This is a genomic window from Faecalibacterium hattorii, from assembly GCF_003287455.1.
Classification (GTDB): Bacteria; Bacillota; Clostridia; order Oscillospirales; family Ruminococcaceae; genus Faecalibacterium; species Faecalibacterium hattorii.
This window is the reverse complement of record NZ_PRLC01000003.1, coordinates 1-55,763: the sequence shown is the minus strand read 5'-3', so window position 1 is coordinate 55,763 and position 55,763 is coordinate 1. Positions and strand designations below refer to the sequence as shown.

Genomic DNA, 55,763 nt, shown 5'->3' with positions numbered 1-55,763 from the left:
GGCATCTGCCCCGGAAAAAACGCCCCCTGCCCCGCCCCGCGCCGCCGACCTCGACAACCCCTATGGGCGGTATTACGGGAAGGCGCGGAGCCTTGAAGAACTGCGAAAATAAAGCGCGAAAAAGAGTCTCATCTGCCGGAAGGCAGATGAGACTCTTTTGTTTTTCCCAGCCGACAACTGAAAAAAACTCCGCTCTGAAAGGCGGCGGAGCTTGTTGTGTCCGTGTCCGGGTTATGGTATACTGATTCAGTATCATCAAAATCTTGACCCAAAGGATGTGGAACCATGGACGCACTGGACAAAGCCCGCCGCGAGATCGACGCGGTGGACGCCGAGCTGGCCGCGCTGTTTGAGCGGCGGATGGCGGCGGTGCTGGCCGTTGCCCAATACAAACAGGCCCACGGTCTGCCGATCTTCGACGCCGCGCGGGAAAAGGTGGTGCTGGATAAGGCCGAGGCCCGCATTCAGGACCCGGCCCTGCGCCCCTATTACCGCGATTATGTCCAGAACATGATGGATGTAGCGAAGCACTATGAGGCCGAGGTGCTGGGCCAAAACCGTGCCGCCTATCAGGGCGTGGAGGGCGCCTTTGCCCACATTGCCCTGAAGGCCCTTTTCCCCCACGCCGAGGCCGTGAGCTTCCCGACGTGGGACGAAGTGTTCGATGCGGTGGAGCGCGGGGATGCGGCCCACGGCGTCGTGCCCTTCGAGAACAGCCACGCGGGCGATGTTTCGGCGGTGCTGGATCTGTGCTATAACCACCCCGACCTCTGGGTCGTGGATGTCTACGACCTGCCCATCTCCCAGAACCTGCTGGTCCTGCCCGGCACCCAGCTGGGGGAGCTGACCCATGTGTACAGCCACCAGCAGGCCATCGCCCAGAGCGAGACCTTCTTGAAGCAGTTCCGGCTGCCCGCTACGGCGATGCCCAACACGGCCATGGCCGCGAAATTCGTGGCCGAAAGCGGCGATAAGACCAAGGCGGCCATCGCCAGCGTGGAGACGGCGGCCCTCTACGGGCTGGAGGTTCTGGTGCCCAGCATCAACACGGATGGCGACAACACCACCCGCTTCATCGTCCTCAGCCGGGAAAAGCCCACGGCGGGTAACCGGTTCTCGCTGCTGTTCACGGTGGACAACAAGCCCGGCAAGCTGGCGGAGGTCATCCAGATCATCGGTGCCAGCGGCTACGATATGGAATCCATCAAGAGCCGCCCGCTGCCCCACGTCCCCTTTGATTACTACTTTTACGTCGAGCTGGTGGGCGACCCCACCGCCGACGAGACCGCCGCGCTGCTGCGCGAGCTGAACCATACCTGCCGCACGGTACGGCTGTTAGGAGTGTACAACAAATGAGCGACTTTATCGGAACCAAGCTCACCATGAATCTGGGCGAGCGCAGCTATGATATCATCCTGAAGAACGGCGCGCTGGAAAATCTGTATCAGTTCGCCCGGCTGGACCGCAAGGTGGCCGTCGTGACCGACAGCGGCGTTCCGGCCCAGTACGCCCAGCGTGTCGCGGATCAGTGCCGCGATGCCGTCATCATCACCGTGCCGCAGGGCGAAGCCAGCAAGAGCTTCAAAATTTTGGAAACGGTGCTGAAACAGATGCTCGACTTTCACATGGGCCGGGGCGATCTTGTGGTGGCCGTGGGCGGCGGCGTGGCCGGCGACTTGGCCGGATTTGCCGCTTCCATCTACATGCGCGGCATCGACTTCATCAACTGCCCCACCACCACCCTTTCCATGATCGACTCCTCCATCGGCGGCAAAACGGCTGTGGATCTGGGGGATACCAAGAACATCGTGGGCGCATTCTGGCAGCCGAAGCTGGTCATCGTGGACCCGGACACCCTCGCCACCCTGCCCCGCCGCCATTACATCAACGGTCTGGCCGAGGCAGTCAAGGCCAGCCTTCTGGCCGACCCGGAGCTGTTTGCCATTTTTGAGAAGGGCGACATCGACGGCCAGATCAACGAGATCATCTACCGAAGCCTCCGGTTCAAGAAGAACATCGTCGAGCAGGACGAGACGGAGCACGGGATGCGCAAGGCGCTGAACTTCGGCCACACCATCGGCCACGGCATCGAGGCCGTCAAGGGCATCAAGGGCCGCCGCACCGTGGGCCTGTTCCACGGCGAGTGCGTGGCGCTGGGGATGCTGCCGATGATCGAGTCGAAGGCGCTGCAAAAGCGGGTGCGGGCGGTCTACCGCCGCTTGGGGCTGCCCCTGCGCACCACCTACAATAAGGAAAAAGTGCTGGCCGAGATGCTCCACGACAAAAAGGCGCAGGGCGGTCAGATCACCATCATCAAGGTGCCGGGCCTCGGCTGCTGGCGGGCCGAGACCATCCCGGTGGAGGGGCTGCGCCCCCTGCTGGGCATGGAGGAATGACCATGAAGAACACCTTTGGCTCCAACCTCTCCCTGACCATCTTCGGCGAGAGCCATGGCCGCGCCATCGGGGCCGTGCTGGATGGAATGGCGGCGGGCGTGCCGGTGGACGAGGAATTCCTCGCCCTCTGCATGGACAAGCGCCGGGCGCGGGGCGACGGGCTTTCCACCCCCCGCGTGGAAGCGGACAAGATCCAGTTCCTTTCCGGCGTGCTGAACGGCCGGACCATCGGCACCGCCATCGCCCTGATGATCGAAAACCAGAACACCCGCAGCGGCGATTACGCCAAGACCGCCGACCTGCTTCGCCCCGGCCACGCGGATTATACGGCCTATGCCAAATACCACGGCTTTCAGGACGCGCGGGGCGGCGGGCACTTTTCCGGCCGGATCACGGCGGCCCTCGTGGCGGGCGGCGGCATCGTGCTGGGGGCGCTGAAACGAGCGGGCATCGAGATCGTGACCCACATCGGCCGGTGCGCCGGGGTGGCCGACACCCCCTTCGCCCTGAACGACCCGGCGGCGCTGGCTGCACAGGCTGAGGCCCTGCTGAATCAAAGCGGCGGCTTCGCGCTGCTGGATGCGGACGCCGAGGAGCCCATGAAGAACGCCATCCGCGCGGCGGGCAGCGAGGGCGACAGTGTGGGCGGCATCCTTGAGACCGCCATCCTCGGCCTCCCGGCGGGCGTCGGCGAGCCCTATTTCGACAGCGTGGAAAGTGAGATCGCCCACATGGCCTTCTCGGTCCCCGCCGTCAAGGGCATCGAGTTCGGCACCGGCTTCGGCTTCGCCGACCAGAAGGGCAGCGAAGCCAACGACCCCTTTCGGATGAAGGGGAGCAACATCGTGACGGCCACCAACCACAACGCGGGGCTGAACGGCGGCATCTCCAACGGGATGCCCGTGGTCTTCCGTACCGTGGTCAAGCCGACGCCCAGCATCTATAAACAGCAGGACACCGTGGATTATATTGCAAAACAGAATGTGGAACTCTCCATTCAGGGCCGCCACGACCCCTGCATCGTGCCCCGCGCCGCCATCGTGCAGACCTGTGCGGCGGCGCTGGCCGTCGGCGACCTGCTGACTGCCAAGTACGGCATGGCGTGGATGGAGCACCCCACAAGCTATCGCAAGGAGGAGCTGTAAATGGAATACGGACTCATCGGCGCAAAGCTCGGTCACTCGTACTCGAAGATCATCCACGAGATGCTCTGCGGCTACCGGTATGACCTGTGCCCCCTGCCCACTGAGGCCGAGGCGCGGACCTTTTTGCAGAAGCGGCAGTTCAAGGCCATCAATGTGACCATCCCCTATAAGCGGCTGGTCATGGAATACTGCTCCTATATTGACCCCCGCGCCAAGGCCATCGGGGCCGTGAACACCGTGGTGAACAAAAACGGTTTGCTCTGCGGCTACAACACCGATTACCTCGGCTTCGCCTACCTCGCCGATGCGCATGGAGTGGATTTTTCGGGCAAGACCGTGCTGATCCTCGGCACCGGCGGCACCCACAACACCACCAGCGCGGTGGCGAAGGACAAGGGCGCGGCCAAGGTGCTGACCGTCAGCCGGAACCCCGACCCCGCAAAGGGGGAGCTTTCCTATGCGGAAGCGGTGCACAGCGGGGCGCAGATCGTCATCAACACCACCCCGGCGGGCATGTACCCGAACGTCGGCGCCTGCAATCTGGACGTGGCGGCCATGCCGGGGCTGGAAGCCGTCCTCGATGTGGTTTACAACCCGGATAAGACCGAACTCATCCTCCGCGCCGAGGAAGCCGAGGTGCCGGTGGCCGTGGGCGGCCTCGAAATGCTGGTGGCACAGGCCGTGTATGCGGCGGAATGCTTCCTCGACCGCAAGTTCGATGATGCCCCCGGCGAGATCCGCACCATCACGGCGGCGCTCCGCAGAGAGCAGCTGAACGTGGCCCTCATCGGGATGCCCTCCTCCGGCAAGACCACCATCGGCCGCGCACTGGCTGAGAAACTGGGCAAGCGGTTCGTGGACCTCGACGAGGAGATCGTCAAGGCCGAGGGCCGCAGCATCCCGGACATCTTCGCCGCCGAGGGCGAGGACGGGTTCCGCGCCAAGGAAGCGGAGCAGACCGCCCGCTTTGCCAAGGAGGGCCGTCAGGTGCTCTCCTGCGGGGGCGGCGTCATCAAGCGGCCCGAAAATCTGCGGGCTCTGCGCCAGAACGGCGTGGTGCTCTTCATCGACCGCCCGCTGGAAGACCTTGCGGTGGGCGGCGGGCGTCCGCTCTCCAGCAGCACCGACGCGCTGAAAGAAATGGAAGCCCAGCGCCGCCCGCTCTATCTTGCGGCGGCGGATGCGGTCATCCCGAACAAGACCACCGCTGCGGATGCCGTGGCGGCGGCACTGGAGGCACTGGATGCGATTTTTGTTCATTAACGGCCCCAACGTCAACATGGCCCGGTTCACCGAACCCGGCGTGGAGGGCGAGATCGATTACAACGCCCTGCTGGATTATCTGGACGTCTGCTGTCAGCAGATGGGCATCGAGCCGGACTTCTTCCAGTCGAACCACGAGGGCGACATCATCGACGAGATCCAGTCGGCGGCGGGCCGCGCCGACGGCATCATCATCAATCCGGGCGGCTACGCCTATTACAGCGTGGCCATCCTTGAAGCATTGCAGCTGTGCGGCGTGCCCGCCGTGGAAGTGATGCTCCATGACCCCAGCGGCCGCGAATCCTTCCGGAACACGGACGTCGTCTCCTTCGGCTGTCAGGGCCGGTTCGCGGGCGAGGGCATCAGCGGCTATCTTCATGCGTGCAGCTATCTTGTGCAGCTGCTCCGGCTGGACGGCAGCGCACAATCGCATATGGTACAATAGCCCTCTCAGGCGCTCCGCGCCAGCTCCCCCAGAGTGGGAGCTTTTAGAGGAAAAAAGATCAAAAAGGGAAAGGGACGAACGAAGATGATCATCTCCACCAAAAAAGGCACCCCCAAGGAAGAACTGGAAAAGATCGTGGACCGCTTCGAGAAGCAGGGCCTCGATGTCACCCTCATTACCGGCAAGGATTACAACGTCTTCGGCCTTGTGGGCGACACCACCAAGATCGACGAGCGCGATGTCCTCGCGAACCCGTGGATCGACAACGTGACCCGCGTTTCCGCGCCCTATAAGCGCGCGAACCGCCTGTTCCACCCGGCCGATTCCGTCATCGATTGCGGCGGCGTCAAGATCGGCGGCAAGGAGAAGATCGCCGTCATGGCGGGCCCCTGCAGCATCGAGGGGGAGGAACAGGCCCTGCGCATCGCCCAGAGCGTCAAGGCGGGCGGCGCAGCCCTCTTCCGCGGCGGTGCTTACAAGCCCCGCACCTCTCCCTACTCCTTCCAAGGCCTTGAGACCGAGGGCATCCTCGACATGGTCAAGGCCCGCGAGGCCACCGGTCTGCCCATCGTTTCCGAGCTGATGAGCGAGGACCGCATCCCCGAATTTGAAGAGTACGTGGATGTGGTGCAGATCGGTGCCCGCAACATGCAGAACTTCCAGCTGCTGAAGGCCGTCGGCAAGATGCACAAGCCGGTGCTGCTCAAGCGCGGCCTGTGCAACACCATCGAAGAGTGGATCATGAGCGCCGAGTATATCATGGCGGGCGGCAACGAGCAGGTCATCCTCTGCGAGCGCGGCATCCGTACGTTCGAGAAGTACACCCGCAACACCCTCGACCTCTCCGCTGTGCCCATCATCCACGAAAAGACTCATCTGCCCGTCATCGTGGACCCCAGCCACGCCACCGGCAAGTCGAACCTCGTGGAGCCGATGATGATCGCTGCCGTGGCCGCCGGTGCCGACGGTCTGGAAGTGGAAGTCCACTACGACCCCCGCCACGCATGGAGCGACGGTGCCCAGTGCCTGACCCCGGATGCCTTTGCACAGGCCATGGCAAAGTGCCGTCAGGTCGCATGGGCCATCGGGCGGGATATGTAAGATGGTCGTAACAGTAGAACGCGCGCAAGAGATCGGGGGAGCCATTGCCGCGCCCCCCAGCAAGAGTATGGCCCACCGGGCGGTGCTCTGTGCGGCGCTGTCAAAGGGCACGTCCCACATCCGCAACCTCGAATTCAGCAAGGACATTGCGGCGACCCTCGCGGCGGCGGGCCAGCTCTGCGCCCGCGTCACCACCGGCGAAAACGACGCCGTGGTGGAGGGGCTGGGGCAGTTTCGGCCCGTTTCGGCCCCGGTGGACTGCTGCGAGAGCGGCAGCACCCTGCGCTTTTTGATCCCGCTGGCCAGCCTGACCGGCCAAGAAATCACCTTTGTGGGCCGGGGGCGGCTGATGGAACGGCCCCAGTCAGTGTATGAAGAACTTTACCGGGCCAAGGGCCTGCGGTTTGAGCAGACGCCTTCCGGCCTGACCGTGGAAGGACTCCTTTCCAGCGGGGATTACACGCTGGAGGGCAATGTGTCCAGCCAGTTCATCAGCGGGCTGCTGTTCGCGCTGCCGCTTCTGGCGGGGACCAGCACCCTCCGTCTGCTGCCGCCGGTGGAGAGCCGCAGCTACATCGACATGACCCGCGCGGTCCAAGCCGCCTTTGGCGTGGAGAGCCGCTGGCTGGACGAAACGACGCTGGAGATCTCCGGCGGGCAGGAATACCACCCCTGCGATTACACCGTGGAGGGGGATTACAGTCAGGCCGCGTTCCCGGCGGTGCTGGGGGCCGTGGCCGGCGGGGTGACCCTGACCGGCCTTGCCGAGAAGACATTGCAGGGCGACGCCGCCATTCTGGATATCCTGCGCCGCTGCGGGGCAAAGTTCACCCCCACGGCGGCGGGCATCGTCTTTGAACAAGCGCCGCTCCACGGCACCGACATCGACCTTGCCGACTGCCCGGACCTCGGCCCCGTGCTGATGGTGCTGGGGCTGCTGTGCGAGGGGACGACGGTCATCCGGAACGCGGAGCGCCTCCGCATCAAGGAGAGCGACCGCATCGAGGCCATGGAGATGGAACTGCGCAAGTGCGGCGGGGTGCTGTCCAGCGAGGGCGGCACCATCACCATCACAGGCTGCGCCGGGGCGCTCCATGCGCCGGGCGAAGTCCTTTCCGGCCACAACGACCACCGGGTCGTCATGAGCCTTGCGGTGCTGGCGCTGGCGGCGGGGCTGAAGCTGCCCATCGCGGAAGCCGAGGCCGTCACGAAGAGCTGGCCGAATTTCTTTACAGCCATCAAGCCATTGGGCGCGGAGGTACAGGATGTTGGATAAAACAAAGCGTTATCTCGTTGTGGGTCTGGGTCTGCTGGGCGGCAAGTACGCGCTGGAGCTGACCAAGGCCGGGTTCCATGTGGACGGCATCAACCGCAGCGAGGGCCATTTGCAGTATGCGCTGGATCAGGGCTACATCGCCAGCGGCAAGACCCACGATTTTGAGGATCTTGTGCGGGAGGCCGACCATATCATCTTCGGCCTGTACCCCACGGCTCTGATCGAGTGGTTCAAGACCTACGGCGCCCTCCTCAAGCCCGGCTGCATCTTCACGGATGTGTCCGGCGTCAAGACCGGCCTTGTGGAGCCGGTGCAGGCCCTCTGCCCGGACGGTGTGGAGTTCATCGCCAGTCACCCCATGGCGGGGCGGGAGACTTCCAGCGTGGAGCACGCGGCGGAGGTGAACTTCGCCCCGGCGAACTTCATCATCACCCCCACGGAGAAGAACACCCCGGCGGGCATCGCGTGGGCGAAGGAGTTGGCCGAGGTACTGGGATTCAAGCACATCTGCACCCTGACCGTGGAAGAGCACGATAAGATGATCGGCTACGTCAGCCAGCTGTGCCACGCCATCGCCGTCAGCCTGATGTGCGCCAACGACAATACCTCCCTGTGCGAATATACGGGCGACTCCTTCCGTGACCTGACCCGCATCGCACGCATCAACGATAAAATGTGGGCGGAGCTGTTCCTCTGGAACAAGGAAAACCTCATCTCCGAGATCGACCAGTTCGACGCGGCGCTCGGCGCACTGCGCAACGCGCTGGTGGCGGGCGACCGCGAAAAGCTCGAAGAGATGTTCCGCCTGTCCACCCGGCGCCGCGCGGCGTTCGACAAAAAGCTCCCCGAATGAGGTGTTTGTATGCCCAAGCAGGAAGGCCAGAAATCCAAGCTGCTCGCGCTTTTGCGCATCTTTGAGACCCAGACCGACGAAAACCATCTGCTGAACGTGCCCCAGCTGGTCAGGCTGCTGGAACAGCAGGGCATCCTCTGCGAGCGCAAGAGTGTGTACAGCGACATCGATGCCCTCAACGCGCTGGGGTATGAGATCCGGCTGCGGCGGGGGCGCGGCGGCGGCTACTACATGGCCAGCCGGATGTTCGACCTCGCGGAGCTCAAGCTGCTGGTAGACGCCGTACAGGCCAGCCGGGTGGTGTCCAGCGCCACGAGCCGCCGCTTGATCCGAAAGCTGGAAAAGCTCTGCTCCAACTACGAGGGCAGCCAGCTCCAGCGGCAGGTCTATGTGGACGGCCGCCCCAAGACCGACAGCAAGAGCCTGCTCTACAGCGTGGACGCGCTGCACGAGGCCATCAACGCCGGGAAAATGGTGGAGTTCCACTACAAAAAGGTGGGCCGCCCCGAAAAGCGGGCCATCAGCCCGTGGCAGATGGCGTGGGAGAACGGCTGCTACTACCTCATCGCCTATCAGGACGAAAAGGAGCCGGTGGGCATCCGCCACTACCGGGTGGACAAGATGTCCGGCGTCCGGGTTCTGGACGAACCCCGCCGGGGCAAGGCGGAGTTTGCGGACTTCGACCTGCCCGCCTACCTGAAAAAGCATTTCAGCATGTACGGCGGCCCCGAAGCCCGCGTCACCCTGCGGTGCGCGGCGGGCTTGGAAGACGCCATGCGGGAGCGCTTCGGCGCGTCGCCCCTCTTCCTGCCCGAAGAGGACGGCCATTTCCACTTCGACGTCCCCATCTGCGTCAGCGAACCCTTCTACGGCTGGGTGGCGGGCTTTGGCGGCAAAGTGGAGATCACCGCCCCGGAACAAGTCCGGGCCGGGATGAAGCGGCTGGCCGAACAATTGGCAAAAGAACATACCTGAAACAAAAAATGGACCGCGTTTGCGGTCCATTTTTTGTTTCTCACTCTTCCAATTCCAGATCGCTCGGCAGGAGCACATCCAGCGCGGCGGCGGGTTCGGCGACGAGGCGGCGGCTCTGGTGGAAGATGGCTTTTTCCAGCGTGTTGCGGGCCAAGCGGCCATTGCCGGCGGTGCGGGCATCGGCGGTCTGCCGGCGGGCATAATAACTGCGCAGGGGTTCGTTGCAGCTCTCGGCGAGGGTGTAGCCCTTGCTCTTGGCGAGGACGTGGGTGATCTGCAGCAATTCGTCGGCAGTATAGTCCGGGAACTCGATTTTATTCGGGAAACGGCTGGCAAGGCCGCTGTTGGCGGTGAGGAAGGTCTCCATCTCCTTGGTGTATCCGGCAAGGATGACCACCAGCTCGTCCCGGTGATCCTCCATCCCCTTCACGAGGGTGTCGATGGCTTCGAGGCCGAAGCTGTCCTGCTCGCCGCGGTAGAGGCTGTAGGCTTCGTCAATGAAGAGGACGCCGCCGAGGGCGCTCTCGATGACGCTGTTGGTCAGCGGGGCGGTGTGGCCGGTGTAGCGGCCCACGAGGTCGCCGCGGCTCACCTCCACGAGCTGCCCGCCCTTGAGCGCCCCGATGGCCTTGAGGTACTTGGCCACCAAGCGGGCGATGGTGGTCTTGCCGGTACCGGGGTTGCCGGTGAAGATCATGTGCATCGAAAGGCTGGTCGTCTTCATCCCGGCGGCGGCGCGGCGCTGCTGGACTTGGAGATTATCGGCCAGACCGAAGACGTATTCCTTGACCGGGGCAAGGCCCACCAGCTCCGAGATCTCGGCCTTGATCTCGTCCAGCGCGCCGGTGTAGGCGGCGGGCAGCAGGTCGAACAGGGGGGCGGGGGCGGCATCGTTCAGGCGGAAGAAAAGCCCCTCCGGCGCGGCAGTCAGGGTGACGGTGCCGGTCAGCTTTTTGTCGGTCTGGAGGCAGTATTCACTCAGAGCCCGGAAGATGCGGTCACAGCAGCCGGAAAGCCCGGCGGCCCCCTTCTGGGGTGTGCACTGGGCGGCGACGTGATCCCGCACATCGACTCCGGCGGCGAGGGTCAGGCCCAGCCGGGCGGTGACCTTCTGGGCCAGCGCGTTCAACTGCTGGGCCGCGAGGGCGGCAAGATCCTCCCGCGCGTAGGCGGTCGTCTCGCAGACATCGCCCAGCGCCGCGACCATGCCCGCGCCGAACTTGTCCGCCAGCGCGGCGCGGCCCTTGTTGGAGAAGAAGATGAGATACTTGCCGCAGGGGTCAAGGCGGCTCACCGCGCCGGGAGCCAGCGCGGTCCCGGCGTCCACAAGAATGCCCTCCCGGTTGACGAGATAGCGGCTGGACAGGGGGGCGCTGCCCTTGACCGCAAGGTCGGAAAGGGTCTTCAGAAAGCCGGGATAGCAGCTTTCGTAGTGCTCAAAGACCAGAATCTCGCCGGGGGCGTGGAGGGCGGCGTACAGGTCCTGCAAAAACAGCTTCTCCGCGCCGGGGTTCGCGTAGAGCGAAAGGTCGAGGGCGGCGATGCTGTCGTTTTTCAGCAGCCCGCGGGCGGCCATGCAGCGGGCCGTTTCCTCAAGGGTGAAGTGCCGCCCGGTGCCGGTGCCGCCCCACAGCAGGATGACGTTCCGGGCCGCCGGTGCCTCGGTGCCCAGCACGAAGGGGCGGCGCATGGCCCGGACGACACTCTCCACAAAGGCGTCCTGCCCCAGCACGGTCTGTTTGACCTCATCGGCCAGCCCCTCGAAGCTGCCCAGATGTTCGGGCTTTGTGTCCACAGTGCCCTTGGCCAGCAGCCCGTCGTTCTCCATATCCCGCAGCATCTGGCGGCTGTCGGCGAGGGCAGCTTCGGTGGCGGTGTCCTGCGTCTTGATCTGGGCGGACTGGGCTTTCAGCATCGCGTCCAGCTTTTTCTGCTGCTCCAGCAGGGCCGCGTTCAGATCGTTCAGGCCGCCGGGCTGCTTCGGCTTCGGGGCGGGTGCGGTGGGCGTCGTCTTGAACTTGCCGCCCGGCCCGAAGACGCCGTTCATCAAAGATTCCCAATCGTCAGTGTATGCCATGTCGTCCCCTCCGTACATCGTTTTGCTCCAGTATAGTGTACCGCGCGCCCTTTTGCAAGGAAACTCTTGCAAACCGCACAAAAGTTCGTTACACTTAAATCAAATTGGCAAGAGTGAGGATGACGTTATGACTTCAGCACAGTGGAAGACGGTCTTTGAAAGCGAGGACTTTGCGCGGCAGAACGGCGATCAGGGGCCGCTGGGGGCCCAATATGCCCCGGCGGGCACCCATCTGCGGCTGTGGGCCCCCACGGCTCAATCGGTCAGCGTAAACCTTTACCGAAAAGGCGGCGGCGGGGTCTGCATTGGCACGCTGCCCCTCAGCCCGTGGGGGCAGGGGGTCTGGGGCGTCTATCTGCCCGGCGACCAGCACGGACGCTACTATAATTTCACGGTGACGACCGAGTGGGGCAGCTGCACCGCCGCCGACCCCTACGCCCGCGCAGCGGGGGTGAACGGGGAGCGGAGCATGATCCTCGACACCGCCCGCACCGACCCGCCCGGCTGGGAGCACGACCGCCGACCGGTTATCCCGGCGGCGAAGCGGAGCGTCTGGGAGATCAACGTCCGGGACTTTTCGCAGGACCCGGCCAGCGGCGTGCGCAACGCATGGCGGGGCAAATTTCTGGCCTTTACCCAGCAGGGCACGACCCTGAACGGCGACGGCATCCACCCCACCTGCCTGAACTATCTCAAGCGGCTGGGGGTGAGCTATGTCCAGCTCATGCCTATCTTTGACTTCGGCAGCGTGGACGAGAGCCGCCCGCTGACCCGGCAGTACAACTGGGGCTACGACCCCGCCAACTTCAATGTGCCGGAGGGCAGCTACTCCACCGACCCCGCCCGCGGCGAAGTCCGGGTGCGGGAGTGCAAGCAGATGATCCAAGCCCTCCACGCGGCGGGCATCGGCGTGGTGATGGATGTGGTTTATAACCATATGTACCGCGCCGACAATGTGCTGAACCGGGTGGTGCCGCTCTATTATTTCCGCCAGAACGAGGACGGCAGCCTTTCCAACGGCAGCGGCTGCGGCAACGAGTTCGCCAGCGAGCGGCCCATGGCCCGGCGGTATATGATCGACTCGGTGCTCTACTGGGCGCAGGAATACCACATCGACGGCTTTCGGTTCGACCTGATGGGCCTGTACGATGTGGAGACCATGAACCTGCTGCGGGCCGAGCTGGACAAGCTCCCCGGCGGGCGGGATATCCTGATGTACGGCGAGCCGTGGCAGGGCGGCGGAAGTGCCCTGCACCGGTACGAGGCCAACAAAAATAACCTCGCCATGCTGAACGACCGGATCGGCATCTTCTGCGACGACACCCGTGACGCCATCAAGGGCGGCTGCTTCAACGCGCGGGAACCGGGCTACGTGGAAGGCAGACCCGGCAGTTTCTGGGATATCGGCGGGGCGGTGGCGGCGTGGTGCCGCAGCGACAAGTTCCCGCCCCACACGCCGGGGCAGATCGTGAGCTACGTTTCCGCCCACGACAACTTCACCCTGTGGGACAAGCTGCTGATGGTGCGGTACGAGCGCCCGGAGTTTCGTGCGGTGGACAAGGCTGCGCTGGCCCAGAACCGCTTGGCGGCGGGCATCTATCTCACCAGCATGGGGCTGCCTTTCTGGCAGGCGGGCGAGGAGTTTGCCCGCACCAAAAAGGGGCAGGGCAACAGCTACCGCTCCTCCCCGGCTCTGAACCGGCTGGACTGGAAGCGGGCCCAGCAGTTCCACAGCCTTGTGGATTACTACCGGGGCCTCATCGGGCTGCGGGGAGCCTTTCCCCGGCTGGGGGCGGTGGACAAAGCCAGCCCCAGCGCCATTGAATTTTTCAATTTGGAGCAGCCGCTGGTGGGCTGGCGGCTGCCCGCAGCCCCCGGCGACGGTGCGTGGTGGGGGGCGCTCTGCGTCTACTATAACCCCACTGAGGAAGAGCAGCGCGTCTGGCTCCCCGGCGGGAACTGGAAGCTGCTGAGCGACGGCACCTCATCGAGCCTGTGGCGGGGCAGCAGCCGGGTGGTGCAGGGCCAAGCTGTGCTGGCCCCGGTCAGCGCCACCATCTTCGGCTTGGTGTGACAGAAAAAGCCCCTGACCGGCGTTCTGGGTGCCAGTCAGGGGCTTTTCCGAGAAGAAAGAAATCAAAACTTGATCCTGCCTTGCGGCGTGGAAAATGGTTTAGTCGTTGGTCGAGCGCTGAGCCGCCTGTGCATTGGTGGAGGTGTTCTTTTCGCCCAGCGTCAGGGAAACGGTCTGCATCTGGCCGTCACGGGCCACGGTGATGGACAACGTGTCGCCTGCAGTGTGCTGCTGGATCAGGGTGCCAAGGTCGTCCCTCTGGGCGATCTCGGTGCCGTCGATGCTCACGATGCGGTCGCCGACCTTGAGGCCCGCCTTATCAGCGGGGCCGCCCTGCACCACGTCCACGACGTAGACGCCGTAAGCGCTGACGTTCAGCTGCGCGGCCGTCTGGGCATCGGTAACGGCAAGGTAGGTGATGCCCATGTAGGGCCGGCCGGAGACGTAGCCGTTCTCCAGCAGATCCTGCGCTACCTTGATGGCGTCATTGATGGGGATGGCGAAGCCCAGACCCTCGGCGTCGGAGCTGGAGGACTTGGCGTTGACCAGACCGATGAGCTCACCGTTCATGTTGAACAGGCCGCCGCCGGAGTTGCCGGGGCTGACGGAAGCATCCATCTGGACCAGAGACATGGTGTTGGTGGAGCTGGTGCCCTGAATGGTCACGCTGCGGTTCAATGCACTGACGATGCCGCTGGTGACGGTGCCGCCCAGCTCACCCAGCGGGTTGCCCACGGCGAGGACATTGTCGCCCACGGCGAGGCCGTCGCTGTCGCCGACGGTGGCGGGGGTCAGGCCGGTGGCGTCGATCTTCAGCACGGCAACATCGCTGGTGTCGTCCTCACCCACGACGGTGGCGGTGTAATCGGTATCCCCGACGGTCACCGTGATCTGGGAAGCGCCGGAAACGACGTGGGCGCAGGTCAGGATGTAGCCATCCGAACTGATGATGACGCCGCTGCCCGCGCCGGACTCGACCTGACTCTGGCCGTACCACGACCACTGGGAGTAGACGACCTGCTCCGTGGTGATGACCACGACGCTGGGGCTGACCATTTCAGCCACCTGTGCGGTGGTCATGCCGTTGGAGGAGACGGTGGTGCCGGCGGCGGAACCGCTGGAGGAATCGGAGCTGCGTTCGACCTGCTGGATGACCACCTTGCTGCCCGCGTTGCCGAACCGTGCGCCCACGAAGCCGCCCGCAAAGCCCATGGCCGCGGCCAGCACCAGCGCAACGGCGCTGCGGGCGACCTTGGCCCCGTTCTTCTTGCGGGGCTTTTTGGCGGGTTTCGCGTTCTCTGCGCGGGGAGCCGGGTCTGCCGGAGGGGGCGTGGCCCCGCCATTGCCGCCCGCCGAAGCGGGTTCCGGGTCGGCGGCGGGGGAAGGCTCGCCGTAGGTGCCCGCCGTGTTGGCGGTGTTCATGCCGGTGGAGCCGACGTTGGGGTATCCGGTCTCTCCGGACGAACTATTTGCAGAGGAATAATCGTATTCCCATTTGTTTTCATTATCCATGGTGCAACATCCTTTCTAAAGGGAATCGGTTCGGGGATGGGTGCGGGAGCCGCACTTCCTTTGAACTGGCTTTATTGTAGCCGCTAATTGTGAAAACGAATCGCTGAGCGGGTGAAGAATGTGTGAAATAAGGTCGTAAAAAAACAGGAGGCTTTCGATGAAACTGGCTGAGATTCCGGGCGGGTTCGCCCTTTATAAGGAAAAGACCGCCGTGGGCTGGTGCGAAGTGACCGCAACGGCGCAGGGGGGCGCCCTCACGCTGCTTACCATTGTACCAGAATGGCGGCGAAAAGGCTACGGCTCCTACCTGTTAAAAGAAGTATTGCGCCGCTTCGGCGGTTATGACAAGGAGACGGCCACCGTCTTCACAGCCCCGCTGCCGGGGGACGAAGGGGAGCGGGCGTTCTGGGAGAAGTTCGGCTTCCGGGTGGAGGGGGCGCAGCTCTGCCGCCGCCGCACCCCGGACCTGACGGCGGTGAAGTTCGTGCAGGACTTTCTGACCTCCCGCCTTGCAGAGCCGAAGCTGCTGGTGGACGCCACCTGCGGCAACGGCGGCGACACGGCCTTCCTCTGCCGACTGGCCGGGAAAGAGGGCCGGGTGCTGGGCTTTGACATCCAGCCGGAAGCCATTGCCTCCACCGAAAGGAACCTCGCGGCCAAGGGCCTTTCGGCAGAACTCCACTGCGACAGCCACGCAAACCTCTTACAGTATGTCACCCCCGGCACGGCGGATGCGGTAATGTTCAACTTCGGCTGGCTGCCGGGGGCGGACCACAACGTGTTCTCCCATGCGTTCAGCAGCATCCCCGCGCTGGAAGCGGCCCTCGATGCGCTGCGGCCCGGCGGGGTGCTCAGTGCCATCCTGTACAGCGGGCGGGTCATCGGCTCGGACGAGAAGACCGAGATCCTGAATTGGATGCGCACACTGCCCCTCAGCCGCTGCACCGTCCTCGTGTGCGGCTTCGCCAATTGGGCCGAAACCGCCCCGCTGCCCTGCTTTGTGCTGAAAAAATGAGAAAAGTCTTGCATTATCACGCGTTTTCGGATAAAATAGAATGCGTATGTGCAAAAGCAAACGCCTTCCGTCATCGCTGCGCGATGCCACCTCCCTCAAGGAGGGAGGCTTTCGCTTCTCCGCAGCGTGAAAGGCTCCCTCTCAGAGGGAGCTGTCGAGCGAATGCGAGACTGAAGGAGTTTTATCCGTATAGGAGAATCTACTATCTATGACAAATCGTGAAGAAATCGAGCGCCGTCGGACGTTTGCAATCATCAGCCACCCCGACGCCGGTAAGACCACGCTCACCGAAAAGCTGCTGCTGTACGGTGGAGCCATCAATCAGGCAGGTTCCGTCAAGGGCAAGCAGAGCGCCAAGCACGCCGTGTCCGACTGGATGGACATCGAGAAGCAGCGCGGTATTTCCGTCACCTCCTCGGTGCTGCAGTTCAACTACGCGGGCAAGTGCGTCAACATTCTGGATACGCCGGGCCATCAGGACTTCTCGGAGGATACCTACCGCACCCTGATGGCAGCGGACTCCGCCGTCATGGTCATCGACGCGGCCAAGGGCGTCGAGGCCCAGACCATCAAGCTGTTCAAGGTCTGCACCCTGCGCCACATCCCCATCTTCACCTTCATCAACAAGATGGACCGCGAAGCCCGCGACCCCTTCGAGCTGATGGAGAACATCGAAGAGATCCTTGGCATCAAGACCTACCCGATGAACTGGCCCATCGGCTGCGGCAAGGAGTTCAAGGGCGTGTTCGACCGCAATACCCGCAAGGTGCTGGCTTTCTCCAGCGACGGCCGCGCCAACGGCGTCAAGAAGGTCGATGAGACCGAGGCCGAGCTGGGAGATCCCGCACTGGACGAGCTGCTGACCCCCTATCTGCATCAGCAGCTGGTGGACGAGATCGAGCTGCTGGACGGTGCCGCCGAGGAATTTGATCTGGACAAGGTGCTGCGCGGCGAGCTCAGCCCCGTCTTCTTCGGTTCTGCGCTGACCAACTTCGGCGTCGAACCCTTCCTCGAAAACTTCCTCCGCCTGACCCCCACCCCGCTGGCCCGTGTGGACAGCCTGACCGGGGAGCAGGTGGACCCCTGCCGCGATGAATTCTCGGCCTTCATCTTCAAAATTCAGGCCAACATGAACAAGGCCCACCGGGACCGCATCGCCTTCATGCGCATCTGCTCCGGCAAGTTCGAGCGCGGCATGGAAGCTTACCATGTGCAGGAGGGCAAGAACATCAAGCTGGCCACCGGCACGCAGTTGATGGCGCAGGACCGCGCCATCGTCGATGAGGCCTATGCGGGCGATATCATCGGCCTGTTCGATCCGGGCATCTTCTCCATCGGCGATACCCTCTGCACCGGCAAAAAGAAGGTCGAGTTTGCGGGCATCCCCACCTTCTCGCCGGAGCACTTCGCCCGCATCGAGCAGAAGGACACCATGAAGCGCAAGCAGTTCGTGAAGGGCATGGAGCAGATCGCACAGGAAGGTGCTATCCAGATCTTCCGCGAAGTCGGCGGCGGCATGGAGGAAGTCGTGGTCGGCGTCGTCGGCGTGCTGCAGCTGGAAGTGCTGGAGTACCGCCTGAACACCGAGTACAATGTCGAGATCCGGATGCAGCAGCTCCCCTTCGAGCAGCTGCGCTGGGTCCAGAACGACCCGGACACCTACAACCTGCGGGATCTCGACCTGACCAGCGACACCAAAGCCGTGGAGGACATGAAGGGCAACCGCCTGCTGCTGTTCACCTCTGATTGGGCCGTCCGCTGGGCCGAGACCCACAACGAGGAGCTGAAACTCAGCGAGTTCGGCAATATTTGAACCGATTCAGAAGAGCTGCTGTGCGGGGCGAGCCTTGCATGGCGGCTCTTTTTTGAATAAAAAAACAAAAATACAACAAAGAATGCCGGAAACGGAATGACTCCGCCCCCAAGTGGGGAACACTTCTGGCATGGAGGACGATACTATGCAGAATATCAGCATCGGAAAGAGCGGCATCGAAGTGCCCTTCCTCGGCATGGGGACATGGGCCATCGGCGGCGGGAGCTGGTGGGGCGACAACGACGACGCCCTGTCGGTCAAGGCCATCGAGACCGCCGTGGAGCAGGGCATCCGCTGGATCGACACGGCCCCCATCTACGGCCTGTATCACAGCGAGAAGGTCGTGGGCGAGGCGCTCAAGCATATCGACCGGGACAAGGTGGTGCTCTCCACCAAGTGCGGGCTGGAGTGGCGGCATGAGACGCCGGTGCTCCACAAAGTCGTGGACGGCACCGCGGTCTACCGCGACCTGTCCGCCCAGAGCATCATCGAGGACGTGGAGGAGAGCCTGAAGCGGCTTGGCACCGACCACCTCGACGTGCTGTACACCCACTGGCAAAGCCCGGATTTCAGCGTTTTTCCGCTGGAAGAGACGGTGGAAGCTATGATGAAGCTGAAAGAGCAGGGCAAGATCCGGGCCATCGGTGCTTCGAACGTAACGGCGGACATCATCCGCGGCTACTGCAAGTACGGTCAGTTGGATGTTATTCAGGAAAAGTACAGTCTGCTGACCCGCCGCATCGAAAAGCAGCTCCTGCCCACCTGCAAGGAGCTGGGCGTGTCCGTTCAGGCTTACTCGCCCTTGGAGCAGGGGCTGCTCACCGGCAAGGTGACCATGGACACCACCTACCCCGAAGGCAGCACCCGGAACTCGAACCCCAGCTTCCAGCCCGTCCGCCGGGCACAGGCCATTGAGATGCTGGCCAAGTGGGCCGACCTGACCGAAAAGTACCACTGCACCACCGCCCAGCTCGTCATCGCCCTGACCGCCCGGCTGATCCCCGGTCTGCATGTGCTCTGCGGTGCCCGCACCCCGGAGCAGGTGCTGGACAACGCTGGTGCCCTCCGCATCACCCTCGACGGCGCCGACGCCGTCCGCATGAAGTGGGATGTGGATGCGATCTCCTGAAAGGAAGAACCGCAGAATCAGTAAAACAGAAGGAGCAGATGCCATCACCCTGCGTCTGCTCCTTCTGTTTTGTTATGCTTCCCAGTGGTCAAGTTCCTCGGCGGGATAGGCATTGGTCCAATGATAAGGCTGTAACGTGCGCAGCTCAACGAATCGGAGTTGCTCCTCCTTTGTTGTCACGGCTACTTGAACGTCTTCGCCCCAATATTTTAATCGCTCTTGGCAAATTCCGCAGGGAGACAACACTTGATAGGGTGAATTTTCGTCTTGGCGAATGAGGCACAGACAGTGTGTGACCTTCTCGTTGAACTTAAACGCATCAAGCATTGCGCCCGTTTCGATACAGAGGGTGGCACCTGCATTGGGGCTGTCGAAGAAAACACTCGTGTAGTAGTTGTCGGCTGCGGTGTGGACGACTCCGGCACCGCCCCAGCCGGAAGGATAGCGCTTTTCAATCAATTCAACTGCAATGCGATACATTTCACGTTCTATTTTATAGTTCCGCATGATGAAGTCTCCTGTGTTGATTAACTGTTCAACCGTTTTCCCGCCAGAACAGCCCGCCGCTGGTCTGGAAGAGGAGCCACGGGTTCACGCTCTTGCTGCCGAGCTTGAAGTCCATGGTCAGTTCTTCGCCGAGGGCACCGACGGCCTGACCCTTTTCAACGGTCTGGCCGCGGGTGACGGAGAGGGTCTGCAAGCCGTAGAGGTAGCTGCGCATCCCGCAGCCGTGGTCGATGACGACGGTGTTGCCGGTGAGGGCGAGGTTCCCGGCGAAGGCCACCGTGCCGTTTGCGGGGGCGCGGGCCGGGTCGCCGGGGATGGTGTAGAGCTTGGTGGAGTTCGACTTGGAACCCTGCTGGCCGTTCGTGATCTTGATCTGGCCGAAATCGAGCAGAACAAGGTAATCTTCCGCCGGGCAGACGAAGCCGCCGGACCAGAGCTTTTCCTGCGCGGGCTGCTCGTAGAGGGGCCAGATGCTGTTCCGGAACTCGGTGTTGGCCGCCTCGGTGGGGGCGGGTTCGGCTTCCACTTCCGCCGTGCCGAAGTCCTTGGGCAGAACGGTCAGGGTCTTGGTGAGGACCTCGCCGTTGACGGTGAGGGCGACGTCATGGGCCCCGGCGGAGGCGTTGTAGGCCGCGGGGATGTAGGCCCGCCAGCCGGAGGGGCTGCGGGTGCACTGGACACTGCCGAGGTCGGTCTCCACCGTGGGGGCTGTTTCGCCCACCATGCCGGTGATGGCCACGCCCACGATGCCGCCCTGCTCCACCCGCTCGGCGGAAAGCTCCACATTGGCGCTGGCTTGGAGGGTGAACCGGAAGGAGAAGCTGTACCAGCCGGAGGGCTTGGCGGGGTGCTCCAGACCGGAATTTTTCCGGACGGCCCCGTTGCTGCCGCCCTCAAAGCGGGTGACGAGGCCGCCCGCCGGGAGCCGCCAGACGGTCATCTGGGCCTTGTACTCGCCGTTGGCGGGGAAGAGGAAGCTGTCGTATTCGGAGGCGGAGCCGGTGAAAAGGGGGGCTCCGTCGGCGGATTGGATGGTCAGGGTGGTATAGGTGGCCCAGTCGGGCGTGGTGAGGGCCGGGTGGGCATCGTAGAGGACGCCCAGCTTCTGCACGGACAGGGTCTCCGGTTCTGCGAAGACCTTGTCCAGCACGCCGCCCACCAGCGGCACCTGCCAGCAGGAGCCGTTCACTTCCAGCTCCTGTCCGCCGAACTGCGCCGCCGCTTCCGGCCGGGAACCCTCGCCGGTGAACGAATAACTCACCGCCATCACGGCCCCCAGAAGCACCACAACGCCCAGAATGACGCCGATGATCCAGAGTAAAAAGCGTTTCATATGTAGTCCTCCACACAGCGCTCCTCTATTTGGCTCCCCTATTAGGGGAGCTGGACGCGCCAAAGCGCGGCCTGAGAGGTTTGGTTTGAAACCGCGCGCTGTGTTGTACAAAAAGGGCGCACTCGGCGGGTCAGGAACTGACGACCGGGTGCGCCCTTCAGCGTGTTTGTTTTATTCTGCGGCGTCCTCGGCAGGTGCGTCGGCAGGGGCCTCTGCGGGTTCTGCCTTGTCTTCACCAAACAGAAGGCGCTCGTACTCGTCCAGCTCCTTCTCGCGGCGGCGCAGGTAAACGGCCACAGCGGCCAGCGCACCAGCGATAGCGGCCAGCGTGGCGATCACAACGATCAAACAAGATTTCTTCATAGTTCAGCACACTCCTTTATTCGGGTCGGAACGATGTTCTGATGGCATCCTTCGTGTCGGGGTGGCCCTTTTCGCGGTGGGCCAATGAACCGCCCTTGCGGATATTATACCCGGAATGCAAAAAAATTACAACTGCAAATCCAGAAATTTTCATCAACCCGCACGAAATTCGTTACAATGCGGCGGCCAAAAGCTTCTTGTACGCCTTGAACGCGCCGGGCAGGGTGTACTCCGCCGCCAACTGCTCCGGGCTGGCCCAGACGCAGCTCGCCGGGGCCGGCTGCGTGTCCGCCGCAAAGAGATAGCCCTGCATCTGCCATTCGATGTGGCTGAAGATGTGCTTGGCCGGGCGGAGCGCTTTGGCGGCGTCGGGGGTGCAGGTGACGCCCAGCGCCGCCAGCCGGGCCCGTGCTTCGTCGGGGGTGAGGGTTTCGTTTTCCCACAGCACCGGCTGCCACAGCCCCGCCAGCAGTCCTTTTTCGGGCCGCTGCTGGAGCAGGACGCCCGCCGGGCTGCGGACGACGGCCAGCGTCACCGGCTCGATGCGGCGGGCCTTGGGGGCGGCTTTCCGGGGCAGGGAAAGGGCTGTCCCGGCGGCGCGGGCCTGACAGAGGTGGGCCAGCGGGCACTGCTCACACAGGGGCGCGCCGTTGGGCACGCAGACCAGTGCCCCCAGCTCCATCAGGGCCTGATTGTAGTCGCCGGGGGCGGCGGGGGGCTGGTGCTCCATGACGCGGGCCGTGAACGCCCGCTTCACCTTGGGGTCGGTGATGAGGCCGTCGTCGTTGTACAGCCGGGAGAAGACCCGGAGCACGTTGCCGTCCACAGCGGGCACCGGGAGTCCGAAGCTGATGGAAGCGATGGCCCCTGCCGTATAGTCCCCGATGCCGGGCAGGGCGCGGAGAGCGTCGTAGTCGGCGGGCAGTTCACCGCCGTACTGCTCACAGACGATCTTCGCGGCCTTTTGCAGGTTCCGCACCCGGCTGTAATAGCCCAGCCCCTCCCACAGCTTGTGGAGCTTTTCCTCCTCGCACGCAGCCAGCGCCGGGATGTCCGGCAGGGCGGCAAGGAAACGCTCATAATAGGGCAGTGCCGCCGAGACGCGGGTCTGCTGGAGCATGATCTCGCTCAGCCAGACGTGGTAGGGCGTCGGGTCCGAGCGGAAGGGCAGGATGCGGTGGTTCGCGTAGAACCAATTGAGCAGTGCGGGGGAGATGTTTTCCACGGAAAGTTACCTCGTTGTTGAAAAAAGAGCTGCCGCATCCGGCGGCAGCTCTCCGAAAATTTTTTAGAACCCGTAAGCGGTGCGGGGGAAGGGCAGGACATCACGGATGTTCTGGATGCCCGTGAGGTACATGATCATGCGCTCGAAGCCGAGGCCGTAACCGGCGTGCTCCACGCCGCCGAACTTGCGCAGGTTGAGGTACCAGTCGTAGCTGGACTTGTCCAGACCCAGCTCGTCCATGCGGGCCACCAGCTTGTCGTAGTCCTCCTCACGCTGGCTGCCGCCGATCAGTTCGCCGATGCCGGGCACCAGCATATCGGCTGCGGCCACGGTCTTGCCGTCTGCGTTCTGCTTCATGTAGAAGCTCTTGATCTCCTTCGGATAGTCGGTGACGAAGACGGGCTTCTTGAATATCACCTCGGTGAGGTAGCGCTCGTGCTCGGTCTGGATGTCCACGCCCCACTCCACGGGGAACTGGAACTTCTTGTTGTTCTTCTTCAGCACCTCGATGGCGTCGGTGTAGGTGATGCGGCCGAACTCACTGTTTGCCACCAGCTCCAAACGCTCGATCAGGCCCTTGTCGATGAACTGGTTGAAGAAGGCCATCTCATCGGGGCAGTTGTCCAGCACGTAGCGGATGACGTACTTGGTCATGGCCTCGGCGGTGTCCATGTAGCCGTTCAGGTCGCAGAAGGCCATCTCCGGCTCGATCATCCAGAACTCGGCGGCGTGGCGGGTAGTGAAGCTCTTCTCGGCGCGGAAGGTGGGGCCGAAGGTGTACACCTTGCCGAAGGCCATGGCCATGGCCTCGGCCTCCAGCTGGCCGGAAACGGTCAGGTTGACGGGCTTCTCAAAGAAGTCCTTGGTGTAATCCACGGTGCCGTCCTCGTTCTTGGGGACGTTTTCGAGGTCGAGGGTGGTCACGCGGAACATCTCACCGGCACCCTCGCAGTCGGAGGCGGTCAGCAGGGGAGAGTGGGCGTAGACGAAGCCGTTCTCTTGGAAGAACTTGTGGATGGCGTAAGCGGCCACGCTGCGGACGCGGAAGGCGGCGTTGAAGGTGTTGGTGCGGGGGCGCAGGGTGGGCATGGTGCGCAGATACTCCATGCTCATCTTCTTTTTCTGCAGCGGATACTCGTCTGCCGGGCAGTCGCCGAGGATCTCGACGGAGTCGGCGTTCAGCTCAAAGGGCTGCTTTGCCTGCGGGGTCAGCACGATGCGGCCCACAACACGCAGACTGCTGTACAGGCCGGTGTGGATGACGGCATCGTAGTTTCCCAGCTTGCCGGCCTCCAAAACGACCTGCAGGGTCTTGAAGCAGCCGCCGTCGGACAGGGCGATGAAGCCGATGTTCTTGGAGTCGCGGATGTTCTTTGCCCAGCCGCAGACGGTCACGACCGTGCCGTCGGCGGGGGTGTTCTTGTACAGCGAAACGATCTCAGTACGTTCCATGATGTTCCCTCCGATAAAATAAAAAGACAGCTTTGCCCTGAATTTTCAGGGCGAACAAGCTGTCTTGTAATGTCCGCGGTGCCACCTGAATTACCGGAAGTGTCCGGTCGCTCACGCGCGCCCTTCAAAAAAGGAAGCGCTGCCCTTGTAACGCGGGGCGCAGCGGCGCACCTACTGGCGGCGGCCCTTGCGGCGCACCGTGTTCAGGTTGCAGCTCCCGGAGGTTCGTTCGCGCAGCGTCCGCCCACGGCTCGCAGCAAATGCCGTGTTCTCTGGAAGCGTCCGGGTTGCGTTACTTTTTCCGATCTGTGCTTTTCAGTAGTTATAAAAATAGCACAGGTGGGCGGGTTTGTCAATCGGAAATTGCGGGGCTTGCGTTCCGCAGTGCCTCCACCAGACCTTCGGCGGCCAGCTGCCCGGCGTAGAGGGCCTCGTTCAGGTTGTTGCCGTGGCCACCGATCTCGATGAGGAGGCTGCCGGTGGTGAGGTCTTGATTATAAAAACGGTAGCTGAACAGCACCGGGCGGGTGAAGCCGGGGAACGCGCTTTCCATGGCCCGCTCCCATGCGGCGGCGAAGCGGAGGTTCTGGCGGTAGTTCGGCAGACAGACGCTGCCGCCGTTGTCGCACCCGCAGATGATCATGACCTGCGCGGCCTGTTGGCCGTTGACGGTGCAGACCGGGGCCATCCGGGAGCCGTTCTCCGTCTCGATGGCGTCGCGGTGGACGTCCAGCACGATCTTGATGCTGGGGTACTGGGCTAAGTACTGCTGCACTACGGCGCGGCTGTTGGCGTAGCTGCCGGTGTAGCTGGGGTAGTCGTTCAGGGTCTCGTCGTGGAGGGTGTTCAGCCCGGCAGCGTTGAGGGTGTCGGCCATGACCCGGCCCACGGCGCACATATTATAGCTGCGGTCGGTGGTGCGGGAGCCGTCGCCGGAGCGGAACCAGAGCCCCGCCGACAGGCGGTAGTCCTCGGTGGCGTGGGTGTGCATAATGAGGATCTGCGGCTCCGGGCTGTTCCACTCCACCGAGAAGGGCAGCGGGCCCTCGATCTCCGCCGCGACTTCGGCTGCCGGGACACGGGTGTTGTTTTTGATCGTGCCCGTGCCGCAGGGGATGTACTTTTCCCCGCTGCCCTGCGGGTAGTTCTTTTCCAGAATGATCCCTGCATCGGCGGGGCGGGCATCGTCCTCTTCCAAGGCGACGAAATAGGACGTGTCGGCAGGGACGGCAGCGTCCGGCTGGGCTTGGGCCGGGGCATCCGGCTCGATGGCGTCGGCAGACGCGGCGGGCTGGGAGGAAGCCGCCGCTTGCTTCCGGCTGAGGGAAAGAGCGGTCTTGGCGGCGGGCAGCGGCCCGATGACAAGGGCCGAAAGGCCGAGCAGAAGCCCGTGGGCAAAGAAAGTCAGGGCCAGCATCAGCGCCGCCGCCCCGGCCAAGGCGGCGAGCTGCCCGGCCCCGGAACTTGTCTGCCTGTGGCGCATGGCGCGCACCTCCTTCCCTCTTACAAACATATGAAAAATGCAAAGGGATAGAACTCCCTGTGCCATCGCAGACGCGGCGGAAGGAGCCATCAATTCGTCAGCCAGCCCAGCTGCGCAATGCTGAGCCGGGGCTGCAACGCCCGGTTGATGGCCGCCGCCAGCAGGGCCGCCCCGTGGGCGATGACGCTGTCCAGCTCGCGGGGGGTCACCACGAGGTCACGGCCCTCCTCCGACTGCATCAGGGTGGGGATGCCCGCCGCCAGCACCGGCACGCCCAGCCGCGCCGCGTCCAGATGGCGGGAGTGGTCGGGCTGGGCGGGGAAGAGCCCGGTGTCCGAAAATTGCAGGGTGCGGCCCAGCCGCTCCGGTTCAGAGGAGCACAGGCTGTCCACGCAGAGCAGGGCCGCAGGGCGGACCTGACGCACCAGCGCCGCCGCCAGCTGCTGCAAGCTCAGCCCGGTGGAGGCCGATACCCCCGGCGCCACCGCCGCCACGGGCCGGATGCCCTGCACCGGAATGCTGCGCTGCCCCATGGTGACGAAGATCTTCTGCACCGTGCGGGGGCCGAGGGCGTCTGCGGTGACCCGGCGGTTCCCCACCCCCAGCACCAGCACCGGCCCCGCCGCCGGGAGCAGGGCCCGTAGCTCTGCTGCTGCCGGTTCGATGACGCTTTCGTCCCGCTCGTCGAGCAGGCTGACGCGGGGCACTTCCAGCGTCACATACCGCCCGCGGGGCCGCTCCAGCCCTTCCCGCGCGATCTCCACCCGCGTCACGGTCACGCCGCCGCGTTTGGCCGTGGCCACCCGCACACCGGCAGGCAGGGCGTCCTCCGGGGCATGGTAGAGCTCGTCCGCAAGGTCGGTATAACGCATTTTCATCCCACTTTTCTGTCTGAAGTCCGCTTTCGGGGCCGTTTTGGCCCGATAACACAGCTTCAGTATGGGATTTTGAAAACTTTTCTAAACAAAAATCGAAAAAAGGCTTGCGCTGGTACGGCAAATATGGTATCATAAGGTGCGCTGTTATAGGTAGCCAAGGAGGTGGAACGAATGCCTAACATCAAATCTCAGAAGGACCGCGTCGTGCAGAATGCCGCAGAGCAGGCTCACAACAAGGCCATTAAGACCAACCTGAAAACAGTCGTCAAGAAGGCAGACGCTGCCATCGATGCTAAAGCCGCTGACAAGGACGCAACTGTCCTGGCTGCTGTTTCCGCGATCGACAAGGCTCGCGCTAAGGGTGTCATCAAGAAGAACACCGCTTCTCGCAAGATCAGCCGTATGGCAAAGCGTGCTAACAAGAACGCTTGAGTCCGTGCCTGATCAAGTGATCGACTGACGAACAAAACCTCTGTGCCATCCGGCATGGGGGTTTTTGTTTTTGCATCGTACCACTTTTTGATTGCAGAAATACAGGAAAACGGTCTGGCCGAACGATACGGTCAGACCGTTTTTGCGTGAAAGTCAGTTCTGATCATGGCTCTTCCCGAACCACGAGCAGACCACGCCGCAGACAAGGCTGGTGGTGACGCCGGCGGCGGCAGCGGTCAGGCCGCCGGTGAGGATGCCGATGGCTCCTTCTTCCTGCAAAGCGGTGCGGACGCCTTTGGCCAGCAGATGCCCGAAGCCCAGCAGGGGCACGGTGGCTCCGCACCCGGCGAACTCGGCCAGCGGCGCGTACCAGCCGACGGCGGACAGGACGACGCCCGCCACGACGTAGCCTGTCAGGATGCGGGCGGGGGTCAGGCCGGTGAGGTCGATGAGGAGCTGCCCGACCACGCAGATGCCGCCCCCAACGACGAAAGCCCAGAAATAATTCATGCAGTTCCCTCCTTTTTCGGGGCCCAGAGCTCGACGAGGTGGGCGATGGCCGGGATGCTCTCCTTTTGCAGGAAGGTGGTCTGGCTCATCAGCGCCCCGGTGGCGAGGAAGAGCAGGCGCTTCTGGGTGCCCCGCTCCAGCCGGGGCAGGATGTGGGCGCAGAGGACGGCGGCGCAGCACCCCGCCCCGGAACCGCCGCTCTTGACGGACTGCGCCTCGGCATCGTAGAGGATGCAGCCGCAGTCCACATGGTTCTTGAGGAGCAGCCCCTCGGCGGCCAGAAGTTCCCGGAAAAGCTGGCTGCCCACATGGCCGAGGTCGCCGGTGTAGATGGCGTCGAAATCCTGCGGTTCGCTGTGGGTGTCCCGCAGGTAATGCAGCAGGGTGGCGGCGGCTGCGGGGGCCATGGCTGCGCCCATGTTGTTGATGTCCTTGATCTGGTAATCCTGCACCCGGCCGAAGGTCACGGCCCGGATGCCGACGCCCGGCCCGGTGGGCCGCAGCAGACAGGCCCCGGCGGCGGTGGCGGTCCACTGGGCCGTGGGGGTGCGGACGGCTCCGTAGCTGAGCGGGGTGCGGAACTGACGCTCTGCCGCGCAGAAATGGCTGGACGACATGGCCAGCAGCCCGTCGGCCATCCCCGCCGAACAGAGCGCAGCCCCCAGCCCCAACGCTTCAGCCATCGTGCTGCAGGCCCCGAACAGTCCGGCGTAGGGGATGCCCAGCGCCCGCATGGCATAGTTGGAGGCCGTGCACTGGGCTTGGAGATCCCCGGCCAGCACAAGGCTGACCTCTTTTTCGGTGATCTGTGCTTTTTTTAGGCAGAGCCGGGCCGCCCGGAGCTGGAGCTCGGCCTCGGCGGCCTCCCACCCGGATTGGCCGAAACTGTTGTCGGCCCGCAGCTCGTCAAAGCCCGCCGCCAAGGGGCCCTCGCCCTCTTTTTTGCCACCCACCGCCGCGTGAGATGCGATGACGGGGGGATCGGAGAAGATCAGGGTATCGCCGCGCCGGGTCGCCATCAGAAATTCCTCCTTTCAGGGCTGTTTTTTTGCGAATTTTGTGGTATACTGAGAATTCGCCGGGGTGGTGCAATCTTCGCGCCCGGCTGTGCGTATCGTAAAGGAAAGCGCTCAGCCGCCCAGCAGCCAGAGCACCCCGCCGTAGACCACGGCGGACAGGGTGCCGTAGACGATGACCGGCCCCGCGATGGTGAACATCTTGGCCCCGGTGCCGAGGATGCGGCCCTCCGTCTTGAACTCGATGGCCGCGCTGACCACGGCGTTGGCAAAGCCGGTGATGGGCACCAGCGACCCCGCCCCCGCGCGGGCCGCGAGCTTCTGGTAAAGACCCAGCGTCGTCAGCACCGCCGAAAGGGCGATGAGGGTGCAGCTGGTCAGGGTGCCCGCGAGGTCGGCTTCGAGCCCAAGGGCGAGATACCGCTGGCGGAGCACCTCGCCGAGAAGGCAGATGCCGCCGCCTACCCCGAAGGCCCACAGGCAGTCGGTGCCGAGGGGGGAGTGGGGACCGACCTTTTTCACCCGCCGCGCATATTCCTGCGCTGTCATCTTCATAGGGGAACACCTCCGAGGGTAGTATTTCCGGAACCTGAAGAACTATGCAAGCAAACTGCGGTCTGCCCGCCTGAGAGTGCGGGGCCGCTGACAAGAAAGAAGGCTCGTTATGGACCAACAACATCGACCCACCCACCGCCGCCTGACCCGCGCGGAAGTACGCCGCCGTCGGCGCAGCCGTGCCATCCGCCGGGTGGCCGGGCTGACCGCCGTCGTCTGCCTCGTCGTGGGCGGCGCGGCCTTCCTGCTCAACCGTAAGGCCCCGGTGCCCTCGGCCAGCGCCGCCGGTGCCCCCGCCAGCAGTGCCGCCAGCGAGACGAACGGGCTGCTGACCGACCGGCTGTTCCCCGGCAGCGCCGCCGAATCCACCAGCGCTGCCGCCAGCGAAGGGGCCGAGGAGAGCCGGGACAATGCGCTGGGCCTGACCAAGGCCGAGGCCGCCGCCATGCTGGCCGACCCGATGATGGTGCTGGTGAACCACACCAACAAGATGCCGGACAACTACACCTTTGATACAAAGGAGTGCGGCTCCCAGACGGCGGTGAATAAGACCCTGCAGACCGCAGCGTGCGATGCCTTTCTGGAGATGCAGAAAGCTGCCGCAGCCGACGGCGTGACCGTCTGGATGCAGAGCGGCTACCGCAGCGTCAAGTACCAGACCGGCCTGTACGAGCGGAAAACGAAGTACTACACCGACCGGGGCTACGATACCGCCACCGCCAAGGAGATGGCCGCCGCCGTCGTCAATCCGCCGGGCTATTCCGAGCACAACTGCGGCCTTGCCGCCGACCTGAACAGCCCCGAACACACCGGGCTGGACGAGGGCTTTGAGAACACCACGGCCTTCCGCTGGCTGTGCGAGCACGCGGTGGAGTACGGCTTCATCCTGCGCTACCCCAAGGGGGCCGAGGATAAGACGGAGATCACCTACGAGCCGTGGCACTGGCGGTATGTGGGCAGGGAGAACGCCGCCAAGATCAGCACCAGCGGCCTGTGCTTCGAGGATTACACCGCCCAGCTGCACGCCATTGCGGGCTGAGCGGCAAAGCGCGGGCAAAGACCCGTGAAGAAACCGTAAAACTTTACCGGACCCTTTGCATTTTAGGGGGCGGTATGGTAAGATAGCAATGTCCCGGTATGCCGCGTAAAAGAACGCAGCGGGGGACCTGAGTGTAACGAATGCAAAAGAGGGAATAATTCATGAAGAACCGTTCAAAACTGATGATAGTTGCTGCGGTGGCCGCAAGCTGTGTTCTGCTCGCGGGCTGCGGCTCCTCCGCTTCCTCCACGGCAAGCTCTGCCGCCAGCTCCGAGTCGGCTCCCAGCTCGGTGGTCCTGTCGCAGGTGGAGAGCGCTCTGCCCGACGACGGCACCAACAGCCCCGATGAGCTGGCCGATGAGGTGAACACCCTGCTGGAGGCGAACCCCATCGCAAACCAGTTCGAGATCGCCGCAATGAACATCGAGTACGATTTCGGCCTGAAGGCAGAGGATGTGGCCGGCTATAAGGGCGTGAAGAGCAACGACAACGGCGATGCGGGCCTCGTGCTGGTCATCGAACCCGCCGAGGGCAAGGCCGACGACATCGTGGAAGCGCTGAAGGCCTACCAGCAGGATCAGGTCGCGTTCTATGGCAACTACGCTGAGTTCGCCACCGCACAGGCCAACGTGGAAAATGCGGTCATCGCCAGCAGTGCCGACCGCGTGGTGATGGCCATTGCCTCCAACGAGTGCACGGAGGATCTGACCGACGCCGTCAACGACGTTCTGCTCAAGTAAAAACAACAGTTGTGGGCCGGTGCCATGGCGGCATCGGCCTTTTTTCAAAGGAGGAACACCTTGGTTTTCAGCACCATCATCTTTCTGTTCCGGTTTCTCCCCATCACGCTGGCGCTGTATTACCTTGCGCCCGCAAAGCTCAAGAACACGGTACTCTTCGTGTGCAGTCTGGTGTTCTACTGCTGGGGTGAAGTCCGGTTTTTCCCGGTCATGCTGGCCCTCATCCTCATCAACTACCTGTGCGGCTTGGGGCTGGAAAAATGTGCGGCCAAGCCCGCCGCCCGCACGGCGCTGCTGCTGGCGGCCTTGGCGGGCAGCTTGGGGATGCTGTTTTACTTCAAGTACGCGAACTTCGTCCTCTCCAGCCTGAACGCGCTGCTGGGTACGGATTTTGCGGCCATTCAGGGCATCAGCACCCTGCCGCTGGGCATCAGCTTCTACACCTTCCAGACCCTGTCCTATACCATCGATGTTTACCGGGGCGAGGTCAAGACCGAACACAACATCATCGACTTCGGTGCCTACGTCGTCATGTTCCCGCAGCTCATTGCGGGCCCCATCGTCAAATACCGCGATGTTTCGGCGCAGCTCCACGTCTACGAGCACCGCTATCACTTAAAGCAAATCGAAGAGGGCATGACCCTGTTTACCTTTGGTCTGGCGAAAAAGGTCCTGCTGGCGGATGCGGTGGGCGCCCTCTGGACCGACATCATCGGCATCCAGAGCAGCCCTTCCACCACCTATGTGGGCCTTGGAAATGCTTCTACGGCGCTGGTCTGGCTGGGCGTCATCGCCTATTCGCTCCAGCTCTACTTCGACTTCTCCGGCTACTCGATGATGGCCATCGGCATGGGCAAGATGCTGGGCTTTGATTTCCCCCAGAACTTCAACTTCCCCTATATCTCCCGCTCCATCACCGAGTTCTGGCGGCGCTGGCACATGACCCTGTCCGGCTGGTTCCGGGAGTATGTGTATATCCCGCTGGGCGGCAACCGCAAGGGCCTCAAGCGGCAGATCTTCAACCTCTTCGTCGTGGAGCTGCTCACCGGCATCTGGCACGGCGCGGATTGGAACTTCATCTGCTGGGGCCTGTACTACTTTGTCCTGCTGGCCATCGAGAAGCTCTTCCTGCTGAAATACCTTGAAAAGGGGAAGCTCTGGCCCCATGTCTACACCCTCTTCCTCGTGGTGGTGGGCTGGGCCATGTTCGTGGGCAACGATTACGGTGTCGGCTTCGGGGAACTGTTCCACCGGCTCTTCGTTCCCACGGGCGGCGTCTCGCCGGTGTATTTCCTGCGGAATTACGGGGTGCTGCTGGCGGTGTCCGCCGTCTGCTGTACGCCGCTCATCGAAACGCTCTGGAACGCGCTGAAAAAGCGCACGGCCACCCGTGTGGCCACGGTGCTGGTGCTGCTGGTACTCTCCACGGCCTATGTGGTGGGCAGCACCAACAGCCCGTTCCTGTATTTTAACTTCTGAGGAGGACGTGGATCATGGAAAAGAAAAAGCGTTTGTCCTCGCTCAAACAGTACCCGGTACTGATGGCCTTCAGCCTGTTTTTCATCGCCCTCTTCGTGCTGGACATGGCAACGCCCGACCGCGCATACAGTGAGATGGAAAACACCACCCTCACCCAGCGGCCCAAGCTCACGGCGGTGTCGGTGGACGGGCTGAACAGCTACTTCACCAATTACACGAAGTACGTCAAGGATCAGGTCTTCGGGCGGGATCAGTGGATCGACCTTCAGAGCCTTGCCGAGACGACCCTGTTCCAGAAGACCCAGAGCGGCGGCATCCTGCTGGGCAAGGAGCACAGGATGTTCGCCCGGCGGTACCGCGTGCTGCCCAGCGAGGAGAAGACATGGAACAAGAACCTCGCGGCGGTGAGTTCGCTGTCCGAGCGCTGCCCCGGCAAGGTCAGCTTCATGCTGGTGCCGTCGGCCTCCACCGTCTACCCGGAAAAGCTGCCCCTCGCCGCGCCCCAGATGGACGAGGAAGCCCGCATCAACGAAGCCGCGAATGTGGTGCAGGGCGGGCATTTCATCAATGTCCTTCCGGCTCTGTACGACCACAAGGACGAGTATCTCTATTATCGCACGGACCACCACTGGACGACGCTGGGGGCTTACTACGCCTACGAAGCCTTCTGCAAGGAGCTGGGCCTGACGCCGTTTGACCGCAGCACGCATACAGTGGAGACGGCGGAAGACTTCTACGGCACCCATTACTCCAAGGCGCGGACGTGGAACGCCGAGCCGGACACGATCACATGGTACGACTTGCAGAACAAGCTCACCATCTGGAATGTCACCGGCCCCGGCCAGCCCACCGACGGCACCGAGACCGGCCTGTACGATACCGCGAAACTGGATGTTTACGACAAGTACGCCATGTTTCTCCACGGCAACAACGGCCTGAGCCGGGTGGAGGGCGACGGAACGGGGAAGATCCTCGTCATCAAGGACAGCTACGCCAACAGCTTCGTGCCTTACCTGACGGCCAACTATGGGGCCATCGACGTGGTAGACTTCCGCAATTACAACTACGGGCTGGACCAGCTCATCGCCGACAATAACTATGACGCGATCCTAGTGCTGTACAGCTATTCGAGCTTCACCAGCGACCCGTACCTCTACCGTGCGGGTGTCGCGGGCTGAAAAACGGCTTGTTGCAGAACTTTTTCACAAAGAATGGTGTCCGTTTTCATGCGACTTTCCGATTTTTCACTATTTTGCACAGAATCTATTGCAGAAAACCGACAGGTGTAGTAAAATGAGCGTACAAAGAGTGAGAAGGAAAGCGGCATGGAAGTTGTACTTGATCGGCGCACAGGCGCCGCCGCAAAGAGGGAAATGACCTATGAAAAATGAACTGAGACTGCCCGCAGAGTATGCGGTGATGACCGAAGATGAAATGACCTATACCGAGGGCGGAAGCGCTGCATTTGATACCTTTAAGGTGGCCGCCACCGTCGTTGGCAGCGTGGTGCTGGGCGCCAGCTACATCTGGGGCATTTCTGCCGCCCGCAACTGGCTGAGCAACAAATCCAACCGTAAGGGCAATGTCCTGACGGTTCTGGGCCGCGCCATGGATGATATCGGCGAGGACATGACCAAGAGTCCCTCCAACTTCCTACGCGATAGTGTTTCCACCGCCATGGTGGTGGGTCTGGCTCCCATCAGCCTGATCCTCGTTCTGGTCTAAGGAGCCGGGACTCCGCGTCCACTTGTTCCCCATAGCATTTATTTGGAAACTTGCGGTGCAGTGTGCACCGCTTGGGATAGATTGCTTTCAAAGGAGTGTTATTATGGAAAACAAAATGATGATGCCCGCTTGCTACAGTGTCATGACTGAAGATGAAATGACCTACACCTCTGGTGGCGATGCTGGGACCGCTTACGCCGTGGGTTGGGTGATCGGTACTACCATTTCCATTGCAAATATGGTCTGGGGCATTGGCAAGAGTCGTGAGTGGATCCAGAAGAACAAGAAGGGCAAGTCCGTTACCGAGCTGGCAGCCAGCGGTATTGATGCTTTCGCAAATTACCTGAACAAGTCCGTCGGCAACGCTGTGGTTGGTGTTTATACGGCAATCAATCTGGCCGGCTGGTGGCCTGTCACCGCAGTTGCTTGGGTAACGGCATAATTGCTCTTGACCCGCATCTGCGGAGAAGTCCAAAGAACACAGCAGGGCGGCGGCTCACCCCAAGCGGGCGGGCCGCCGCTTTTTGTGTTGTGTGACCCAGTTACGGAACGGCGGGGCGTTTTGGGGTATACTAATGCCATCGAACAAAACACTTCCCAAGGAGGTAACCGATATGGAACCCATCACCATTACCAGTGCAAATTTTGACGCCGAGGTGCTGCACAGCGAAAAGCCCGTCCTGCTGGACTTCTGGGCAAGCTGGTGCGGCCCCTGCCGGATGCTGTCCCCCATCGTGGACGAGGTGGCTGCAGAGCGCAGCGACATCAAGGTGGGCAAGGTCAATGTGGACGAGCAGCCCGACCTCGCCGCCCAGTTCGGCGTCATGAGCATCCCGACCCTGCTGGTCTTCAAAAACGGCAAGCTCGTCAACCAGACCGTCGGTGCCCGCCCCAAGAGCGGCGTGCTGGCTCTGCTGGACGTCTGAGAACACCTGAAATCAGAACCGCACCCTTCCCCCGCCGCCGCGCACCCTGCGCCCGGCGGGGGATTTTTTGCGTTTGCGGGGGCGGGCATTTGCGGAACGCATCATCTGATCCAGCGGTACGATGAAACAATTTCGCGTTTCTGTACAAACGCACAGAAAAACTGTAAGATAGAGATGAAAAATCTTTCACTTTCATACTTTACAACTTTACCTAGATAAAGTAAAATGATTTTATAAAATACACGCTGGGAAAGGGGCGGCAGGATGGCCGCCGGAACGCTTCAAAACCGAGGAACGGGAGGAAACGGAGATGAAATTTGATCTGTCGTATTTGCAGCCGAAGGAGCGGGCTTCCTTCGGGCTGCGGGCGCTGTACGAGGCGGCGGGGTGCCGCAAATACCACATGGGCCGCTTCGAGGAGTATGGGCTGTATCAGGAAAACCGCAGCTTTTTGTCGTCGGAACAGGTCATCACCTTCACGGACTTGGACGGGCGGCTGCTGGCGCTGAAGCCGGACGTGACCCTTTCCATCGCCAAGACGGCCCAGCCCGCAGCCGGTGAGACGCTGAAATATTACTACCACGAGAACGTCTACCGCCCCTCGGCAGAGAGCCACACCTTCAAGGAGATCTCCCAGATGGGTCTTGAGATGCTGGGAGCCGTGGGCGAAGCACAGGTCCAGCAGACCGTCCGGCTGGCGGCGCAGTCGCTGGGGCAGATGGGGGCTGCGTGGGTGCTGGAAGTGAGCCACATGGGCTACCTCTTCGGCTTGCTGGATGCGCTGGCAGTGCCGGAAAACGCCCGCCCGGCCCTGCTGGGATCACTGCGGGAGAAAAATGCCCACGAGCTGCGGGCAGCGGCCAAGGCTGCCGGGCTGGACGATGCCGGGGCCGAGACCCTGTGCGGGCTGCTGAGCCTCTGCGGCGGGTACGAAGAGACGCTGACGCGGGCCGAAGCCTTCTGCAAGAACGACCGGATGCGGGCAGCCGCTGCCGAGCTGCGGGCGCTGGCCGAACCGCTGGAAGCGGCGGGCGGCAGCATCCGGCTGGATCTCTCGCTGGCGGGTGAGATGGAATACTATAACGGCTTGGTCTTTCAGGGGTATCTGCGGGGTCTGCCCCGGCCGCTGCTCAAAGGCGGACGGTACGACCGGCTGATGCAGAAGTTCACCCCCGGCGCGGACGCCATCGGCTTTGCGGTCTACCTCGACGAGCTGGACCGCCTGAGCGCTCCGCTGCCGCCGGTGCAGCAGCAGAAGACCGAAAAGACCATGCTGAATGTGGCTCTGCCCAAAGGCCGGCTGGGCGACAAGGTTTATGATCTGCTTGCCCGCATCGGCTACGGCTGCACCGAGGACTACAACGCCACCCGGAAACTGGTGGTGGAGAACCCGGCGGCGGGCATCCGCTACTTCCTCGTCAAACCCAGCGATGTGGCCATCTACGTGGAGCACGGCGCGGCGGACGTGGGCATCGTGGGCAAGGACATCCTCACCGAAGCCTCGGCGGACGTCTACGAGCTGCTGGACACCGGCCTTGGCAAGTGCCGGATGTGCGTGGCCGCCCCGGCAGACTATCAGGACGACCCCAGCCGCCCGGTGCGGGTCGCCACCAAGTTCGTGAACATCGCGAAAAACTATTATGCGTCCATGGGGCGGGATATCGACATCATCAAGCTGAACGGTTCCATCGAGCTGGCCCCCATCTTAGGGCTTTCGGACGTCATTGTGGACATCGTGGAGACGGGCACGACCCTCCGGGAAAACGGCCTCAAGGTCGTGACGGAGTTCCTGCCCATCTCGGCCCGGTTCATCGCCAACAAGGCCAGCTACCAGTTCAAGCACAAGGAAATGGACGAAATGCTCGAAAAACTGCGGGATACCTTACAGGAGGCTGCAAAATGATCAAGCTGTATAACTTCGACGAACTGAGACCCGAAGAGATCTTGAACCGCGACATCCGCGCGGAGAAGAACGTGGAGGATGTGGTGGACGGCATCATTGCCGACGTCCGTGCCCGCGGCGATGCGGCTCTGAAGGACTATGCCCTGAAATTCGATGGCGCGGCCATCGAGAATTTGCAGGTGACGCAAGAGGAGATCGACGAGGCCTTTGCCAACATGGACCCCTACTTCCTTGAGACACTGCGGGAGGCTGCCGCCAACATCGAGGCTTTCCACCGCCAGCAGGTGCACAAAAACTTTGTGATGAACGACAAGCCCGGCGTGGTACTGGGCCAGAAATATACCCCCATCGAGAAGGCGGGCGTCTATGTGCCCGGCGGCACGGCGGCGTACCCCTCCACGGTGCTGATGGACGTGATCCCGGCTAAGGTGGCGGGGGTGTCCGAGATCGTCATGACCACCCCGGCGGGGAAGGACGGTAAGGTGAACCCGGTCATCCTCGCGGCAGCAGCCACGGCGGGCGTGACCAAAATTTTCAAGACCGGCGGCGCACAGGCCGTGGCCGCGCTGGCCTACGGCACCGAGAGCATCCCGGCGGTGGATAAGATCGTGGGCCCCGGCAACATCTACGTTGCCACGGCCAAGCGGAAGGTCTTTGGCAAGGTGGGCATCGACATGATCGCGGGCCCCAGCGAGATTCTGGTGCTGGCGGACGGCGGCTGCAACCCCGCGTGGGTAGCCGCCGACCTGCTGAGCCAAGCCGAGCACGACAAGCTGGCCAGCCCCGTCCTCGTGACGGACAGTGAGGCGCTGGCCAAGGCCGTACAGGCGGAGCTGGAAGTCCAGATCCCCCAGCTGCCCCGCGCCGCCATCGCCCGCGCCAGCGTGGACGACAACGGCAAGATCATCGTCTGCTCCGATCTGCACAAGGCCATTGAGGCGTGCAACATCATCGCGCCGGAGCATCTGGAAGTCTGCGTGGAGGACCCCTTCGGTGTGCTGAACGAGATCCGAAACGCAGGCAGCATCTTCCTCGGCCGCAATGTGCCGGAAGCGCTGGGCGATTACTTCGCCGGGCCGAACCACACCCTGCCCACCAGCGGCACGGCTCGGTTCTCCAGCCCCTTGGGCGTGGACGACTTCGTGAAGAAGTCCAGCTTCATCTACTACACCCGCGAGGCGCTGGGCGCCGTCGCTCCCCGCATCGCCGACTTCGCCGAGCGCGAGGGACTGCACGCCCACGCCAAGAGCGTGACCATCCGGTACGAAGAATGATTCAGGTGCAGAAAAACGGAGGACGACCCCAATGAGCCGGTTTCTATCAGAACGATTGATGAACGTCACCCCTTACACCCCCGGCGAACAGCCGCAGGATCAGAAATACATCAAGCTGAACACCAACGAGAGCCCCTACCCGCCCTCCCCGGCGGTATTGGACGCCGTGAGCCGCGCCGAGGTCGAAAAGCTGCGGCTCTACTCCGACCCGGCCTGTGCCGAGCTGCTGAACACGGCGGCCAAGCACTTCGGGCTGAGGCCCAGCCAGATCATGCCCGGCAACGGCAGCGACGAAAACCTCTTCTTCGCGCTGCGGGCCTTCTGCGACGAGGAACACCCGCTGGCCTATGCGGACATCACCTACGGCTGCTACGGCGTCTGGTGCGGGCTGATGCACATCCCCAGCAGGATCATCCCCCTGAAGGAGGATTTCACCCTTGATCCCACCGATTACTACGGCCTCGGTGCCACCATCGTGTTGGCCAACCCCAACGCCCCCACCGGTCTGGCCCTGCCCCGCAGTGCCATCGAGGGCATCCTGAAGGCGAACCCTGACAACGTGGTGATCGTGGACGAAGCCTATGTGGACTTCGGCGGCGAGAGCTGCGTGCCCCTCATCGACCAATACGAGAACCTGCTGGTCGTGCAGACCTTCTCGAAATCCCGCCAACTGGCGGGTGCACGGCTGGGCCTTGCGATGGGCAATGAGAAGCTCATCGCGGACCTGAACCGGGTCAAGTTCAGCCTGAACCCCTACAACATCAACCGGCTGACCCTGAAGGCCGGACAGGCTGCGCTGGAAGATACGGCGTATTTTGACACCACCCGCGCCGCCATCGTGGAGACCCGCGGCTGGACGAAACAGGAGCTGGAAGCGCGGGGCTTCTCCGTGCTGGACAGCCGCTCCAACTTCCTGTTTGCAAGTACAATCCGCAAAGATGGCGGGGAACTTTACAAAAAGTTGAAAGAAAAGGGCGTCCTCGTCCGTCATTTTGATGCGCCCCGGATCGGCAGCTGGCTGCGCATCACCATCGGCACCCCGGATGAGATGCGGGCCCTGCTCAAAGCACTGGATGAGATTTTGGAGGTGTGACCCATGCGGGAAGTCAGTCTGGAACGCAACACCAACGAGACGCAGATCGAACTGACCCTGAATCTGGACGGCGCGGGCCGCTATCAGGTGGACACCGGCTGCGGTTTTCTGAATCATATGCTGGAGCTGTTCGCGCGGCATGGCCGGTTCGACCTCGTGCTCACCTGCCACGGCGACGTGGAGGTGGACTACCACCACACCGCCGAGGACATCGGCATTGCGCTGGGCCAAGCCTTTGCCAAGGCGCTGGGCGAGATGCGTGGCATCTGCCGCTACGGCAGCTTCTACCTGCCCATGGACGAGGCGCTGGTGCTCTGCGCCGTGGACCTTTCGGGCCGGTGCACCCTGAATTGGGACGTCCACTGCAAGACCGAAAAGGTCGGCGATTTCGATGTGGAGTGCGCCTCGGAATTCTGGCTGGGCTTTGCCCGGAATGTGCCCGCCACGATCCATTTCGTCCAGTTCGCGGGGGAGAATACCCATCACATTCTGGAAGCCTGTTTCAAGGGGGCCGGGCACGCGCTGGCCGCCGCAGTAAAGATCGACGCCGCCCACCGGGACGAGATCCCCTCCACGAAAGGACTGCTGGTATGATCGCGATCATCGATTATGGTGTGGGCAACCTGTTCAGCCTGAAGTCGAGCCTTGCCCATCTGGGGCAGGAAGCTGTTGTCACGGCAGACCCGGCCGTGATCCGGGCAGCGGACCGGCTGATCCTGCCCGGCGTGGGGGCCTTCGGCGACGCCATGGCGAAGCTCACCGCCACCGGCCTTGTGCCGGTCATTCAAGAGGAGGCCCAAAAGAAGCCGCTGCTGGGCATCTGCCTTGGGATGCAGCTTCTGTTTGAGAAAAGCTACGAGTACGGCGAGCACGCGGGTCTCGGCTTTGTGAAAGGCGAGGTCTGCCCGCTGGAACCCGACCTTGCGGACAAGACTCTAAAGGTGCCGCAGATCGGCTGGAACGCCCTGCACATCCTCAAAGACGACCCGCTGTTCCGGTACATCCGGGAAGGCGAGTATGTGTACTACGTCCACAGCTACTACGGCAAACACTGCGTGGAAAGCACGCTGGCCGTCAGCGATTACTCCCTTCCCGTCACCGGTGTGGTCCGGGCGGGGAAGGTGTACGGCACCCAGTTCCATCCCGAAAAAAGCGGGGATACGGGGCTGAGGATCCTGAAGGCGTTCAGTGAATTATGAACCTCTCAGTCTCGCTGACGCTCGCCAGCTCCCCTAATAGGGGAGCCCTTGGCAAAACCGGAAACTTTATCGTTCTGCCAAGGCCTCTCCTACAAGGAGAGGTTGTACGAAGGAAGTGCTAAAGTTAGGAGGGAATCTACCCGATGCAATTATTTCCTGCCATTGACCTGCGGGGCGGCAAGGTCGTCCGGCTGACGCAGGGCGACTACGACCGCATGACCGTCTACGGCGAGGATCCCTGCGCACAGGCGCGGCAGTTCCTCGCGGCGGGGGCCAAGAACCTCCACGTCGTCGATCTGGACGGCGCGAAGGACGGCACCCTTTCCAATTACGACACCATAGCCGCGCTGGCAAAGCAGGGCGGCTTGTACATCGAGGTGGGCGGCGGCATCCGCACCGAGGAGCGGATCGAGAAGTACCTTTCCCTCGGTGTGGGCCGCTGCATCCTTGGCAGTGTGGCCGTGACGGATTTTGACTTCACGGCCCGGATGCTGAAAAAATACGGCGACAGGATCGCCGTCGGCGTGGACGCCAAGAACGGCTTTGTGGCCATCCACGGCTGGAAGGATGTCAGCGCCGAAAAGGGCATCGACTTCTGCAAGCGGCTGGCGGATGCGGGCTGCACGGCGGTTATCTACACCGACATCGCCTGTGACGGCGCGATGCAGGGCACGAACATGGCCCTGTACCGCCAATTGCAGACCGAGGTGCCGGGCATGAACTTCACGGCCAGCGGCGGCATCTCCTTCGAATCCGAGCTGGTGGAGCTGGATCGGATGGGCGTCGCGGCGGCGATCTTGGGCAAAAGCCTCTACACCGGGGCGCTCGACCTGCAACGCTGCGTAAAACTGGTACAGAAATAAACAGGGAGGAAGCTGACCATGGTAACAAAACGCATCATTCCCTGCCTTGATGTGCGAAACGGCCGGGTGGTCAAGGGCACGAACTTCGAGGGCATCAAGGATGTGGCCGACCCGGTGGAGATGGCCCGGCTCTACAACGCAGCCGGGGCCGACGAGCTGGTGTTCTATGACATCACGGCCAGCTTCGAGGGGCGCGCCCTCTTCACCGATATCCTGACCCAAGTGGCCAGCGAGATCTTCATCCCGCTGACCGTGGGCGGCGGCATCAATACGCTGGAGGATTTTGACCGGGTGCTCAAGTGCGGGGCCGACAAGGTCAGCGTCAACTCCGGCGCTCTCAAGAACCCGGACCTCATCCCGGCGGCGGCTCAGCGCTACGGCGACCAGTGCGTCGTCCTCTCGGCGGACGTCAAGCGGGTGAACGGCCAGTTCCGGGTCTTTGCCAAAGGCGGGCGGGAGGACACCGGCCGCGATGCGCTGGACTGGATCGCGTGGTGCACCGAGCACGGCGCGGGGGAGGTCTGCCTGAACAGCATCGACACCGACGGCGTGCGGAACGGTTTCGACCTCGAAATGCTGGACGCTGTGGCGGCGCGGGTCCATGTGCCCATCATCGCCAGCGGCGGCGCGGGCAAAAAGGAGGATTTTTTGGAGCTGTTCCACCACAAAGGCATCGACGCGGGCCTTGCGGCGGGCATCTTCCACCAGAAGCTGCTCTCAATTTCCGACTTGAAAGCCTACTTGAATGAAAATGGCATCGAAATGCGGGTCTGAGCTCTTGCGTTTCGGGCCCATTTAGGATAAACTGTAAGTATCCCCTTTGAGGGGGAGGAGAAAATTATGGAACTGAAATTTGATGAAAAGGGCCTCATTCCTGCCATCGTGCAGGACCACTACACCAAAGAGGTGCTGACCCTCGCCTATATGAACGCCGAGACGCTGGCGCTGACCATCGCCGAGGGGCGGACGGTCTTTTGGAGCCGGAGCCGGCAGGAGATCTGGCGTAAGGGCGACACCAGCGGCAATGTGCAGCATGTGGTGTCCATCACCGCCGACTGCGACAAGGACGCGCTGGTGGTGGAAGTGGTCAAAGACGGCCCCGCCTGCCACACCGGCGCCGAGAGCTGCTTCTTCAACGAAGTATACGTCTCGCCGGAGCTGAAGCAGTTCAGCTGGCAGGGGCTGTATGAGCTCATCAAAGGCCGCAAGACCGACCCCAAGGAGGGCAGTTACACCACCTACCTGTTTGAAAAGGGCAAGGAGAAGATCCTGAAAAAGGTGGGCGAGGAGTGCACCGAGGTCATCATTGCGGGCGAAAAGGAAGACAAAGCCGAGACCATCTATGAGATCAGCGACTTGGCATATCATGTGCTGGTGCTGATGGTTCAGGCGGGCATCACGGTGGAGGACATCACCCGTGAGCTGGAGAAGCGACATGTCATTGACCACAAGGTCAAACAGGAAAGGATGCAGTGAGTTTTTTATGGCAGATTATAAGAAGTCCAGCGTTCATTGCCACTCGACGATGTGCGACGGCAGAAATACCTTGCAGGAGATGGCCAGCGCCGCCTGTGCGCAGGGCTTGACCACACTGGGCTTCTCCGGCCATAGCTACACCCAGCGTGACCGCGAATACTGCATGAGCCCCAGCCGCACGGCTCAGTACAAGGCCACCATCGCAAAGCTCAAGGCCGAGTACAAGGGCAAGGTGGATATCCTCTGCGGCATCGAGTGGGACTCTCTGAGCGAGGATAAGCCCGAAAGCTACGATTACTGGATCGGTGCGGCGCACCATCTGTACGGCAAGAACACCGGCAAGTATTACGAGATCGACTTCCGCCCGCAGGATCTGCACGACTGCATTTTCGACGATTTCGGCGGCGATGCGCTGGCCGCAGTGGAAGCTTACTTTGCCGAGGTGGAGAAGGTGGCCGCCAAGGGCCCGGACATTCTGGCCCACATCGACCTCATCAAGAAGCTGAACGGTGAGGGTGAGTTCTTCGACGAGGAGGACCCCCGCTACAAGGCCGCTGCCCTCAAGGCACTGGCCGTGGCCAAGGAGCATGATTGCCGCCTTGAGGTGAACACCGGCGGCGTCTACCGCGGCTACCGCAAGGATTTCTACCCCGGCGCATGGCTGCTGGGCGAGTGGCAGAAGATGGGCGGCAAGGTCATCATCACCGCCGACGCCCACGACACCGCCAGCCTGACCTTCGATTTCGATGAGGCCGCTGCTGCCATCAAGGCAGCGGGTTTCACCAGCGTCGAAGTGCTGACCGCCAACGGCTTCGAATCGCAGGAGCTGTGATCAAAAATCAGAAAAATGCCATGACCCTCTCCGCCTTCGGCGGGGAGGGTCATTTTCCGGCTCATAGGGGCCGGACAGGAGGAACTGCATGACCCAGACCGCAAGAAAACCGCTTTTCAATATGAATGTGGACCTGATGCACGGGCCGATCTTCCAGCGCCTTGTCATCTTTATGCTGCCCATCTTCGTGTCGAACCTGTTCCAGCAATTGTACAACACGGTGGATACCATGATCGTGGGCAACGTGCTGGGCGACACCGCCCTCGCCGCCATTGGCTCCTGCGGCTCGATCTACGAGCTTTTGGTGGGTTTCGGCCTCGGCATCGGAAACGGCCTTGCCATCGTTGCAGCGCGCTCCTACGGGGCGCAGGAAGACGATCTGCTCAAGAAGACCGTGGCGGGCTCTCTCGTCATCGGCCTGATCGCCTCCCTCTGCATCACGCTGGCGGGCGCGGTGGGGCTGCGCCCGCTGCTGGTGCTGCTGGACACCCCGGCGGAGATTCTGGAAGACGCCTACCGCTACATCATCGTCATCGATTACGGCGTCATGGTCATGTTTGCATACAACCTGTGCGCCGGTCTGCTCCGGGCCATCGGCAACAGCTTTATGCCGCTGGTCTTCCTGCTCCTCTCGTCGGGCCTGAACATCCTGCTGGACCTGCTCTTCATCGCGAAGATGGGCTTGGGCGTGCAGGGCGCGGCCGTGGCCACCGTCATCTCGCAGGGCGTGTCCGTCCTGCTCTGCATCCTCTACGTCTTCGCCAAGGTGAAGCTTCTCCTCCCGGAGAAAAAGCACTTCAAAGTCGGCCAGCACCTGTACTGGGAGCTGTTCAGCCAGAGCATCTGCATGGGCCTGATGAGCAGCATCGTCTCGGCGGGCTCGGTGGTCCTGCAATACGGCATCAACGGTCTGGGCACGCTGGTCATCGCGGGCCACACCGCCGCCCGCAAGATGTTCATGTTCACGGATATGCCGCTGCTGAGCATGGCGTCGGCGGGTTCGACCTTCGTTTCCCAGAACTGCGGTGCGGGCCAGCCGGACCGCGTCCGCAAGGGCATGAAGGAAATTTACCTCTACTCGGTCGTGGTGGCGGTCCTCGCCGTCCTGCTCATGCGGGCGGCGGCTCCGTGGATGGTGGCCTTCGTCTCCGGTTCCAGCGAGCCGGTGGTGCTGGAAAACGGCGCACGGTATCTGCTCTGGAACGCGCCGTTCTACGCGGTGCTGGGCGTCCTGCTCTCCACCCGCTATGCGCTGCAGAGCCTCGGCAACAAGGTGCTGCCCCTCTTCTCCAGCGTCATCGAGCTGGTGGGCAAGATCATCTTCGTCCTGCTCCTGATCCCGAAATTCGCGTACAACGCCGTCATCCTCTGCGAGCCGATCATCTGGTGCTTCATGGCGGTCTATCTCGTCACGGTTTACCTGCATGACCCGTTCGTGTTCCCGAAGAAGAAGTAAGTGAATAACGCAAAAAAGAGGCCGCACGCGCGGTCTCTTTTTGCGTTAGAGCTGTTTTTTGCGGGCCCGCTTTTCGGCGAGCTGATAGACTTCGTCATCTGCGCGGGCTCCGATGACTACGATGAGCATTTCCGTTTCGGTCCGGATCATTCGAATTCCACCTCGTCAAAATCGGCGAGGTCGGCGTCGGAGATACCGTACTTCTGGTAAACTTCCTCTGCGGGAATCGCCTTGTCGGCGTCAAAATGCTGCATCCGCTGCGCGGCAAGGGCAGCGAGCTTGGCGTCGTTGACTTCGTCGATCAGGCGAAGATACTCCTCCGGCGAGAGCAGAACACACTCCGGCGCATTGTTTTTCATCACGACTTTAGCGCCCTGCTGGCGGACTTCCTCAAACACTTTGCCCGCAAGGCCGCGGTTGAACAGCGAAATGGGAACTGTGCTGCGCAGTGCACCCGAAACATCGGCCATCGTACACACCTCCATTGTTTTTCTGATTCCAGTATATGCGGATGCAAAGGAAAAGTCAAGCAATAGAACAGTGAATTTACTGTTAAATTAAATGACACATAAGAAAACCCCGCCGCACGGGAACAGAGGAGTGTCCGGTGCGGCGGGGCAGAAGAGGTCGGTCAAAAGGGATCTGTGGAAAGCAACCGGTTACAGTGCCGAGTAACCGAAGCTGTTGACGAGGGCGTCGATGTGCTGGCCCGCCTTGCACAGGGGGCATTCGCGGGAATCGAAGCTGGCGTAATCGGGGAGGCTGGACGGGTCAAAGATGGAAGTGACCGGGATGCCGAGGCACTCGTTGGTGGTGGCGAAGATGGCGGACAGACCCGCGACCATGCCGCCGTAATAGTTCACGGCCTCGATGGCGGCCTGTGCGGTGTAGCCGGTGGTGATGGAAGCCGCCAAGATCAGCACATGCTTGCCCTTGACCATGGGGGCGAGGTTGTCGCGCAGGATGATCTGGCTGCCGGTGGTGTACTCCGGGGTGATGATGTAGATGGTCTGGTGGGCGTTCATGTTGGAGAAGCCGTCCTTGGTCAGCTCGTTGGCAAGGCAGGTGCCGATGACCTGCGTGCCGTCCAAGCAGAGCACGGTGTCCACGATGGTATTATGCTGATAGGCGGCCACCAGTTCCTTTGCCACGGCCTTTGCCTCGGACAGACGGGATTTCTGGGTGGTCACATCGATGTAGTAGTTGATGTGGCTGTGGCTGGTGGCGAAATGGCCCTTTGCCACACGCAGGAACAGACTGCTCTTGTTGGTGGGAAGTTTTACCATGTTGATCATAACTGCAACACTCCTGTTCTACAAAAGTCCGGCGTCATTCCGGTTCCGGGCGGAAAACAAACAGCGCGGCGGCATGTGCTGAGCCGCTGCGCTCCCATCCTTTTCCATATCTCTATTGTAAAGGAAAAGGATGCTGTGCACAAGATACAAAACTGCCGAAAATGGAAAGCAAATTTAAGATATTGTGCCAAGGAGCGGGCAAACAAAAACCGCCCGGAACGGGTCCGGGCGGTGAGAATGCAGCTGATCGAGAAAAATCAGGTCGTGGTACTGGTTGTGGAAGCACTGCTCTCTTTCTTGGAAACGGTCAGCTTCCAGTTCAGAGAGTACTCGTTGTACTGCAGATCGGGGCAGTAGGTCAGGACGACAACATCGCCTTCCTTTAAATCAACCCCCTGTGCAGTAACATTACCAGAAACGGAAGAACCCTTCTTCAGATTAGTGTCCTTCAGCGCATCCTCAATTGTTACAGAGTACTTTTTGACGTTTTTTCCATCACTGCTGGTGACGACCACCTTGAAATTATTAGGAGTGACATAAATAGGATTGGTGCGGTTGTTGGTGATCTTCATGGGGAATTCAATGGTCGTGGTCGTACCGGTGATGTCGGGAGCGGTGTATTTCTTGCTCTTGTCGTCATACTTGCCCATTGCGGCGGTCACCTGCAGGACGGTCAGTTCACCGGCGCCCTCTTTGAGCAGGTTGTAGGAATCGCCGGAGTTCTTGCAGCCGGTGAACAGGCTTGCGCCCGCCAGAGCGACGGCAGCCACAGCGGTGTATTTCATAAAATTACGGCGGGAAAACTCGAAAGACATGATGGTTCCTCCTTTTATATGGGATCACATATCATTTGCCAAAAGGCCTTGCCTATACAATAGGCGAAAAATGGGCGGATGTCAATGGTTTTCACAGATTTTTTGAGAACAAAAACGGCTCAAGGAAACCCGATGCGACGAAATTTCGTCCCCCGGAACTCAGGAATTCGACAGGTCGGAAGCGCTCATCGAGAAGGTGAGGGTCTTGCCGGAAACGAAGGTCGGGGTGTAGGTCACGGTCATCTGCTGCCAATCGGCGGGGACCATGCAGACCAGCTCGATGTAGCCGGAGCCCTGCGGGGGCAGATTCGGGGAATCGTTGAAGGTCTCGGTGGCGCTGTCGTACAGAGCGACATAAGCGCCGGCCTCGGCGGTCTGGCCGTCCACGGTCACGGCAAAGTCGGTGGTGGAGGCGGACAGAGCGTGGAAATAGGGGGCAGTGTTGGCGGCCTTGAGCTCCTCGGTGTTCAGCGGGTAAGCGGCATCGATCTCAAGGACGTTCTGGGCACCGATGGCCATGGTATCGGTCTTGGAGCGGTTGACGGCGGTGACCAGAATGGCAACGTACTTGCTGCCGGGCACATCGGGCGCGTCGGCCAGCGTGAAGACGCTGGTGAGCTGGACGGCCAGATTGTTCCAGTTGCTGATCTTATCACCGACCTTGACTTCCACAGAATTGCTGCTGGAAGACTGGCAGCCGCCCAGCATGGAAGCGGCGCCCAGTGCGAGTGCAGAAGCGCCGGAGACCTTCAGGAAGGAGCGGCGGGAGATCTTGTTCGACATAAAAACTGCCTCCTTATCAAATGGCAATGTCTTTTTCTTCTCTGGTTCGTTTATAACATCTTTTGGAATGGAGCGCAACCCTTTTCGGCAAAAATTAACACGAGTTTCACATGCGGGGCCGTCACTGCTCCGGGCCGATGCCCTTGACGCGGGTCTCACTGGTCTTGACCAGATTGAGCAGACTGGGGGTGTACAGCGGGAATTCGCGGGTCAGGCTCTCGGTGGTCATGGCAAGGCAGGACGGATCCTTGACCCCCTCGCCCGTGCCCACGTCCTCCCCGGCCAGCAGGGCTTCGACATTGGCTTCGTTCATCTGCATCACGGCGCTGGAGTAGCCGGGCCAGCGGCGGGCCTCCACGCTGAACAGGCTGGGCGCGTTGTGGGGCTCGGCGGAGTAGAGCAGTCGGAACATCTTGGCCACCGCCATCATCAGGTAGCTGCTGACCTCGGTGGTCAGGGCTTTGCTGTGGCATTCGGCGATCTTGGCGTAGAGGACATTCAGGCCGTTGGAGATCAGCTTTTTGTTCATGGTGGGCAGGACGCTGCCGTGGTAGACGTTGTCCTTCATCTTGTCGGGGTTGGGCAGCTCGTCGGCGGTCAGCATCATGCCGTTGCGCTCCGCCGAGCGGCCCAGCAGATAATCGCAGGATACATTATAGTAATCTGCCACGCGGACCACGAAATCCAGACCGCACTCGCGGATACCCTTTTCGTAGTGGGAGAGCAGCGCCTGCGAGACGCCGAGATCCTCCGCCGCCTGCTTTTGGGTGATGCCGCGCTCCTTGCGCAGCAGTTTGATGATACGATTGAATTCCATGATCTTTGGCTCCTCAGTGAAAATATGAGACTTCTTTGATTTTTGGTTTACAGCATGTTGATTATACACAACGGAAAACGACTTGTAAAGCGAGCAAAATGACGGAATTTCCTGTCGGATTTCGTCATTTTTGTCAAAGGTCTTGCTCAAACCACCATATCTATGTTAAACTAAGAAGAAACTGGCGTACATTTTGTGCTGCGCAGAAAGGGCAGACTGCCCGCTGCGCACAAAAATTTTAGCACAATGCGACGAACTTTGCGAAAATCGAGGTGTTTTTGACGATGAAAACATTTAAGCTGCATCTCATCCGCCACGGCATCACGGCCGGCAACCTGCAGGGGCTGTACATCGGCAGCGGCACGGACATCCCCCTGTGCGACGAGGGACGCGCCCAGCTGGCCGACCTGAAGGAGCGGTTCGAGTATCCGCAGGTGGACACTGTTTTCTCCTCGCCGCTGATGCGCGCGGTGGAAACGGCGAACATCCTCTTCCCCAACGCGACCCATCAGTTCTCGGTCCACGACCTGCGGGAGGCGGGCTTCGGCGTTTTCGAGAACCGCCCCGTCAAGGAGCTGGTCAAGGATGAGGACTTCAAGAAGTGGATCACCCCCGGTTCCGGCTTCGTGCCCGAAGGAGCCGAGCCCACCGAGAAGTTCCACGCCCGCTGCTCCGAGACGCTGCTCAAGCTGTTTGAGTATATGATCCGGATGGACGTTACCGAGGCGGCTTGTGTGACCCACGGCGGCGTTATCATGAGTATGCTCAGCCAGCGGGCTCTGCCCAGCCGCCACCCGGAACAGTGGATGGCTGACCCCGGCTGCGGCTACACCGTCCAGACCGACGTTCAGCTCTGGATGCGGGACCGCCTTGTAGAGGCCATCGACATCGTGCCCTTCGGTTACGCCGACACCCTGCGCGGTCAGGCCGAGAACGAAGAAAACGAAGCGTTTGAATAAGGCTTGGTAAAATTCCGGGCAAATCCCTTGACAGGCTGCCCGGAATTTACTATTGTATAAGGAGAACTATTCCGTTAGGAGGAATCCCCGATGTCCCAATCCCTGTCCCGCCGCTCGTTCCTGAAATGTGCCGGTTCCGGTGCGGTCAGTCTGGCTGCCGCCCTGCTCACCGGCGTTTCGGCTGCGGCACTGGCCCCCTGTTATGAGGGCGAACCGGCTCTGCTGGACGGCAAGGCTGCCGTCGAGCTGCTGGGTTATGCCCCTGCGCCGGAGCTGGGCAGCACCCTTGTGTACCTGTCGGTGGAGAACCTCTCGGCCAAGGCGCTGGCCGTCGGCACGAGCTATCTGCAGAGCCGCGATATGACCACCACCGACCAGTTGTACCGGCTGGGTACGGGGCTGACGGCGGTCTGCGATGGCAAGGCCGTCCGCTGCGGCAGCTTCGCCGCCCCGCTCTACGGCGAAAATGCAGCAGACGCCTCGGCCTTTACGCTGAATCTGGCCGCGGGCCGCGGGGCCATGCTCCACTGCTTCTGCGAGACGCCGGAGGACTGGACCACGCTGGAACTGACCTACCAGCCCGATTTTGCTTCCGGCCAGACTATGCACTTTGTGGTGCGCCGGGACGTGGACGAAGTCCAGCTGGGCGCCGTCCCCACCACCCCCGCCGAGGTCGGCAGCGTGGTGGACTTGTAACAGAAAAACGAAAAAACACCCTCGTGAGCTGCACACACAGCCCGCGAGGGTGTTTTTGGTCGTCAGGGGATGATGGAAGCGGAGTCCGCCTCGGTGGCGAGCGCAGGGGTCAGGCTCTCCCCGGCGGAGTTCAGCACCATGAGCTCCTGCCCGGTGAGGCTGGAGACAAGGGCAATGTAGCTGCTGCCCGCGGTCAGGGTCAGCGGCTGGCCGTCGGCGTCGTAGAAGAAAAAGGTGGTGTCGCTGCCCTGCGTCCATGTGATCGGCCACAGGTGCCCGCCGTTGAGCCAGACCCCGCCGCCCATGGTCAGGTCGTAGTCGAGGGTCAGGCCGTCGTCCCGGAGGGCCGAGGCGCTGAACAGGACGAGCAGGTTGTCGAAGCCCGCCTGCTGGCCGTTGTTGGCATCGAGCTGGGGCGTGCCGTCGGCGTGGAGCATCTTGTAGGTGCTGCTGTCGGCATCGTAGGAAAAGCCGGTGGCGTTGGAGGCGTCGAACTGCACGCGGACACTGACCGCGTCGGACGCTGCGGCGTCCGGCAGGTGGCCCTCGGTCTGCTGGGGCAGCAGGGCCGGGACCGAGAGAACGGTGGTCTCCGTCTCGCTTTCGCTGGTGCCGCTGGCGGCTGCGTCGGTCAGGCGGGATTCCGTCAGCACCGAAGAGATGTTCAGCTTGCCCAGCACTCCGGCCAAGGCGCTGCCGCTGGTGTACCACAGGGGGCTGTTGCTCCATGCGCCATCGCAGGAGAAGGCGTTGGTGCCGGTTTCCAAAGCGTCCACGGCCCGCAGGGAGTAGTAATCGAGATAGTTCTGGTCAAAGGCTCCGCCGCCGCGCTGGACGGGCAGCACCTGCTGGCCTACCAGAAGCCGCCAGTACAGGTCCTGCCCGGCGCTGACCGGGCCCACCTGCGGCACCGCGTCCACGGCGGGGTAGACCAGACAGAGGCTGGTGGGCGTCTGGGTCTCGGTCAGGGCTTGCAGCACCACCGACGCCGTAGAAAGCCCCCACTGGGTCGTGCTGGAAGGATCGTTTTCAATGGTGACCGCCACCGGCCGCTGCCCCGGCCAGAGCAGTTCCTGCCCGGTGAGGGGGTCGGCGGGCGTGTCGGACTCAGCCGCATCCCGCGCGGGGGCGCAGCCGGCCAAGAGCGCGGCGCAGAGCGCAAGGCACAAAGCAGTCCGCTTCCAAAATTTCATGTTGTTCCTCTTCTGCCCCGAAGGGCGGGTGATTTACTGGTAGCTGAAATTGGCCCACTCGTCGTCGTCCACGAGGGCAAAGTAGGTCTTGCCGCGGTTCAGGGTCATCTCCTCACCGCTGTCGGTGTAGAGCTTCAGGGGCTGGGTGGGGTGGTTCTTTTCCCAGCGGCCGGTCTGGACGCCGCCGCGGGTGAACAGGTAGGCCTCGCCGCCCTGCACGTACTGGACCTCCTGCACATCGTGGGAGTCGCCCGCGTAGGCCGCAATGTTGGCAAAGCAGACCACCACATTGTCGAAGGCCAGCTGCTTGCCGGTCAGCTCGTCCACCGTGGACTCGAACTTTTTGGTGCGGTTGCTGTACATCGACATCTTATAGTTTTTGTTCCAACTGTTGTAGGCGAAGCTCGTCTTGTAGCTGGCCGAGTGGGTGATGCTGATGCTCTTGGCGGCGGGGGTGCCCTCAAGGGTGTTCACGGCCTTGGTACGGTAGTCGGCAAAGCGGAAGAAGGTGCCCTCATACGGGTAGCTCAGGCTGATGCCGGCATCGTTGGCCGCCTGTTTGATCTCCTTGGCGGAGGTGAACTCGGTGTGCTCGTAGGCGACGTTCTCACTGCGCTTGATGCGGTGGGCCACATGGGGATGGATCGGGGTGTTGAAGTAGCTCTTGCCGCCGATGTTCAGGCCGGAGTAGTTGTAGACGTTGATGAACTGGGTGCAGAAAATGCTTTCACCGTCGTGGTAATACAGGGCGTTCCACGGCATGAGCAGCTGCAAAAACTGGTCGCGGCCGGAGCGGATGGGGCCGATCTCCGGGATGTTGTCCACACTGGAATACACCGCGCAGAAGCGGGTGATGCCGCCCTCGACCTTGCTCTCGATGAGCAGGTCGGCGGAGGCGATGCCGCGCTGGGGGCGGGCGTTCTGCCTTTCAGAGTTGCAGATGTTGTTGACCATGACGCCCACGATCCGGTCGTTGCCGCTGCGCTCTTCGCCGGTCAGGGGATTGGCGTCATAGCTCGGCATCACGCCGAAGCCGGGGTCGAGCGGCTCGCCCGCAGGCAGGGAGGAAGCGGCCATTTCAGAGGACGCCTCACTGGAAGCGGCTGACGACGCAGCCGACGAATCAGCGGGCGAGACGCGCAGCACCTTCTGCATCCACGCGGGCAGACTGCTGCCCAGCGAAGCATTGCCGGTGGGGGTGCAGCCGGTCAGCGCCAGCCAAGCGGCCGCCAGCCCAGAGTAACGAAGTACGGACCGTCGAGAAATTTTCATACGAAACAGACCTCCTATTGCATCGGCCGGGCGTGCACTTCTCCGCGCCGCCGCCCGCCGGGATCGGCATACAGTGTACATGATTTGATTGTACTGATTCTTGCCGGATTTGTAAAGGGAAAGTTCGTGCCAGCGCCCGCAGATTTTGTGAAAGAAAGTTTTTTGCCCCGAAGGCTTGCTTTTTTGCGGCGGGTATGGTAATATAATACGGCAATATTTTGAATATTGTATCAGTATCGTATGCGCTCGTAGCTCAGCCGGTAGAGCATCTGACTTTTAATCAGAGGGCCAGGGATTCGAGTTCCCTCGAGCGCACCAAAATCCCACGAGGAATCGTAAGATTCCTCGTGGGATTTTCCTTTTTCTGGGGCTCTGCACACTTTTGCACACTTTTTGCACACCGGCGGGAAAGCCGTGTTTTTCCTTGCATTGTCTGCATTCTGTGCATCGTGAGCGTTTTTTCCATACTTTTTTCAGGCGAACAGCAGGCGGGTGAACTCACGCCGCTGCTCGGGGTTCATCTGTCGGACAACTTTCAGCAGCCCTTCCGGGGTGATCTGGATGCTGTCCGGCAGATTTTCTTTTACCGGCACAGAGCCGGATTTGGGGGAGCTGATGTCCTGTGAATAGAAGTCTGCTTCCAGCTTCTCAGCCAGCTCCAACCGGGGCTTGTCCTGCGTGTGGGCGTAGGTGTCCATCAGGATGCCCGTGGTGGCGTGGCCGGTGTTGCCCTGCACGGCCTTGATGTTGCCGCCGGATTCAATCAACTGGTAAGTGGCACTGGAGTGGCGCAGACCGTGGAACACGATCTTCTCAAACTCCGGGTGCTCTGCACGCCAAGTGCGGTACCATTTAGAAAGGGCTTCCGGGGCAACAGGCATACCGTTGGGCAGACGGAAGAGCTGGCCACAGTTGCGATATCTGCCATCCATGGCAAGCTCGTCCTGACGGAGCTTTTCCAGCCAAGCCAGCAGTTCCTCTTTCAAGGGTCTCGTCAGATAAAGGGTGCGGCTGGATTTCTTGGTTTTCGGCTTCTTCAGCACCAGTGCGGAGCTGCTGCCCTCACGCTGGTCGGGGAAGATGTGGTAGATCTGATTCGGGTCGGTCTTTTCCAGTGCAGCCTTTTCGGTGCGCTGTAAGCTCCTGCCGACCGTGATGGTCCCACGTCCATCCGCTGCATCGAAGTCGATGTCTCCCGGCTGCAAGCCAAGGATCTCTCCGACACGCAGCGAGAGAATCATGCTCAGATGAACAGCAAGGTGGAGCGTAGGGTCGGTCATGGTCTGCAACGCAGCAAGCATGGTCTTTTCGTCCCAGATGGCACGTTCTTCCGAGGTCGATTTCGGGGCTTCTCTCGGAATCGGTGACTTGAGGAGCAGACCCCACTCAACGGCATAGGAAAAAGCAGTCTTGAGCATGGCGTGGACTTCCCGGATGGAAGCACCCGTCAGAAACTGCCGCTTCTGTTTGTCGGTGAGCGTTTGCTTGACACCCTGCTTATACAGTCCGCGCGGTGTCCGGCTCAGCGTGGCGTAAAACTGTTCGAGGTCATACGTCTGAACCTTCTGAATCTGCTTCTTGCCGAGATAGGGCACGACAAGATTCTGAATCATGGCTACCGTGTGGGTGTAGGTTTTGGGTGCCCACTTGTGCTTGCTGGACTGGATGGGGAGCCACTTGTACAGCATTTCCGCTACCGTCATTGCATCGGGTATGAGGAACGTACCGTCCAAGAGTTCTTTCTCTACCGAGATCTTGCGGTCTTGCGCTTCCTTCTTGGTTTTGAAACTCTCCCAGCCTTCACAGATCCGGCCAGCATGGTCTTTGTATTTGAAACGAACGGAGTAGGAATCTCCGCGCCTGAGAATAGATGCCATAGATATTCCCTCCCTCAGACCGCAGCAAACCAATCGTCAAAGCTCTGCTTGCTTACCCGGATGCTGGTACCGAGGCGGATCACCTTGAAGTCTTTCGTGGTGTTGCACAGATTGTACGCAGCACGGTTGGAGATCGCCAACAGTTGGGCAATCTCCTCCACCCGGTAGACAAGCGGGGCGTGTCGGACGGTTTTGCTGGTCTGGTCAGAAGGTTCTACGGCAGGGGTTTCGGACAATTTCATTGTAGGGGATTCGGGCGCGATTTTCAAGTCCTCACGGGTCAGTTTGGTGGAATTTTTGCGGACATTCGTCATAGGCATGTCTCCTTTGCACTTCTCCAGACCCGGTGCAGCTCCGGTTGAGCTGCACCCTTGTGGGCTGGTAAATATGTAAGGGCCTGCCGCTCCTGACCCGAAGCAGCAGCCCAAAAAAGTGCGAGAACTTGAATTTACGCGCCCCACGCGCCCCAAACCACACAAAAGTACCTTCCTGTGTTGATTTTACAGGGCGCATGGCTGAATTGTATGCGCCCTTTTTGGGCGCATCTTGGTTTTTCTCCCGCCCCGAAGGGCGTGTTTCCGCCCTGTATCCGCCCGAAAGGGGCGGATACACACCTGAAGAAAACAGCGATAACAAGTCGAAACCACTACTTTGGGGCGCGTAGGGCGGGAGAATTTTACTTTTCGTGTGTTTTATGCCGCAGCAAAGGCGGGGTGGACGCATACGCCCCGGAAGCCGCGGTACTTCCCCTCGATGTGCTTGGAAAAGGTCAGGCCATACTTCCCTGCATTTTTCAGCAGGAACTGGCTGAACTTCTTTTGCGGAACAGGCGATTCCAGATTATCCTCGCACCACTTGGTGTAGGCGCGGTAGAGATAGGTGGAGCGTTCCTCGGTGTCGGGCTTGAAGCGGACATACGCCGTTGCCTGCATGAACTGGGTCAGGTTGTCGCTGTCCGCCATGGCTGCTTCAAGGTTCTGGATGGAGCGCTCGCTGATGGTGAACTGATAGCGGTTTGCCAGCAGACGGTGTAACCCCTCCAGCATCCACAGCAGGATGCCGGGACGCTCCTCGGACAACTCTTCGATGAGGAAGGGATTATCCACCCGCGCAGGGTCACGGTCTTTCACCGTGATGAGGATCTGTCTGCGCCAGAAGCCGTCGCTGTCATCGTGAGCAGCCACAAGGTTGCCATTGCCGAAGCAGATGAAACGAACGTACAG

Annotated in this window: 55 protein-coding genes, 1 tRNA gene and 1 pseudogene (1 of these 57 running past the window's edge); 35 read left to right on the top strand and 22 right to left on the bottom strand. The window is 61.7% G+C overall.

Features of this window, described 5'->3' with window-relative positions; all coding sequences use genetic code 11:
- The 10 genes from C4N23_RS13945 to C4N23_RS02810 form a co-directional block, all read left to right on the top strand.
- A protein-coding gene (locus C4N23_RS13945; RefSeq protein ID WP_181567062.1) for a hypothetical protein crosses the window boundary here: on the top strand, positions 1-112 show its 3' portion. Its footprint begins 53 nt before the window's first position; only the last 112 of its 165 coding nucleotides appear in the window; its start codon lies off the left edge, out of view; it ends in the stop codon at positions 110-112.
- A gap of 173 nt (positions 113-285) precedes the next feature.
- Positions 286-1,356: a bifunctional chorismate mutase/prephenate dehydratase gene (locus C4N23_RS02850; RefSeq protein WP_112143889.1), complete on the top strand. Its 1,071-nt coding sequence runs from the start codon at positions 286-288 to the stop codon at positions 1,354-1,356.
- Complete coding sequence (gene aroB / locus C4N23_RS02845; protein WP_112143887.1) at positions 1,353-2,396, top strand: 3-dehydroquinate synthase; 1,044 nt, start codon at positions 1,353-1,355, stop codon at positions 2,394-2,396. Before C4N23_RS02850 ends, aroB begins: the two co-directional genes overlap by 4 nt.
- Positions 2,397-2,398: 2 nt before the next feature.
- Positions 2,399-3,541, top strand: coding sequence for a chorismate synthase (gene aroC / locus C4N23_RS02840; protein ID WP_112143885.1), 1,143 nt, complete (start codon positions 2,399-2,401; stop codon positions 3,539-3,541).
- Entirely contained in the window at positions 3,542-4,804 is a 1,263-nt protein-coding gene (locus C4N23_RS02835) for a shikimate kinase (RefSeq protein ID WP_112143884.1), read from the top strand. It begins immediately after the preceding gene.
- On the top strand, positions 4,785-5,249 hold the full coding sequence (locus tag C4N23_RS02830; RefSeq protein WP_055188682.1) for a type II 3-dehydroquinate dehydratase: 465 nt from the start codon (positions 4,785-4,787) through the stop codon (positions 5,247-5,249). The genes C4N23_RS02835 and C4N23_RS02830 overlap by 20 nt, the downstream gene beginning before the upstream one ends.
- A gap of 84 nt (positions 5,250-5,333) precedes the next feature.
- A complete protein-coding gene (aroF, locus tag C4N23_RS02825) occupies positions 5,334-6,350 on the top strand; it encodes a 3-deoxy-7-phosphoheptulonate synthase (RefSeq protein ID WP_055188680.1) in 1,017 nt (338 codons plus the stop codon).
- A 1-nt stretch (position 6,351) separates the two neighbouring features.
- A complete protein-coding gene (aroA, locus tag C4N23_RS02820) occupies positions 6,352-7,626 on the top strand; it encodes a 3-phosphoshikimate 1-carboxyvinyltransferase (RefSeq protein ID WP_112143882.1) in 1,275 nt (424 codons plus the stop codon).
- Positions 7,616-8,479 carry a prephenate dehydrogenase gene (locus tag C4N23_RS02815; RefSeq protein WP_112143880.1) on the top strand — a complete coding sequence of 288 codons (864 nt, stop codon included), beginning with the start codon at positions 7,616-7,618 and terminating at the stop codon, positions 8,477-8,479. The genes aroA and C4N23_RS02815 overlap by 11 nt, the downstream gene beginning before the upstream one ends.
- 9 nt (positions 8,480-8,488) lie before the next feature.
- Positions 8,489-9,454, top strand: coding sequence for a helix-turn-helix transcriptional regulator (locus C4N23_RS02810; protein ID WP_112143878.1), 966 nt, complete (start codon positions 8,489-8,491; stop codon positions 9,452-9,454).
- 40 nt (positions 9,455-9,494) lie between these two features.
- Here the strand turns inward: C4N23_RS02810 and C4N23_RS02805 are convergent, their stop codons facing one another.
- The gene (locus C4N23_RS02805) at positions 9,495-11,531 is read right to left on the bottom strand and encodes an AAA family ATPase (protein WP_112143876.1); all 2,037 of its coding nucleotides are present in this window, start codon (positions 11,529-11,531) and stop codon (positions 9,495-9,497) included.
- 127 nt (positions 11,532-11,658) lie between these two features.
- Here C4N23_RS02805 and pulA point away from each other — a divergent pair, with 127 nt between their 5' ends.
- Positions 11,659-13,605, top strand: coding sequence for a type I pullulanase (gene pulA / locus C4N23_RS02800; protein WP_112143874.1), 1,947 nt, complete (start codon positions 11,659-11,661; stop codon positions 13,603-13,605).
- A gap of 99 nt (positions 13,606-13,704) precedes the next feature.
- Here the strand turns inward: pulA and C4N23_RS02795 are convergent, their stop codons facing one another.
- Complete coding sequence (locus tag C4N23_RS02795) at positions 13,705-15,117, bottom strand: S1C family serine protease (RefSeq protein WP_112143872.1); 1,413 nt, start codon at positions 15,115-15,117, stop codon at positions 13,705-13,707.
- A 157-nt stretch (positions 15,118-15,274) separates the two neighbouring features.
- Between C4N23_RS02795 and mnmM the strand changes: the two genes are divergently transcribed.
- The 3 genes from mnmM (at position 15,275) to C4N23_RS02780 (ending at position 19,074) form a co-directional block, all read left to right on the top strand.
- On the top strand, positions 15,275-16,132 hold the full coding sequence (gene mnmM / locus C4N23_RS02790) for a tRNA 5-(aminomethyl)-2-thiouridylate-methyltransferase MnmM (RefSeq protein WP_112143870.1): 858 nt from the start codon (positions 15,275-15,277) through the stop codon (positions 16,130-16,132).
- Between the two features lie 208 nt (positions 16,133-16,340).
- Positions 16,341-17,945, top strand: a complete 1,605-nt coding sequence (locus C4N23_RS02785; RefSeq protein WP_055188663.1) for a peptide chain release factor 3 — start codon at positions 16,341-16,343, stop codon at positions 17,943-17,945.
- 145 nt (positions 17,946-18,090) lie between these two features.
- Positions 18,091-19,074 carry an aldo/keto reductase gene (locus C4N23_RS02780; RefSeq protein ID WP_055188661.1) on the top strand — a complete coding sequence of 328 codons (984 nt, stop codon included), beginning with the start codon at positions 18,091-18,093 and terminating at the stop codon, positions 19,072-19,074.
- Between the two features lie 72 nt (positions 19,075-19,146).
- On the opposite strand, the gene C4N23_RS02775 is transcribed toward C4N23_RS02780, so the two are convergent.
- The 7 genes from C4N23_RS02775 to gpr form a co-directional block, all read right to left on the bottom strand.
- Positions 19,147-19,581, bottom strand: a complete 435-nt coding sequence (locus C4N23_RS02775; RefSeq protein WP_055188655.1) for a cytidine deaminase — start codon at positions 19,579-19,581, stop codon at positions 19,147-19,149.
- A gap of 28 nt (positions 19,582-19,609) precedes the next feature.
- Entirely contained in the window at positions 19,610-20,914 is a 1,305-nt protein-coding gene (locus C4N23_RS02770; RefSeq protein WP_112143868.1) for a murein hydrolase activator EnvC family protein, read from the bottom strand.
- A 171-nt stretch (positions 20,915-21,085) separates the two neighbouring features.
- Complete coding sequence (locus tag C4N23_RS02765) at positions 21,086-21,277, bottom strand: hypothetical protein (protein WP_055188651.1); 192 nt, start codon at positions 21,275-21,277, stop codon at positions 21,086-21,088.
- Between the two features lie 172 nt (positions 21,278-21,449).
- The gene (gene mutY / locus C4N23_RS02760) at positions 21,450-22,502 is read right to left on the bottom strand and encodes an A/G-specific adenine glycosylase (RefSeq protein WP_112143866.1); all 1,053 of its coding nucleotides are present in this window, start codon (positions 22,500-22,502) and stop codon (positions 21,450-21,452) included.
- Positions 22,503-22,565: 63 nt separating this feature from the next.
- Positions 22,566-23,954, bottom strand: a complete 1,389-nt coding sequence (asnS, locus tag C4N23_RS02755) for an asparagine--tRNA ligase (RefSeq protein ID WP_112143864.1) — start codon at positions 23,952-23,954, stop codon at positions 22,566-22,568.
- Between the two features lie 352 nt (positions 23,955-24,306).
- Positions 24,307-25,437, bottom strand: coding sequence for a stage II sporulation protein P (spoIIP, locus tag C4N23_RS02750; protein ID WP_112143862.1), 1,131 nt, complete (start codon positions 25,435-25,437; stop codon positions 24,307-24,309).
- Between the two features lie 89 nt (positions 25,438-25,526).
- The gene (gene gpr, locus C4N23_RS02745; protein WP_242983705.1) at positions 25,527-26,315 is read right to left on the bottom strand and encodes a GPR endopeptidase; all 789 of its coding nucleotides are present in this window, start codon (positions 26,313-26,315) and stop codon (positions 25,527-25,529) included.
- A gap of 171 nt (positions 26,316-26,486) precedes the next feature.
- Between gpr and rpsT the strand changes: the two genes are divergently transcribed.
- Complete coding sequence (gene rpsT, locus C4N23_RS02740; RefSeq protein WP_055188643.1) at positions 26,487-26,747, top strand: 30S ribosomal protein S20; 261 nt, start codon at positions 26,487-26,489, stop codon at positions 26,745-26,747.
- A gap of 153 nt (positions 26,748-26,900) precedes the next feature.
- Here rpsT and C4N23_RS02735 read toward each other — a convergent pair whose 3' ends face one another.
- The 3 genes from C4N23_RS02735 to C4N23_RS02725 all read right to left on the bottom strand — a co-directional run bounded on the left by C4N23_RS02735 (position 26,901) and on the right by C4N23_RS02725 (position 28,828).
- Positions 26,901-27,257 carry a SpoVA/SpoVAEb family sporulation membrane protein gene (locus C4N23_RS02735; RefSeq protein ID WP_055188641.1) on the bottom strand — a complete coding sequence of 119 codons (357 nt, stop codon included), beginning with the start codon at positions 27,255-27,257 and terminating at the stop codon, positions 26,901-26,903.
- Complete coding sequence (locus tag C4N23_RS02730; protein ID WP_112143860.1) at positions 27,254-28,276, bottom strand: stage V sporulation protein AD; 1,023 nt, start codon at positions 28,274-28,276, stop codon at positions 27,254-27,256. Before C4N23_RS02730 ends, C4N23_RS02735 begins: the two co-directional genes overlap by 4 nt.
- 111 nt (positions 28,277-28,387) lie before the next feature.
- Complete coding sequence (locus C4N23_RS02725; RefSeq protein WP_055188637.1) at positions 28,388-28,828, bottom strand: SpoVA/SpoVAEb family sporulation membrane protein; 441 nt, start codon at positions 28,826-28,828, stop codon at positions 28,388-28,390.
- 109 nt (positions 28,829-28,937) lie between these two features.
- Between C4N23_RS02725 and C4N23_RS02720 the strand changes: the two genes are divergently transcribed.
- From C4N23_RS02720 to C4N23_RS02640, 17 genes are all read left to right on the top strand, one after another.
- Positions 28,938-29,867, top strand: a complete 930-nt coding sequence (locus tag C4N23_RS02720) for a M15 family metallopeptidase (protein WP_112143858.1) — start codon at positions 28,938-28,940, stop codon at positions 29,865-29,867.
- 161 nt (positions 29,868-30,028) lie between these two features.
- The gene (locus C4N23_RS02715; protein ID WP_055188632.1) at positions 30,029-30,607 is read left to right on the top strand and encodes a DUF4358 domain-containing protein; all 579 of its coding nucleotides are present in this window, start codon (positions 30,029-30,031) and stop codon (positions 30,605-30,607) included.
- 60 nt (positions 30,608-30,667) lie between these two features.
- Positions 30,668-32,086, top strand: coding sequence for an MBOAT family O-acyltransferase (locus tag C4N23_RS02710; RefSeq protein WP_055188630.1), 1,419 nt, complete (start codon positions 30,668-30,670; stop codon positions 32,084-32,086).
- Positions 32,087-32,100: 14 nt separating this feature from the next.
- Positions 32,101-33,264 (top strand): DHHW family protein, encoded by a 1,164-nt coding sequence (locus C4N23_RS02705; protein WP_181567061.1) that lies wholly within the window; start codon positions 32,101-32,103, stop codon positions 33,262-33,264.
- A 202-nt stretch (positions 33,265-33,466) separates the two neighbouring features.
- Entirely contained in the window at positions 33,467-33,811 is a 345-nt protein-coding gene (locus C4N23_RS02700) for a hypothetical protein (protein ID WP_112143854.1), read from the top strand.
- 103 nt (positions 33,812-33,914) lie between these two features.
- Positions 33,915-34,253 (top strand): hypothetical protein, encoded by a 339-nt coding sequence (locus C4N23_RS02695; RefSeq protein WP_055188623.1) that lies wholly within the window; start codon positions 33,915-33,917, stop codon positions 34,251-34,253.
- 172 nt (positions 34,254-34,425) lie between these two features.
- Positions 34,426-34,737, top strand: coding sequence for a thioredoxin (gene trxA / locus C4N23_RS02690; RefSeq protein WP_055188622.1), 312 nt, complete (start codon positions 34,426-34,428; stop codon positions 34,735-34,737).
- A gap of 310 nt (positions 34,738-35,047) precedes the next feature.
- The gene (hisG, locus tag C4N23_RS02685) at positions 35,048-36,640 is read left to right on the top strand and encodes an ATP phosphoribosyltransferase (RefSeq protein ID WP_112143853.1); all 1,593 of its coding nucleotides are present in this window, start codon (positions 35,048-35,050) and stop codon (positions 36,638-36,640) included.
- Complete coding sequence (gene hisD, locus C4N23_RS02680; protein WP_112143851.1) at positions 36,637-37,914, top strand: histidinol dehydrogenase; 1,278 nt, start codon at positions 36,637-36,639, stop codon at positions 37,912-37,914. The genes hisG and hisD overlap by 4 nt, the downstream gene beginning before the upstream one ends.
- Before the next feature lie 31 nt (positions 37,915-37,945).
- Entirely contained in the window at positions 37,946-39,007 is a 1,062-nt protein-coding gene (hisC, locus tag C4N23_RS02675) for a histidinol-phosphate transaminase (protein WP_112143849.1), read from the top strand.
- A gap of 3 nt (positions 39,008-39,010) precedes the next feature.
- Positions 39,011-39,601 (top strand): imidazoleglycerol-phosphate dehydratase HisB, encoded by a 591-nt coding sequence (gene hisB, locus C4N23_RS02670; RefSeq protein WP_055188614.1) that lies wholly within the window; start codon positions 39,011-39,013, stop codon positions 39,599-39,601.
- Positions 39,598-40,206, top strand: coding sequence for an imidazole glycerol phosphate synthase subunit HisH (hisH, locus tag C4N23_RS02665; RefSeq protein ID WP_112143847.1), 609 nt, complete (start codon positions 39,598-39,600; stop codon positions 40,204-40,206). The genes hisB and hisH overlap by 4 nt, the downstream gene beginning before the upstream one ends.
- A 143-nt stretch (positions 40,207-40,349) precedes the next feature.
- Positions 40,350-41,069, top strand: coding sequence for a 1-(5-phosphoribosyl)-5-[(5-phosphoribosylamino)methylideneamino]imidazole-4-carboxamide isomerase (hisA, locus tag C4N23_RS02660; RefSeq protein WP_097840282.1), 720 nt, complete (start codon positions 40,350-40,352; stop codon positions 41,067-41,069).
- Between the two features lie 18 nt (positions 41,070-41,087).
- Positions 41,088-41,843 carry an imidazole glycerol phosphate synthase subunit HisF gene (hisF, locus tag C4N23_RS02655; protein WP_055188608.1) on the top strand — a complete coding sequence of 252 codons (756 nt, stop codon included), beginning with the start codon at positions 41,088-41,090 and terminating at the stop codon, positions 41,841-41,843.
- A 66-nt stretch (positions 41,844-41,909) separates the two neighbouring features.
- The gene (gene hisIE / locus C4N23_RS02650) at positions 41,910-42,545 is read left to right on the top strand and encodes a bifunctional phosphoribosyl-AMP cyclohydrolase/phosphoribosyl-ATP diphosphatase HisIE (RefSeq protein WP_055188606.1); all 636 of its coding nucleotides are present in this window, start codon (positions 41,910-41,912) and stop codon (positions 42,543-42,545) included.
- Positions 42,546-42,552: 7 nt separating this feature from the next.
- Positions 42,553-43,377, top strand: a complete 825-nt coding sequence (locus C4N23_RS02645) for a PHP domain-containing protein (RefSeq protein WP_112143845.1) — start codon at positions 42,553-42,555, stop codon at positions 43,375-43,377.
- A gap of 88 nt (positions 43,378-43,465) precedes the next feature.
- Positions 43,466-44,833 carry an MATE family efflux transporter gene (locus C4N23_RS02640; RefSeq protein WP_112143843.1) on the top strand — a complete coding sequence of 456 codons (1,368 nt, stop codon included), beginning with the start codon at positions 43,466-43,468 and terminating at the stop codon, positions 44,831-44,833.
- 146 nt (positions 44,834-44,979) lie between these two features.
- Here the strand turns inward: C4N23_RS02640 and C4N23_RS02635 are convergent, their stop codons facing one another.
- The 5 genes from C4N23_RS02635 to C4N23_RS02615 all read right to left on the bottom strand — a co-directional run bounded on the left by C4N23_RS02635 (position 44,980) and on the right by C4N23_RS02615 (position 48,543).
- Positions 44,980-45,303 (bottom strand): type II toxin-antitoxin system Phd/YefM family antitoxin, encoded by a 324-nt coding sequence (locus tag C4N23_RS02635; RefSeq protein WP_097840277.1) that lies wholly within the window; start codon positions 45,301-45,303, stop codon positions 44,980-44,982.
- A gap of 189 nt (positions 45,304-45,492) precedes the next feature.
- Positions 45,493-46,128 carry a phosphoribosyltransferase gene (locus tag C4N23_RS02630; RefSeq protein ID WP_112143841.1) on the bottom strand — a complete coding sequence of 212 codons (636 nt, stop codon included), beginning with the start codon at positions 46,126-46,128 and terminating at the stop codon, positions 45,493-45,495.
- Between the two features lie 257 nt (positions 46,129-46,385).
- Positions 46,386-46,943 carry a twin-arginine translocation signal domain-containing protein gene (locus C4N23_RS02625; RefSeq protein ID WP_112143839.1) on the bottom strand — a complete coding sequence of 186 codons (558 nt, stop codon included), beginning with the start codon at positions 46,941-46,943 and terminating at the stop codon, positions 46,386-46,388.
- 159 nt (positions 46,944-47,102) lie between these two features.
- A complete protein-coding gene (locus tag C4N23_RS02620; RefSeq protein WP_112143837.1) occupies positions 47,103-47,726 on the bottom strand; it encodes a twin-arginine translocation signal domain-containing protein in 624 nt (207 codons plus the stop codon).
- A gap of 121 nt (positions 47,727-47,847) precedes the next feature.
- A complete protein-coding gene (locus C4N23_RS02615) occupies positions 47,848-48,543 on the bottom strand; it encodes a helix-turn-helix domain-containing protein (protein ID WP_112143835.1) in 696 nt (231 codons plus the stop codon).
- Between the two features lie 284 nt (positions 48,544-48,827).
- On the opposite strand from C4N23_RS02615, the gene C4N23_RS02610 reads away from it, so the two are divergent.
- On the top strand, positions 48,828-49,502 hold the full coding sequence (locus tag C4N23_RS02610; RefSeq protein WP_055188589.1) for a histidine phosphatase family protein: 675 nt from the start codon (positions 48,828-48,830) through the stop codon (positions 49,500-49,502).
- 90 nt (positions 49,503-49,592) lie between these two features.
- Positions 49,593-50,198 (top strand): hypothetical protein, encoded by a 606-nt coding sequence (locus C4N23_RS02605; protein ID WP_055188587.1) that lies wholly within the window; start codon positions 49,593-49,595, stop codon positions 50,196-50,198.
- Between the two features lie 62 nt (positions 50,199-50,260).
- On the opposite strand, the gene C4N23_RS02600 is transcribed toward C4N23_RS02605, so the two are convergent.
- Together C4N23_RS02600 and C4N23_RS02595 are read right to left on the bottom strand one after the other, a co-directional pair.
- Positions 50,261-51,391 (bottom strand): DUF3048 domain-containing protein, encoded by a 1,131-nt coding sequence (locus C4N23_RS02600; RefSeq protein ID WP_112143833.1) that lies wholly within the window; start codon positions 51,389-51,391, stop codon positions 50,261-50,263.
- Positions 51,392-51,424: 33 nt separating this feature from the next.
- A complete protein-coding gene (locus C4N23_RS02595; protein WP_112143831.1) occupies positions 51,425-52,663 on the bottom strand; it encodes a DUF3048 domain-containing protein in 1,239 nt (412 codons plus the stop codon).
- Between the two features lie 242 nt (positions 52,664-52,905).
- On the opposite strand from C4N23_RS02595, the gene C4N23_RS02590 reads away from it, so the two are divergent.
- Positions 52,906-52,981: transfer RNA gene (locus tag C4N23_RS02590), tRNA-Lys, on the top strand.
- A gap of 155 nt (positions 52,982-53,136) precedes the next feature.
- Here C4N23_RS02590 and C4N23_RS02585 read toward each other — a convergent pair.
- From C4N23_RS02585 to C4N23_RS02575, 3 genes and pseudogenes are all read right to left on the bottom strand, one after another.
- Positions 53,137-54,540, bottom strand: a complete 1,404-nt coding sequence (locus C4N23_RS02585; protein ID WP_112143829.1) for a site-specific integrase — start codon at positions 54,538-54,540, stop codon at positions 53,137-53,139.
- A gap of 14 nt (positions 54,541-54,554) precedes the next feature.
- Positions 54,555-54,860: a helix-turn-helix domain-containing protein gene (locus C4N23_RS02580; RefSeq protein WP_112143827.1), complete on the bottom strand. Its 306-nt coding sequence runs from the start codon at positions 54,858-54,860 to the stop codon at positions 54,555-54,557.
- 372 nt (positions 54,861-55,232) lie between these two features.
- Positions 55,233-55,763, bottom strand: a pseudogene (locus tag C4N23_RS02575) (DNA primase family protein); the annotation flags it as partial.

Coding starts and splice junctions, on each gene's coding strand:
- C4N23_RS02725 (WP_055188637.1), bottom strand. CDS start 28,828: ATGAAGATGACAGCGCAGGAATATGCGCGGCGGGTGAAAAAGGTCGGT.
- C4N23_RS02630 (WP_112143841.1), bottom strand. CDS start 46,128: ATGATCAACATGGTAAAACTTCCCACCAACAAGAGCAGTCTGTTCCTG.
- rpsT (WP_055188643.1), top strand. CDS start 26,487: ATGCCTAACATCAAATCTCAGAAGGACCGCGTCGTGCAGAATGCCGCA.
- pulA (WP_112143874.1), top strand. CDS start 11,659: ATGACTTCAGCACAGTGGAAGACGGTCTTTGAAAGCGAGGACTTTGCG.
- C4N23_RS02770 (WP_112143868.1), bottom strand. CDS start 20,914: ATGAAACGCTTTTTACTCTGGATCATCGGCGTCATTCTGGGCGTTGTG.
- C4N23_RS02780 (WP_055188661.1), top strand. CDS start 18,091: ATGCAGAATATCAGCATCGGAAAGAGCGGCATCGAAGTGCCCTTCCTC.
- hisA (WP_097840282.1), top strand. CDS start 40,350: ATGCAATTATTTCCTGCCATTGACCTGCGGGGCGGCAAGGTCGTCCGG.
- hisC (WP_112143849.1), top strand. CDS start 37,946: ATGAGCCGGTTTCTATCAGAACGATTGATGAACGTCACCCCTTACACC.
- C4N23_RS02805 (WP_112143876.1), bottom strand. CDS start 11,531: ATGGCATACACTGACGATTGGGAATCTTTGATGAACGGCGTCTTCGGG.
- C4N23_RS02595 (WP_112143831.1), bottom strand. CDS start 52,663: ATGAAAATTTCTCGACGGTCCGTACTTCGTTACTCTGGGCTGGCGGCC.
- C4N23_RS02625 (WP_112143839.1), bottom strand. CDS start 46,943: ATGTCTTTCGAGTTTTCCCGCCGTAATTTTATGAAATACACCGCTGTG.
- C4N23_RS02720 (WP_112143858.1), top strand. CDS start 28,938: ATGGACCAACAACATCGACCCACCCACCGCCGCCTGACCCGCGCGGAA.
- C4N23_RS02715 (WP_055188632.1), top strand. CDS start 30,029: ATGAAGAACCGTTCAAAACTGATGATAGTTGCTGCGGTGGCCGCAAGC.
- spoIIP (WP_112143862.1), bottom strand. CDS start 25,437: ATGCGCCACAGGCAGACAAGTTCCGGGGCCGGGCAGCTCGCCGCCTTG.
- C4N23_RS02795 (WP_112143872.1), bottom strand. CDS start 15,117: ATGGATAATGAAAACAAATGGGAATACGATTATTCCTCTGCAAATAGT.
- C4N23_RS02730 (WP_112143860.1), bottom strand. CDS start 28,276: ATGGCGACCCGGCGCGGCGATACCCTGATCTTCTCCGATCCCCCCGTC.
- C4N23_RS02785 (WP_055188663.1), top strand. CDS start 16,341: ATGACAAATCGTGAAGAAATCGAGCGCCGTCGGACGTTTGCAATCATC.
- hisG (WP_112143853.1), top strand. CDS start 35,048: ATGAAATTTGATCTGTCGTATTTGCAGCCGAAGGAGCGGGCTTCCTTC.
- C4N23_RS02645 (WP_112143845.1), top strand. CDS start 42,553: ATGGCAGATTATAAGAAGTCCAGCGTTCATTGCCACTCGACGATGTGC.
- aroA (WP_112143882.1), top strand. CDS start 6,352: ATGGTCGTAACAGTAGAACGCGCGCAAGAGATCGGGGGAGCCATTGCC.
- C4N23_RS02700 (WP_112143854.1), top strand. CDS start 33,467: ATGAAAAATGAACTGAGACTGCCCGCAGAGTATGCGGTGATGACCGAA.
- aroF (WP_055188680.1), top strand. CDS start 5,334: ATGATCATCTCCACCAAAAAAGGCACCCCCAAGGAAGAACTGGAAAAG.
- C4N23_RS02850 (WP_112143889.1), top strand. CDS start 286: ATGGACGCACTGGACAAAGCCCGCCGCGAGATCGACGCGGTGGACGCC.
- mnmM (WP_112143870.1), top strand. CDS start 15,275: ATGAAACTGGCTGAGATTCCGGGCGGGTTCGCCCTTTATAAGGAAAAG.
- hisIE (WP_055188606.1), top strand. CDS start 41,910: ATGGAACTGAAATTTGATGAAAAGGGCCTCATTCCTGCCATCGTGCAG.
- C4N23_RS02810 (WP_112143878.1), top strand. CDS start 8,489: ATGCCCAAGCAGGAAGGCCAGAAATCCAAGCTGCTCGCGCTTTTGCGC.
- C4N23_RS02635 (WP_097840277.1), bottom strand. CDS start 45,303: ATGGCCGATGTTTCGGGTGCACTGCGCAGCACAGTTCCCATTTCGCTG.
- C4N23_RS02815 (WP_112143880.1), top strand. CDS start 7,616: ATGTTGGATAAAACAAAGCGTTATCTCGTTGTGGGTCTGGGTCTGCTG.
- C4N23_RS02735 (WP_055188641.1), bottom strand. CDS start 27,257: ATGAATTATTTCTGGGCTTTCGTCGTTGGGGGCGGCATCTGCGTGGTC.
- C4N23_RS02705 (WP_181567061.1), top strand. CDS start 32,101: ATGGAAAAGAAAAAGCGTTTGTCCTCGCTCAAACAGTACCCGGTACTG.
- gpr (WP_242983705.1), bottom strand. CDS start 26,315: ATGAAAATGCGTTATACCGACCTTGCGGACGAGCTCTACCATGCCCCG.
- asnS (WP_112143864.1), bottom strand. CDS start 23,954: ATGGAACGTACTGAGATCGTTTCGCTGTACAAGAACACCCCCGCCGAC.
- C4N23_RS02615 (WP_112143835.1), bottom strand. CDS start 48,543: ATGGAATTCAATCGTATCATCAAACTGCTGCGCAAGGAGCGCGGCATC.
- trxA (WP_055188622.1), top strand. CDS start 34,426: ATGGAACCCATCACCATTACCAGTGCAAATTTTGACGCCGAGGTGCTG.
- C4N23_RS02580 (WP_112143827.1), bottom strand. CDS start 54,860: ATGCCTATGACGAATGTCCGCAAAAATTCCACCAAACTGACCCGTGAG.
- C4N23_RS02695 (WP_055188623.1), top strand. CDS start 33,915: ATGGAAAACAAAATGATGATGCCCGCTTGCTACAGTGTCATGACTGAA.
- aroC (WP_112143885.1), top strand. CDS start 2,399: ATGAAGAACACCTTTGGCTCCAACCTCTCCCTGACCATCTTCGGCGAG.
- C4N23_RS02585 (WP_112143829.1), bottom strand. CDS start 54,540: ATGGCATCTATTCTCAGGCGCGGAGATTCCTACTCCGTTCGTTTCAAA.
- aroB (WP_112143887.1), top strand. CDS start 1,353: ATGAGCGACTTTATCGGAACCAAGCTCACCATGAATCTGGGCGAGCGC.
- C4N23_RS02765 (WP_055188651.1), bottom strand. CDS start 21,277: ATGAAGAAATCTTGTTTGATCGTTGTGATCGCCACGCTGGCCGCTATC.
- C4N23_RS02610 (WP_055188589.1), top strand. CDS start 48,828: ATGAAAACATTTAAGCTGCATCTCATCCGCCACGGCATCACGGCCGGC.
- C4N23_RS02640 (WP_112143843.1), top strand. CDS start 43,466: ATGACCCAGACCGCAAGAAAACCGCTTTTCAATATGAATGTGGACCTG.
- C4N23_RS02830 (WP_055188682.1), top strand. CDS start 4,785: ATGCGATTTTTGTTCATTAACGGCCCCAACGTCAACATGGCCCGGTTC.
- hisB (WP_055188614.1), top strand. CDS start 39,011: ATGCGGGAAGTCAGTCTGGAACGCAACACCAACGAGACGCAGATCGAA.
- hisH (WP_112143847.1), top strand. CDS start 39,598: ATGATCGCGATCATCGATTATGGTGTGGGCAACCTGTTCAGCCTGAAG.
- C4N23_RS02620 (WP_112143837.1), bottom strand. CDS start 47,726: ATGTCGAACAAGATCTCCCGCCGCTCCTTCCTGAAGGTCTCCGGCGCT.
- C4N23_RS02835 (WP_112143884.1), top strand. CDS start 3,542: ATGGAATACGGACTCATCGGCGCAAAGCTCGGTCACTCGTACTCGAAG.
- C4N23_RS02605 (WP_055188587.1), top strand. CDS start 49,593: ATGTCCCAATCCCTGTCCCGCCGCTCGTTCCTGAAATGTGCCGGTTCC.
- hisD (WP_112143851.1), top strand. CDS start 36,637: ATGATCAAGCTGTATAACTTCGACGAACTGAGACCCGAAGAGATCTTG.
- C4N23_RS02600 (WP_112143833.1), bottom strand. CDS start 51,391: ATGAAATTTTGGAAGCGGACTGCTTTGTGCCTTGCGCTCTGCGCCGCG.
- C4N23_RS02775 (WP_055188655.1), bottom strand. CDS start 19,581: ATGCGGAACTATAAAATAGAACGTGAAATGTATCGCATTGCAGTTGAA.
- hisF (WP_055188608.1), top strand. CDS start 41,088: ATGGTAACAAAACGCATCATTCCCTGCCTTGATGTGCGAAACGGCCGG.